Origin of the sequence: Corynebacterium propinquum DSM 44285, from assembly GCF_000375525.1 — a bacterium.
GTDB classification, from domain to species: domain Bacteria; phylum Actinomycetota; class Actinomycetes; order Mycobacteriales; family Mycobacteriaceae; genus Corynebacterium; species Corynebacterium propinquum.
Genome location: NZ_AQXC01000006.1, coordinates 1 through 57,671, shown reverse-complemented (window position 1 = coordinate 57,671; position 57,671 = coordinate 1). Strand labels below are relative to the sequence as shown.

At 57.5% G+C, this 57,671-nt stretch carries 44 protein-coding genes, 1 tRNA gene and 2 pseudogenes (1 of these 47 running past the window's edge); 20 read left to right on the top strand and 27 right to left on the bottom strand.

Annotated features, from left to right (window positions below):
• The 10 genes from B142_RS0106455 to B142_RS0106405 all read left to right on the top strand — a co-directional run.
• A protein-coding gene (locus tag B142_RS0106455; protein ID WP_018120731.1) for a proline dehydrogenase family protein crosses the window boundary here: on the top strand, nucleotides 1-1,283 show its end. Its footprint begins 2,173 nt before the window's first position; 1,283 of the gene's 3,456 nt are visible here — the last part of the coding sequence; its start codon lies off the left edge, out of view; the stop codon is at nucleotides 1,281-1,283.
• Nucleotides 1,284-1,464: 181 nt separating this feature from the next.
• Nucleotides 1,465-2,807, top strand: a protein-coding gene (locus tag B142_RS13240; protein ID WP_407927000.1) for an IS3 family transposase whose coding sequence is annotated in 2 segments (ribosomal slippage) — nucleotides 1,465-1,906 and nucleotides 1,906-2,807 — 1,344 coding nt in all. Because the reading frame shifts where the segments join, the coding sequence is not laid out codon by codon here.
• 140 nt (nucleotides 2,808-2,947) lie between these two features.
• Nucleotides 2,948-4,375: an AI-2E family transporter gene (locus B142_RS0106440; protein ID WP_018120728.1), complete on the top strand. Its 1,428-nt coding sequence runs from the start codon at nucleotides 2,948-2,950 to the stop codon at nucleotides 4,373-4,375.
• A 25-nt stretch (nucleotides 4,376-4,400) separates the two neighbouring features.
• Nucleotides 4,401-5,483, top strand: coding sequence for a nucleoside hydrolase (locus B142_RS0106435; RefSeq protein WP_018120727.1), 1,083 nt, complete (start codon nucleotides 4,401-4,403; stop codon nucleotides 5,481-5,483).
• Between the two features lie 25 nt (nucleotides 5,484-5,508).
• Complete coding sequence (locus B142_RS0106430) at nucleotides 5,509-6,000, top strand: NINE protein (RefSeq protein ID WP_018120726.1); 492 nt, start codon at nucleotides 5,509-5,511, stop codon at nucleotides 5,998-6,000.
• A gap of 307 nt (nucleotides 6,001-6,307) precedes the next feature.
• Complete coding sequence (locus B142_RS0106425; RefSeq protein WP_018120724.1) at nucleotides 6,308-7,030, top strand: hypothetical protein; 723 nt, start codon at nucleotides 6,308-6,310, stop codon at nucleotides 7,028-7,030.
• Nucleotides 7,011-7,751, top strand: coding sequence for an energy-coupling factor transporter transmembrane component T family protein (locus B142_RS0106420; protein ID WP_018120723.1), 741 nt, complete (start codon nucleotides 7,011-7,013; stop codon nucleotides 7,749-7,751). Before B142_RS0106425 ends, B142_RS0106420 begins: the two co-directional genes overlap by 20 nt.
• Complete coding sequence (locus B142_RS0106415) at nucleotides 7,742-8,962, top strand: ATP-binding cassette domain-containing protein (RefSeq protein ID WP_018120722.1); 1,221 nt, start codon at nucleotides 7,742-7,744, stop codon at nucleotides 8,960-8,962. The genes B142_RS0106420 and B142_RS0106415 overlap by 10 nt, the downstream gene beginning before the upstream one ends.
• A gap of 9 nt (nucleotides 8,963-8,971) precedes the next feature.
• Entirely contained in the window at nucleotides 8,972-9,631 is a 660-nt protein-coding gene (locus tag B142_RS0106410) for a DUF1707 SHOCT-like domain-containing protein (protein WP_018120721.1), read from the top strand.
• Between the two features lie 21 nt (nucleotides 9,632-9,652).
• Nucleotides 9,653-10,888, top strand: a complete 1,236-nt coding sequence (locus B142_RS0106405) for a pyridoxal phosphate-dependent aminotransferase (RefSeq protein ID WP_018120720.1) — start codon at nucleotides 9,653-9,655, stop codon at nucleotides 10,886-10,888.
• Here B142_RS0106405 and B142_RS0106400 read toward each other — a convergent pair.
• From B142_RS0106400 to B142_RS0106390, 3 genes are all read right to left on the bottom strand, one after another.
• Nucleotides 10,872-11,423 (bottom strand): hypothetical protein, encoded by a 552-nt coding sequence (locus tag B142_RS0106400; protein WP_039733937.1) that lies wholly within the window; start codon nucleotides 11,421-11,423, stop codon nucleotides 10,872-10,874. The two genes, B142_RS0106405 and B142_RS0106400, sit on opposite strands and share 17 nt — an antisense overlap.
• 106 nt (nucleotides 11,424-11,529) lie before the next feature.
• Nucleotides 11,530-12,150, bottom strand: coding sequence for a hypothetical protein (locus B142_RS13565; protein ID WP_147578747.1), 621 nt, complete (start codon nucleotides 12,148-12,150; stop codon nucleotides 11,530-11,532).
• Between the two features lie 99 nt (nucleotides 12,151-12,249).
• On the bottom strand, nucleotides 12,250-13,638 hold the full coding sequence (locus tag B142_RS0106390) for an MFS transporter (RefSeq protein WP_018120717.1): 1,389 nt from the start codon (nucleotides 13,636-13,638) through the stop codon (nucleotides 12,250-12,252).
• Between the two features lie 70 nt (nucleotides 13,639-13,708).
• Here B142_RS0106390 and B142_RS0106385 point away from each other — a divergent pair, with 70 nt between their 5' ends.
• Nucleotides 13,709-15,328, top strand: coding sequence for an ABC-ATPase domain-containing protein (locus B142_RS0106385; RefSeq protein WP_018120716.1), 1,620 nt, complete (start codon nucleotides 13,709-13,711; stop codon nucleotides 15,326-15,328).
• A gap of 51 nt (nucleotides 15,329-15,379) precedes the next feature.
• On the opposite strand, the gene B142_RS0106380 is transcribed toward B142_RS0106385, so the two are convergent.
• Nucleotides 15,380-16,552 (bottom strand): ATP-binding protein, encoded by a 1,173-nt coding sequence (locus B142_RS0106380; RefSeq protein ID WP_026167905.1) that lies wholly within the window; start codon nucleotides 16,550-16,552, stop codon nucleotides 15,380-15,382.
• Between the two features lie 378 nt (nucleotides 16,553-16,930).
• Here B142_RS0106380 and B142_RS12935 point away from each other — a divergent pair, with 378 nt between their 5' ends.
• Nucleotides 16,931-18,598, top strand: a complete 1,668-nt coding sequence (locus tag B142_RS12935; protein WP_018120714.1) for an HNH endonuclease signature motif containing protein — start codon at nucleotides 16,931-16,933, stop codon at nucleotides 18,596-18,598.
• Between the two features lie 46 nt (nucleotides 18,599-18,644).
• Here B142_RS12935 and fepB read toward each other — a convergent pair whose 3' ends face one another.
• From fepB to B142_RS12925, 13 genes are all read right to left on the bottom strand, one after another.
• Complete coding sequence (fepB, locus tag B142_RS0106370; protein ID WP_018120713.1) at nucleotides 18,645-19,745, bottom strand: Fe2+-enterobactin ABC transporter substrate-binding protein; 1,101 nt, start codon at nucleotides 19,743-19,745, stop codon at nucleotides 18,645-18,647.
• Between the two features lie 111 nt (nucleotides 19,746-19,856).
• Nucleotides 19,857-23,492 (bottom strand): non-ribosomal peptide synthetase, encoded by a 3,636-nt coding sequence (locus tag B142_RS0106365; RefSeq protein WP_018120712.1) that lies wholly within the window; start codon nucleotides 23,490-23,492, stop codon nucleotides 19,857-19,859.
• Nucleotides 23,493-23,497: 5 nt separating this feature from the next.
• Nucleotides 23,498-23,767, bottom strand: coding sequence for a phosphopantetheine-binding protein (locus B142_RS0106360; protein ID WP_018120711.1), 270 nt, complete (start codon nucleotides 23,765-23,767; stop codon nucleotides 23,498-23,500).
• Between the two features lie 37 nt (nucleotides 23,768-23,804).
• On the bottom strand, nucleotides 23,805-25,397 hold the full coding sequence (locus B142_RS0106355; protein WP_018120710.1) for a (2,3-dihydroxybenzoyl)adenylate synthase: 1,593 nt from the start codon (nucleotides 25,395-25,397) through the stop codon (nucleotides 23,805-23,807).
• A 15-nt stretch (nucleotides 25,398-25,412) separates the two neighbouring features.
• Nucleotides 25,413-26,519, bottom strand: coding sequence for an isochorismate synthase (locus B142_RS0106350; protein WP_018120709.1), 1,107 nt, complete (start codon nucleotides 26,517-26,519; stop codon nucleotides 25,413-25,415).
• The gene (locus B142_RS0106345) at nucleotides 26,516-27,190 is read right to left on the bottom strand and encodes an isochorismatase family protein (protein ID WP_018120708.1); all 675 of its coding nucleotides are present in this window, start codon (nucleotides 27,188-27,190) and stop codon (nucleotides 26,516-26,518) included. The genes B142_RS0106350 and B142_RS0106345 overlap by 4 nt, the downstream gene beginning before the upstream one ends.
• A 2-nt stretch (nucleotides 27,191-27,192) precedes the next feature.
• Nucleotides 27,193-28,002 (bottom strand): ABC transporter ATP-binding protein, encoded by an 810-nt coding sequence (locus B142_RS0106340; RefSeq protein WP_018120707.1) that lies wholly within the window; start codon nucleotides 28,000-28,002, stop codon nucleotides 27,193-27,195.
• On the bottom strand, nucleotides 27,992-29,041 hold the full coding sequence (locus tag B142_RS0106335) for a FecCD family ABC transporter permease (protein WP_026167902.1): 1,050 nt from the start codon (nucleotides 29,039-29,041) through the stop codon (nucleotides 27,992-27,994). The genes B142_RS0106340 and B142_RS0106335 overlap by 11 nt, the downstream gene beginning before the upstream one ends.
• Entirely contained in the window at nucleotides 29,042-30,043 is a 1,002-nt protein-coding gene (locus B142_RS0106330; RefSeq protein ID WP_026167901.1) for a FecCD family ABC transporter permease, read from the bottom strand.
• A gap of 12 nt (nucleotides 30,044-30,055) precedes the next feature.
• Entirely contained in the window at nucleotides 30,056-31,180 is a 1,125-nt protein-coding gene (locus B142_RS12930; protein WP_051067310.1) for a hypothetical protein, read from the bottom strand.
• 70 nt (nucleotides 31,181-31,250) lie between these two features.
• Nucleotides 31,251-33,557 (bottom strand): hypothetical protein, encoded by a 2,307-nt coding sequence (locus tag B142_RS13760; protein ID WP_018120703.1) that lies wholly within the window; start codon nucleotides 33,555-33,557, stop codon nucleotides 31,251-31,253.
• Between the two features lie 65 nt (nucleotides 33,558-33,622).
• Nucleotides 33,623-34,606 carry an ABC transporter substrate-binding protein gene (locus B142_RS0106315; RefSeq protein ID WP_236658152.1) on the bottom strand — a complete coding sequence of 328 codons (984 nt, stop codon included), beginning with the start codon at nucleotides 34,604-34,606 and terminating at the stop codon, nucleotides 33,623-33,625.
• Between the two features lie 245 nt (nucleotides 34,607-34,851).
• Nucleotides 34,852-37,428, bottom strand: coding sequence for a YncE family protein (locus tag B142_RS12925; RefSeq protein WP_018120701.1), 2,577 nt, complete (start codon nucleotides 37,426-37,428; stop codon nucleotides 34,852-34,854).
• A 459-nt stretch (nucleotides 37,429-37,887) separates the two neighbouring features.
• On the opposite strand from B142_RS12925, the gene B142_RS0106305 reads away from it, so the two are divergent.
• Nucleotides 37,888-38,610: an SDR family oxidoreductase gene (locus B142_RS0106305; protein ID WP_039733947.1), complete on the top strand. Its 723-nt coding sequence runs from the start codon at nucleotides 37,888-37,890 to the stop codon at nucleotides 38,608-38,610.
• Here B142_RS0106305 and B142_RS0106300 read toward each other — a convergent pair.
• The 5 genes from B142_RS0106300 to B142_RS0106275 all read right to left on the bottom strand — a co-directional run bounded on the left by B142_RS0106300 (nucleotide 38,599) and on the right by B142_RS0106275 (nucleotide 44,508).
• Entirely contained in the window at nucleotides 38,599-39,870 is a 1,272-nt protein-coding gene (locus B142_RS0106300) for an alpha/beta hydrolase-fold protein (RefSeq protein ID WP_018120699.1), read from the bottom strand. The two genes, B142_RS0106305 and B142_RS0106300, sit on opposite strands and share 12 nt — an antisense overlap.
• A gap of 121 nt (nucleotides 39,871-39,991) precedes the next feature.
• Nucleotides 39,992-40,474, bottom strand: coding sequence for a ferritin (locus tag B142_RS0106295; protein WP_018120698.1), 483 nt, complete (start codon nucleotides 40,472-40,474; stop codon nucleotides 39,992-39,994).
• Nucleotides 40,475-40,840: 366 nt separating this feature from the next.
• Nucleotides 40,841-42,166: a UDP-glucose dehydrogenase family protein gene (locus B142_RS0106285; protein WP_026167897.1), complete on the bottom strand. Its 1,326-nt coding sequence runs from the start codon at nucleotides 42,164-42,166 to the stop codon at nucleotides 40,841-40,843.
• A gap of 29 nt (nucleotides 42,167-42,195) precedes the next feature.
• A complete protein-coding gene (gene dcd, locus B142_RS0106280) occupies nucleotides 42,196-42,759 on the bottom strand; it encodes a dCTP deaminase (RefSeq protein ID WP_018120695.1) in 564 nt (187 codons plus the stop codon).
• Nucleotides 42,760-42,822: 63 nt separating this feature from the next.
• The gene (locus B142_RS0106275) at nucleotides 42,823-44,508 is read right to left on the bottom strand and encodes a VanW family protein (RefSeq protein WP_039733933.1); all 1,686 of its coding nucleotides are present in this window, start codon (nucleotides 44,506-44,508) and stop codon (nucleotides 42,823-42,825) included.
• A gap of 143 nt (nucleotides 44,509-44,651) precedes the next feature.
• On the opposite strand from B142_RS0106275, the gene B142_RS0106270 reads away from it, so the two are divergent.
• From B142_RS0106270 to B142_RS0106260, 3 genes are read left to right on the top strand one after another with little or no spacing between them, the layout of a single operon-like run.
• A complete protein-coding gene (locus tag B142_RS0106270) occupies nucleotides 44,652-45,167 on the top strand; it encodes a universal stress protein (RefSeq protein ID WP_018120693.1) in 516 nt (171 codons plus the stop codon).
• A 41-nt stretch (nucleotides 45,168-45,208) separates the two neighbouring features.
• Nucleotides 45,209-45,433 carry a DUF2613 domain-containing protein gene (locus B142_RS0106265; RefSeq protein WP_018120692.1) on the top strand — a complete coding sequence of 75 codons (225 nt, stop codon included), beginning with the start codon at nucleotides 45,209-45,211 and terminating at the stop codon, nucleotides 45,431-45,433.
• Complete coding sequence (locus B142_RS0106260; RefSeq protein WP_236658151.1) at nucleotides 45,426-48,857, top strand: alpha-(1->3)-arabinofuranosyltransferase domain-containing protein; 3,432 nt, start codon at nucleotides 45,426-45,428, stop codon at nucleotides 48,855-48,857. Before B142_RS0106265 ends, B142_RS0106260 begins: the two co-directional genes overlap by 8 nt.
• On the opposite strand, the gene B142_RS0106255 is transcribed toward B142_RS0106260, so the two are convergent.
• Genes B142_RS0106255 through B142_RS0106245 form a run of 3 tightly spaced genes read right to left on the bottom strand, consistent with a single transcriptional unit; the run spans nucleotide 48,764 to nucleotide 51,422 of the window.
• A complete protein-coding gene (locus B142_RS0106255) occupies nucleotides 48,764-49,900 on the bottom strand; it encodes an acyltransferase family protein (RefSeq protein WP_018120690.1) in 1,137 nt (378 codons plus the stop codon). The two genes, B142_RS0106260 and B142_RS0106255, sit on opposite strands and share 94 nt — an antisense overlap.
• A gap of 9 nt (nucleotides 49,901-49,909) precedes the next feature.
• Nucleotides 49,910-50,713, bottom strand: a complete 804-nt coding sequence (locus B142_RS0106250) for a hypothetical protein (RefSeq protein WP_018120689.1) — start codon at nucleotides 50,711-50,713, stop codon at nucleotides 49,910-49,912.
• A complete protein-coding gene (locus B142_RS0106245; protein ID WP_018120688.1) occupies nucleotides 50,703-51,422 on the bottom strand; it encodes a hypothetical protein in 720 nt (239 codons plus the stop codon). The genes B142_RS0106250 and B142_RS0106245 overlap by 11 nt, the downstream gene beginning before the upstream one ends.
• Before the next feature lie 228 nt (nucleotides 51,423-51,650).
• Between B142_RS0106245 and B142_RS0106240 the strand changes: the two genes are divergently transcribed.
• The 3 genes from B142_RS0106240 to B142_RS0106230 all read left to right on the top strand — a co-directional run bounded on the left by B142_RS0106240 (nucleotide 51,651) and on the right by B142_RS0106230 (nucleotide 54,690).
• Nucleotides 51,651-53,042 carry a porin PorA family protein gene (locus B142_RS0106240; protein ID WP_018120687.1) on the top strand — a complete coding sequence of 464 codons (1,392 nt, stop codon included), beginning with the start codon at nucleotides 51,651-51,653 and terminating at the stop codon, nucleotides 53,040-53,042.
• 3 nt (nucleotides 53,043-53,045) lie between these two features.
• Entirely contained in the window at nucleotides 53,046-54,530 is a 1,485-nt protein-coding gene (locus B142_RS0106235; RefSeq protein ID WP_018120686.1) for an MmpA family trehalose lipid delivery protein, read from the top strand.
• Nucleotides 54,531-54,601: 71 nt separating this feature from the next.
• Nucleotides 54,602-54,690 (top strand) — tRNA-Ser (locus tag B142_RS0106230).
• Nucleotides 54,691-54,816: 126 nt separating this feature from the next.
• Here the strand turns inward: B142_RS0106230 and B142_RS0106225 are convergent.
• Nucleotides 54,817-55,044, bottom strand: a pseudogene (locus B142_RS0106225) (IS1249 family transposase); the annotation flags it as partial.
• Between the two features lie 13 nt (nucleotides 55,045-55,057).
• On the bottom strand, nucleotides 55,058-56,284 hold the full coding sequence (locus B142_RS0106220) for an MFS transporter (protein WP_147578760.1): 1,227 nt from the start codon (nucleotides 56,282-56,284) through the stop codon (nucleotides 55,058-55,060).
• Between the two features lie 132 nt (nucleotides 56,285-56,416).
• Here B142_RS0106220 and B142_RS0106210 point away from each other — a divergent pair.
• Nucleotides 56,417-57,631 (top strand): annotated as a pseudogene (locus B142_RS0106210) (IS3 family transposase).
• Nucleotides 57,632-57,671: the final 40 nt, after the last annotated feature.

Sequence of the window (57,671 nt, the reverse complement as noted above, 5' to 3'; positions counted from 1 at the left end):
ACGCCATGATCATCACCCCAGCCTGCGACCCAGACTTGGCTGTGCAAGATCTCTACAAGTCCGCCTTCGGCCACTCCGGTCAGAAGTGTTCGGCATCCTCGCTGGCGATCCTGGTTGGTTCGTTGAAGGATTCCGACCGTGTCAAGAACCAGCTGGTCGACGCCGTCAAGACCCTGAAGCCAGGCTTCGGTACCGACATCTCCGTCACCATGAACGGCCTGGTCGAAGAGCCAACTGAGAAGCTCTACCGCGGCCTAACCTACCTGGAGCCAGGCGAGAAGTGGCTGCTGAAGCCAGAGAAGCTGAACGAAGAAGGCACCCTGTGGTCGCCTGGTATTCGTGACAACGTGCAGCCTGGTTCGTGGTACCACCAGAACGAGTGCTTCGGCCCAGTCCTGGGCATCATGTACGCCGAGACCCTGGAAGAAGCCATCGAGTGGCAGAACTCCACTGGCTATGGCCTGACCGGCGGTATCCACTCGCTGAACGACGACGAAGTCGAGTACTGGATGGAAAATGTCGAGGTTGGTAACGCTTATGTCAACCGCGGCATCACCGGCGCTATCGTGCAGCGTCAGTCCTTCGGTGGTTGGAAGAACTCCGTGCTGGGACCTGGTGCTAAGGCTGGTGGACCAAACTACGTTCGCCAGTTCGGTACCTGGTCCGAAGGCAAGCTGGAACACCACAAGGTGGAAATCTCCCCACGGATCACCCGTTTGCTCAAGGATTTGTCCGAGCGCCTCGACTCCCAGCTGTCCGACGACGACATCAACTGGCTGTGGCGCGCTGCCGAGCTGGATGCCAAGAACTGGCACAACGAGTTCGGCCGCTCCAACGACTACACCGGCCTGGTTTCGGAGGCCAACATCTTCCGTTACCGCCCATTCTGGGAGCGCCTGCGTGTGCGCGTCGGCAAGGGCTACAAGCCACGCGAGGTCGCACGCCAGATCCTGGCTTCGGAAATCACCGGCGTGAAGCTGAATATGTCGGCTACCCGCGAGATCGCCGAAGAGCTGCAGGAGATGGGCTTCGACTGCCAGGTTGCTAACACCAACGAATTCGCCGCTGAGCTCGGCGGTGTGCCGTCGACCCGCGTTCGTGCCATCGGTGAGGTGGAGCCAGAGGCTTACCGCGCGGCTGTGAAGTCCGAGTCGGTCATCATCGACTGGGAAGTTCTTGCCGACGGCCGTCGTGAGCTGCTGCCTTACCTGCTGGAGCAGGCTGTATCCGTGACGATGCACCGCTTCGGCATCGTCCGCCCAACTGGCCACATCCAGCGCTAGGCTATCCAGCGCTAGGCTATCCAGAGCCAAGCCATCCAGCGCTGAGTTCGCGCACCTGCGTTAGGCGCTAGTTACTAGCTGCTGGTTGCTAGCTGAGTAGACGCGACAACGCCCTGGTACTGAAGTGCTCCCCATTAGTTGGACTGAGAAATCAGTTTCTGACTAGTGAGGAGCACTTTTTATGAGAGCACGAAGTTCTTTGAGTGAATCTCAACGCGAGCAGCTCGTTGATTTGTTTGAACAGGGGCTGGGCTATAGGGCGGCGGCTCACCGGTTAGGAGTTGGCCTGTATCCGGTAAAGAGATTTGAGCGTCGTTTCAAGCTGCATGGCAGACTATGTCTTGTGGAAAAACCAACTAAGCAGCACTTTTCCTTCGAAATAAAGAAGGAAGTTGTCGATCGGTTCATTAACGGCGAGTCCAAGATGGAACTGGCTAGGAAGTTTGATTTGTCATCGGACCAACTTGTCTCTTATTGGGTGAGGGCTTGGCATGCCGGTGGTGATCAAGCGTTGCAGCCGAAACCGAAGGGACGAGCGAAAGGCAGCGCCAGCTCGAAACCGTTGACCGAGGAAGATCGGCTACGCCGCGAGGTGGAGAAACTACGGGCAGAAAATGCGTACTTAAAAAAATTGCGGGACTTGAGGAACCAGCGACGAGGCTGAAGGTCGAGGCTATCGTTACCCTCAAGTCAGCCCACCGCCTGGAGGACTTGCTGGTTGCGGCATGTCTTGCCCGGTCAACATTTTTCTATCACCAACAACGCCTCACCATGGCTGATAAGCATGCCCAGCTCAAGCAGGCAATCGTCGATGTCTTTGAGCGTATGAACCGTCGTTATGGTTACCGGCGAGTGCATGCTCAGCTACGCCAGGAAGGATGGGTCATTAACCATAAGCTGGTTTACAAGCTCATGGGCCAACTGGGGCTTAAGTCCAAGGTCAGGGCGAAAAAGAAGTACAACTCGTACAAAGGCACTGTCAGTTATATCGCAAGCAATGTAGTGAATCGATGTTTCACCCCTGATGAACCAAATACGGTGTGGGCAAGTGATGTCACGGAGTTTCGCGTTGCTGGCACCAAAGTCTACCTGTCGCCGATCATGGACTTATGCGATCGCTCGATCGTGTCGTACAGCGTTTCAACTTCACCAAATACGGCGTTTACCTCGCAGTCTTTGCGCGATGCCATCGCACAAAAATCACCAGATCAAGGATTGGTTGTGCATACCGATCGGGGATTCCAGTACCAGCATTCCAGCTGGCGCACACTTATCGCGGGTATCGGTGGTACACAGTCGATGTCAAGGAAAGGAAACTGTTACGACAATGCGGTGATGGAAAACTTCTTCGGGCACCTCAAGTCAGAGATGTACCACGGTGAATCATTTACCAGTGTGGAGGAGTTCTACCAAGCACTTGATGAATACATTCGTTGGTATAACCATGAACGCATCCAGAAACGACTCAAGGGCCTGACTCCGGTGCAGTACCGGAACCAGACCCTAAAGCCTCTAACCGCCTAGAATTAAACCAGTCCAACTTTCGGGGGCAAGTTCATTGTGTGTTTTCGTGCTCTGCCGTGCTTTGGCATTTAACTCGTGCTTTGTTGTGCTCTGTTGTACGTCGACAAGCCTATTTGCCCTGGTAAGTTATAGTCGACTGTGTGACTAACCACGATGACGACGCCACCCGCGATGCCCAGGCCGACCAGCCTGACCAAGCACCCCAGCTCAACCAGACCGACCAGGCCGACCAGGCACAGCAGGACGAGATGCAGTCCCAGCCCGCCAGCCCAGCAAACCAGATCACGGCAAACGACGGCAATGCACCCCAGCCGGGGCTCAGCAATATCACCCCAGACCGGAAAACCCCGGTGGTCGTAGAAGACGTCGATCGTTCTGTCATCTGGGCGCGCGATGGCAAGACAATGGCGGCATGGGCGTGGCGGCTGATCATCTCTGTGGCGGCATTGGCCCTGGCGTTAGTCCTTGTGTATTTCGCCTGGCGCGCGATTTTGCCGGCGATCCTCGCGATCCTGGTGACGTCCTTGCTGGCACCGGTGGCGAAGCTGCTGAAGGCCGCGAAGTTCCCACCTGCACTGGCCGCTTTGACCACGTTGTTGGGTTCGATTGGCGTCGTCGTCGGTATCTTTGCTGCGATGGGCCCGACGATCCGCTCGCAGGGCACGGAGCTGGTCAATGAGGCGGAAAATGGCGCGCGCGAACTGCTGTCGATGACAGACCGGTTGCCGTTTGACTTGGACGTCAGCAAGATTTCGGAATTTTCCGATAGCATCATGAAATTCTTGCGCAACCAGTCCGGCACTATTGCCTCGAGTTTGATCTCGGGTGTTTCGGTGGCCAGCACCTTGGTCATCACCATCGTGATCATGTTCGTGCTCACGTTCTTCTTCCTCAAAGACGGCTCGAAATTCCTGCCGTGGCTGCGGCAATACACTGGCCACGACATGGGCTGGCACGCCACGGAGCTGCTGACCCGCATTTGGAATACCCTGGCCGGATTCCTGCGCACCCAGGCCGTGGTCTCGCTTGTCGACGCCATCTTCATCGGTTTGGGTCTGTGGATTTTGAATGTGCCTCTGGCGTTTGTCTTGGCGACGATCACGTTCTTCGCTGGTTTCATCCCAATCGTCGGCGCGATCACCGCGGGCACCCTGGCGGTGGTCATTGCGCTAGTGTCCAACGGTTTGACCAATGCCCTGTTGGTTTTCGTTCTGATTATTTTGGTCCAACAGCTGGAAAGCAACGTGCTACAGCCGGTGCTGCAATCGCGGTCGATGGGGCTACACGCTGCGATCGTCTTGTTGTCCATCACGCTGGGTTCGGCACTGGCCGGCATCATTGGCACGTTTTTGGCAGTCCCGGTTGCTGCCACCGTCGCCGTCGTCATGCGCTACCACTCGGAGATGGTGGGCCTGCGCGCCGGTGATCTCACCATCGATGACATTGAAATTGCCTCGAGCGAGGACGACGAGGATACTAAAACGTCGCAATCTGCTTTCGTCAAGGTAAAACAAGCGCTCACGGACATGGTTGCTCGTGCGCGCAAGACTCGCCAAGCAACCAACTAGCCGCGCAGTAGTTAAGCTCGGCACTATGACCACTCATGCATCGACCACCCGTGCATCTCGTTCTGGCCTGCCGACGATTCTCCTCGACTGCGATCCTGGTATCGATGATGCCTATGCGCTGTTTTATTTGTCTGCGCTGCACTATGCACGCGAAATCAACCTGGTTGGGGTGACCACCACCGCCGGAAACACGACGGTGGAAAACACTGCCCGTAATGCCGCGTGGGTGCTCGCACACTGCACTCCCACTGCTCCTCGGGGTGCGCCAGCGGGTGCAACGTCGATGCATGCGGCCGCGATCTCGCCGATCCCTGTCGCTATGGGCCATCCCACCCCGCTGGAACTCGAGCTGGAGACCACCCCGGAAACTCACGGGCTGACTGGTTTGGGTTATGCCACCAGCATCTGGCCCGGGACCGTCGGCAGTGACGCTCCTGGTCACGGGGTGCGCTTGGGCTCGCAATGGCAGGATATTTGGGAACATGCACTACGCACGCATGACGACGTCCACCTGATCATTACCGGGCCCGCCACCAACGCCGCGGTGTTCGCGCAGGAACACCCGGAGCTATTCGCACGGTTTTCTGCCATCACGGTGATGGGTGGTGCCATAAATTATCCCGGTAATACGACCCCCACTGCCGAGTGGAATTTCTGGGTAGATCCCCACGCCGCGCGACAGTTATTCGAGGTTGCTCCTGTCCCGATCACCCTGTGTTCCCTGGGCGTGACCGAGCAGATGCTGCTCACCCCGGCACGGCTGCGGGAGCTGCAGAACCAGATTCCAGGCACCACATGGTCTGGGCTGCTAGAAGAGATCACGCGGTTTTATTTTGAATTTCATGATGGCGTCGGCGAGGGCTACCAGGCACAAATTCATGATTTGCTGACGGTCATGATCGCATTGGGTGCCGTCGATACTATCGGCACGACGACGTGTGTGGCCGTCGAGGCTGATTCGGAGTTGTTCCGAGGCACCAGCGTCGCGGATGTGAAAAACCACTGGGGCCGGGAACCCAACGCGCGAGTGGTCCGCGAGGCAGATATTTCGGCTGCTTTCGCCGAACTCAACCGCGCCGCACGACTGGCCGCAGGTTACCTGCGCTGAAATAGAATCCACTAAGCTTGGTTGCATGAACTCGCAGGATCACGGCTATAACAAATACAGCCAGTACGACCGGTATGACAACGACGGGCTGCCGAACGAAAATTATTCGCGCTATTCGAACAATTCCGGCTATTCCTTCGATGCTGGTAATGGTGCCGGTCAATACAGCCCTGCACAGCACAACAACTATGGCTACCAAGGCCAGGGTGTGCAGCAGAATATCCAGTACGGTGATCCGCAGCTGCCGTACCCGGGTTATAAGCAGAAGTCGATGCTGGCGGCTGCGCTGCTAGCGTTTTTCTTGGGCTCGCTCGGCGTACACAATTTTTACCTGGGTAATACGAAAAAGGCGGTTACCCAGGTGGTGATGTGCCTGCTGGGCTATATCACGGCAATCATTTTGATCGGCTTCCTCATCCTGGGTGCACTGTATATCTGGGTAATCGTGGAATTCGTGCTCATTGTGGCCCGTAGCGGCGACTACGCTACCGACAGCAACGGCGTGCCGTTAGACTAAAACCTGTACTTGCTTGTCGACGCCCACAGCTACAGCCACAGCCACAGCCGTCGACACGAGCTTCCGCCAACCACCCCGAGGTGACATAGGGGCAGGTGGCGGAGGGTTTTCTGTTTTCTGCGACCCAGCAACTTCGCCCAAACAACGCCCTAGCAACGCCCAAGCAACACTGAAGAAACGAGTATTCATGTCACCTGCGAAATCTTCGTCCTCATCTTCCCAGTCTCCTGCGCAGTCTTCCGCCCAGGCCTCTGCCCGAGTCTCTGCCAGTCCCACCCGTAACGCGCTGATCCTGCGCTGGTTGGGGGTGGCTGCCATTGCCGCGACGTGGCTGATCCTGGTCTTTGCGCGCCCGACGGAATGGGAATCCGTCGGCTCCACCGCCGCGTTGTTTACCATGGGCGGCTATTTAATCGGTACGGTCTTGCTGCTGATTTCCACCGTGCCGTATATCCCGGCGCGCACGTTGGCGATTATTCCGGTGGCGTTGGTGCTCAATATTCTCGTCGGCCAGATCATCGGCGCTTCGGGTATCCCGCTGTACCTCGATGCCGTCGGCACGGTGCTTATCGCAGCTCTTGCCGGGCCGTATGCTGGTTTGGCGACGGGCGCTCTCAGCAACCTCATCTGGGCTTTGATTGCACCTGCTGCCCTGCCATTCGCGGCGGGTTCGGCTGCCGTCGGCTGGATGTCTGGTGTGGCTATCCACAAATTTGGGGCATTCCGCCAGCTGTGGCGCCTGATTGTCTCTGGCGCGATCATCGGCATCATCGCTGGTGCTCTTGCCGCGCCCGTCGCCGCGTTCGTCTACGGCGGTACCGCCGGTGTGGGTACCGGTGCTGTGGTTTCCTTGTTCCGCGAGATGGGCCAGTCGCTGCTGGCGTCAGTGACGTTGCAGTCGTTCATCTCGGACCCGCTGGATAAGATCTTGGTGCTGCTCATCGTCTGGGCCGCCTGGAAGGCATTGCCGAAGCGCACCCTGCGCCAACTGCTTCCTCCGCAGCACCGCGATGAAGCAGAGCACAGCTAGTACGGCTCAGGCGCCCGTCGGCAAGCCGGTGCATGTTCTGCACCCGCTTACGGTCATCATCATTGGGACCTCCGCGTGGGTGGCTGCTTTATCCATTTCCTGGCCGCTGCTGCACGCCGCGCTCATTGTGGTGGGTTGGGTCGCGGGTATTGCGGGCTCGCGCAGCCTCGCGGTTCCGGCAACGTCCATCGCCTTATCCATCCCCGCGGGCTTGTCGATGCTGCTGGTGCACGCCCCGCACGGCGAGCACCAAATCGCGCCGCTGCTGACCTCTGATGGGCTGGCCACCGCAGGTGAGCTCGCTCTGCGTTTCTGCGCGCTGATGACGTCGCTGCTGGCGGCCATGGCGAATGTGCACATCCCGGATCTGCTCAAAGCTCTCCAGCACCTCGGCCTGCACCATTCCGTCGTCTATGTTTTGGGTGCCTCGTTGCAACTACTCCCGCAGGCCAGCGCCCTGATCGGTGAGGTCGCCACCGCAAACCGCCTGGCTGGGCGCAAAGTCACCGTCACCAGCGTCATCCCGCGCATGGTCATCCCCGTGATCACCCGGCTTCTGGCCCAGGGCACCGACCGTGGAGTCGTTCTCCAAGGCATGGGCTATGACGTGCCCGGCCGACGCAGCGTCCTCTATCCGGTCCACGCACACCGCTGGGAGATTCTGTTGCAACTTCTATTTCCTGCCGCAGCCATCGGATTGGTGGTGTGTGCATGGATATAAACTCCGACCTCGACGCTTTCCACCAGCAAGTTCGCACCGAGCAGTTCAGCCACATCATGCTTGCCGACGACCACCGTGGCACAAACCAGGATGCCTGGCAGATCGCCCACAACTATTACGAGTTTCTACGCGGCGAAACTGCACCCGCTCCCCGGGTTGTGGTGCTGGGTTATGAAATTGGCTCGGTGATCTCACACCAGCGCGATACGGTCATCGAAGAAATCGCCCAGCCCATGGAACAACACGGCATGCCCCGTGCGGAGATGGAACCGCGTTGCCGGGAGATCCTGGCCAACCTCGGATTGCAGGGCTTCGCGCACACCCACCCTGCGCAGCTTTCGGGTGGGCAGACCCGACGGATGCTGGTGGCCAGCTTTTTAGCGGCCCGCCCGGATATCATCATCGCCTGCGAGCCCACCGCCGGGCTGGATCCGGATTCGGCCCAAGCGGTTATGGCTGCGTTGCGCGAGTTCGCAGTAAGCGGCGCTAGGATGGTGTTGTGCTTGGATTATCGGCACTCCGCAGATCACAGCGGCCTGGGCCTGCCGAGGATTGCATCCGGTGCGATCGTCGCGGAGTGGCCCGGAATTCGCGCCCGTCGTGGCACACCGAAGCGTCGCTGGTGGCAGTTCACGAAAGCCACCAACCCGACCCAGGAGTTTTCCAGCAAACCGGTGGATCTGCAGGCTCGCGCCGGCGCCGTGTGCTGGCTGCGCGGGGATAATGGGGCTGGCAAAACCACCTTGCTGCGGCAACTCGCTGGCCTCAGCGAGGATACTGGCTCAGGCGCCAACCCACACAATTCCGCACCGACGGTCTCGCTGTCTTTGCAGGATCCAGCAGCACAAGTACTGGATGCGTCGGCAAGCGCCATGCTGGACGACGACAAACTCTGGGACATCATCACCGACGCCACCGCGCACGCTTCACCGGAGCTCACCGGCGATACGCACCCGTTGGATCTCAGCCCTTCCCAACTGCGCTTGCTGCAGGTGGCGTCGGTGATCGCGCAACGTCGGCAGGTTGTGTTACTCGATGAACCGGATGTGGGGCTCACCCCGGCTGATCGCAGGCGGCTGCATGCGCTGTTGCACGAGTGTTTGTCCGGTGGAGCGGCGGTGATCATGACCTGCCACGATCCCACGTTATTACAGGATGTGGCAACGTATGCGGAGGTTACCGAAGCAAAAATCGCGCGAGCATCCGGCTAAGATGGCGGTATGAGCACCCCGTTCAATCAGAGTGATGCGTCGATGCGCCTGTCGGATGCAGACCGCGACCAGGCGATGAACGCCCTGGGCCACGCCTTAGCGGAAGGCCGTTTGCAGATCGACGAATTTGACGATCGGTGCGCGGCCGTCACCCAGGCGCAATACCAGCGCGACCTGGATCAGGTATTCGTGGATATCCCGTTTACGCAGCAAGCCACCGGCGGCGCCGTCGAGAAGTACTATTCCGAATCCCAGGTGCAGCGCGCACGAGAGGCCGCGAAGAAGCCGCGGCTGGGCACGTCGATTCTGACGTCCCTGGCGGGCATGATCGCGTTTCCGGGCTTCGTCGCGTTGGCCTTCGAGGCGGGAAGCACCGGCACCGCGATGTTGTTCGGCGGCTTAGCAATGCTGAGTGCATTCGTGGTTCCGGCGATTTGGATCGCACTGTATGTCATGCAGATCGGCCCGGATTCCTGGCACCGCCCGTCACCGGCGCAGTTGGAGCGGCAGCGTCGCAAAGAAATCCGCGCTGCAGAGGCTGGGCGTCGTGCAGAGCAAAAGGAGTTGACGCGCCAGCAGTGGGCGGAGCGTCGGGCGCAGGCTGCGGAGTTGAGCGGGGATGCGATGAACATGGCGCGGGAACAGTTGCACAAATGGAAAAACCGTTAGCGTTTTTGGCAAAATAGAGGAATGAGTCATCCACGTCACCCTGCGCGCATTTTTGATCAATCCGACAAGATCAAGAATATGGCCTACGCGATCCGCGGCCCGGTCGCGGATTTAGCCGAGCGCATGGAGGCGGACGGCCACCGCATCCTGAAGCTGAACACGGGCAACCCAGCGACGTTCGGTTTTGATGCCCCGGATGTGATCATGCGGGATATGATTTCCGCGCTGCCCACCGCGCAGGGTTATTCCACCTCAAAGGGCATTGTTCCGGCGCGCCGGGCGATCGTCACCCGCTACGAGTTGGAGGATTTCCCAACGTTCGATATTGACGATGTCTTTTTGGGCAATGGGGTTTCCGAGCTGATCACCATGACCACCCAGGCGCTGCTGAACGACGGCGACGAGGTACTGATCCCAGCCCCGGATTATCCTTTGTGGTCTGCGGCCACCTCCCTGGCTGGCGGCGTTCCCGTGCACTACCTGGGCAATGAGGACGACGGCTGGAACCCGGATATTGAGGATCTGAAGTCCAAGATCACCCCGAAGACCAAAGCGCTGGTGATCATCAACCCGAATAACCCCACGGGCGCGGTGTATTCGCGTGAGGTGTTGCAGCAGCTAGTAGATATTGCCCGAGAGAACCAGCTGTTGTTGCTGTCCGACGAGATTTATGACCGGATTCTTTACGACGACGCGAAGCACATTTCCACCGCCTCCTTGGCACCGGATCTGGTGTGCATTACTTTTAATGGTTTGTCGAAGGCCTACCGTGTGGCCGGCTACCGTGCAGGCTGGATGGTGATCACGGGGCCGAAGCGGAATGCTTCTGGTTTGATCGAAGGCCTGGAGATGCTGGCGGGCACGCGTTTGTGCCCGAATGTGCCAGCACAGCACGCGATTCAGGTGGCACTCGGCGGGCAGCAATCGATTTACCAGTTGACCGGTGAAAACGGGCGTTTGTTGAAGCAGCGCGATATCGCTTATGAAAAGCTGAGTGAGATCCCGGGCGTGTCCGTCGTCAAGCCGAAGGGCGCGCTGTATTGCTTCCCGAGGTTGGACCCTAATGTGCATGAGATTCATGACGACGCGAAGCTGATGCTGGATATTTTGAAACAAGAAAAGATTCTGATGGTGCAGGGCACAGGGTTTAACTGGCCGCACCCAGACCACTTCCGTGTGGTCACGCTGCCATGGGCGTCACAGCTCGAGAATGCGATTGAGCGTTTGGGCAATTTCTTGGCTAGTTATCGGCAGTAGCATGGTTCTTTCGCTTGTCCCGCCAGATCGCTACCGGGAAATTGAGGACCAGCAAACCGATAAATGAGCCAGCAAAAGCCATCACGGTGCCGATACCTTGTTGGCTTGCCACTCCGAATGATTCCAAATACGCTTCGCCGAAAGCAATTCCCGATGACATCGCAAGCGGTGCGAGAAAGCCACCCAATAGGGGGATCGCGCACCACATATTAATCATGATGGAAACTCCCCCTACGCTCAGAATGCACAGCGCAATCTGCCAGTACGGATAGGTTCCCGGAAAAAATCCCGCTCCTTCTAAACCTGGGCTAGCCGACCAGCTTAGCCAGGCTGCAGCAAGCACAGGCCCCAAAATAAAACCAGCGAACCAACGGCTCAATAAAAATACGGAAAACGGCCATTTCAGTTGGTCTAGGGCATTTCGGCTCTCCACAGAGAAACTGAAAGCAAGATATAACGCCAACAAAGCAGCTGTAGTAGGCGCAACAACCAAAAATCCTGCGATATTAATAAATCGTTCTATGTGAAAGTCCATTTTGTCCTCAATTTTTGTTAAAGGTGATCACGCTGAGCAAGATTAACCACCGCGAAATATGACTCACGTGCGTAAATTGGCGTTGCCCGCAAATAGCATAGTAGTTTCACTGAGCGTTACCCTCTATTCTTGGCTTGTTTTTGCGAAACTTCCATATCGAAAGAGGGAGATTGACCACTATTAAAATTAGAGTGCCAACAACAGAAGTGTAAGCCGTTGCTAAACCGCTAATATTGTCGGGCACAGTAGATTCAATAACAACGAACACTGTAGCCATTCCCATCGTAATTCCCAATGGCACAGTTATCCCAGGTACGAGCAAAAGACGGTTCTTAAGATTAAGTATTACCGAGATAATTATTGCAGTCCCAACTAGCCCGAATGCTTGCCAATACGAATATTCACCCGGGGGGCCGATACGGGGCATATTATTTTCTACATACCCAGACCAACTTAACCAAGCAAAAGGTAAAATAAGTCCCACACAATAACCTGGCACCCCAGATTTTAAGACTTTTGCAAAGCCTTCCCAATATGAATAGTTTTTCAATTCATCTGAAGGCAACTCTTGAAAGAGTGCATATCCTACAGCGACTCCTACGGACATAGGTAGCAAAAGAAATATACCCGACCAAATCAAGAAAAACCGTAAATTAAAGTTCTCAATATGATCTAGTATTAATCGATACCCATCCCAACTTACATGAACATAGGCATTGAGAGTCATTAATTGATATTCCTTTCCCGGCCTGACTACCCCCATTATTCACAAGTAGTCTCGCAATTAGGGATGGTTAACAGTGAAAATCCATCTCCCGCGTACCTCTTATACAACCCGTGCGTGTTCACGCGGGTTATCCACCTTATACAGCAGCGCCAGGCCGACGGCCAGGATCGTCGCGATCGCCAGAATGATCGCGATATTGTTGCCGAGCAGTGCCAAGAAAATGCTGATCATCACCGGTGCGAGAAACGACACGCTGCGCCCGGCTGTGGCATACAGGCCAAATAATTCCCCTGCTTTTTCTGGTGGGGCAATTCGCCCAATAAAACCACGCGACGACGCCTGGGCAGGCCCAACGAACAAACAGAGTCCAAGACCAAAAATCCAGAATGCGAGCGTCGGAGTGATCGGTCCACGCTCTTCACTAAAAACGAGCAGCACCACGGCCGTCGCCAAGAGCGCCCAAAGACTCGCACTGATCACGAATTTAGGCCCCAGCCGGTCGTCCAACCAGCCACCCAAAAACGCCCCAAGCGCAGAGATCACGTTTCCCGCGATGCCGAAAATGATGACATTGGCCGGGGAGATGCCGTACAGCGTGGTGCCCAGGATCGCGCCATAGGCAAAAACTGCAGAAAGCCCATCGCGGTAGATCGCCGAGGACACCAGGAACCAGAAGGTATTGCGGTCGTCGCGCCACAGCCGAACGATGACGGCGAGCAGGCGTCGGTACGATTGCGCAATACTGACGTGCTCGATGGTGTTTTTATCTGCAGTTTTTTCTTTGTGGAGCAGCAGCGGCAGCGCAAAAATTAAAAACCAGGCGGCAGCGACCACGGCGACGGCGCGAATATTCAGTGCATCATGTTCCCCAATACCGAAAATGTGCGGCGGTTCGCCCGCAATCAGGCTCAGGTACACCAACATCAACAGCCCTATACCGCCGAGATAACCGAAGCCCCAGCCGATACCAGAGATCCGCCCCATATTCCCCTCACGGGCGATGTCGACGATCATGGCGTTGTAGTTCAGGTTGGCGAATTCGTCGAAAAGTGTCAGGGCAGCCAACAGGCTCACCCCGAGCAGGAGAAATCCTGGTTCTGGCTGCACAAAGAAGCACGCCGCCATCAGCCCCACCACCAGCAAGGTGTGCACGATCAGCCACAGCTTGCGCCTGCCGGTTTTATCCGCGCGCTGCCCAATCACCGGTGCGGTCACCGCAATAATGATACCGGCGATGGCGTTCGCGCTGGTCAGCCACTGGGTTCCGCGTTCGTCGGGGCCGAAGACGTCTGAGGCGAGGTAGGTGCCGAAAACGAAGGTGACCATCACTGCCGAGACCGAGGCGTTGCCCCAACTCCAGAGGAACCAGCTGGCAATCATGGATTTGCTGGAGCTGGTAGTCTTCGTCGCGCAGCCGGCAGAGCTGGCTGGGCTGGCTGAGCTGGCAGTGCCCGAGCAACCGGCAGAGTCCGCGGTAGTGGCAGTCATATTCTTATGTATACCGAAAGTTTTTCGGTGCCTTTCCACGACACCCCGCCCAATACGTAGGCTGGGGCGCATGAGCCTTGCACGTTTATTAACTTCCCTCGACGGCGCTGGTTACGGTGCCTACAAGAAATTGCACGGCAGCTATGAGCTGGGCGAATACCGGCTGCGCGTGGATAAAGTGCAGTCTGATCCTTTTGCTCCGCCGTCATTGATGCAGGTCGACGTGCCCAACCCGGTTCCTGCAGAGTTGGCTGGGGTGGCCGCGCGTGATTTCCTGACGCGCCGCATTGCCCAGGCCTTTTCCGGCGACCGCGACTTGCACATTGACCAGCCGGGCCAGCAGGTATTGGACCGGGCCAGCGTCGTGCTTGCCGACGACGCCGGGGCGGGCTCCGGCACCCGTTCTAACACCGCTACCTTGCGCATTGAGGTGCAACTGCCAGCCCGCGGCCGCAAGATCCTGGGGCGTAAGGCGCGGGCTTTGCTGTGCGACGTGCTTCCGGCAGCCCTGGACCAAGCACTTGATTTTCCTGCCGACGACCTGCACGAAGCAGTGCTGCTTGAGCGCGACCAGAACTACCTGCGTGAACAGCTACCGGGGCGGGGCATGATCGCGTTTATCGGTGATGGCTCCTGCCTGCCGCGTTCTGCTGGCCACCGCGACACACCGGCAGAAAAGGCGGTGCCGTTTCGTTCACCGGATTCGCTGCGCACCACTTTCCAGTTGCCGTCGGGACGCGAAGTAACCGGTATGGGCGTTCCTGCTGGTGTCACGGTGATTGTTGGCGGTGGTTATCACGGAAAGTCCACGTTGTTGAAGGCGCTGGAGCGCGGCGTGTACAACCACGTTGCTGGCGATGGCCGCGAGTTTGCGATCACCGTCGATTCCGCTGCGTCCCTGCGCGCCGAGGATGGCCGCGCGATCACGGACGTGGATATTTCGCAGTTCATCTCTAACTTGCCAGCGCAGACGGATACCACGAGCTTTTCCACGGATAACGCCTCCGGTTCTACTTCCCAGGCCGCGGGGCTGATGGAGGCGCTGGAGGCCGGTGCGTCTGCGTTGTTGATCGACGAGGACACGTCCGCGACGAATTTCATGATTCGCGATGAGCGCATGCGTGAGCTGATTCCGACGGAGAAGGAACCGATCACTCCCCTGGTTGATCGCGTGCGCGGGCTGGCTGCGGTTGGCGTGTCGACGGTGCTGGTCGCGGGTGGATCCGCGGCATTTATCGACGTCGCGGACACGGTGATCCACATGGATTCCTACCACCCGTATGACATCACGGAGCGTGCTGCTGGTTTGGCGCGCGCCGTCGACAAGCAGGAACCGTTTCCGAAGCCTGCACACCGGCCGCTGCCGGCGAAGCGCTTTCGTGCGAAAAAGCCGCCGCAGGCCAAGGGCGCGGGCATTCGCGTCGGCAAGGGTTTTATTGATTTATCCGCGTTATCGCAGCTGGTGGATGGTTCGCAGACCCGCGCGATTGCTTCGATTTTAGATAGTTTGAGCACGCAGCACGGTGAGTCTGCTGCGCTTGTCGACGAGGTGTTGGATCAGGTCAAGCAGGGTGGCATCGATGCGGTTTCCCGTTTTTCGGGTGGTGGCACACCTGGCAAGCACCCGGGACGTTTAGCGTTGCCACGCAAACTGGAGATCATGGCGGCGATTAACCGCACGCGGGGTTAGTGAATTAAGGTTGGTGATGTGGGTATCGCGAGCGATACAAACGCGACCACCTTATTCATTAAACAAATCCGTTACTGCCAATGAATCAACGACTACATGTTTACGCAGATAATCACGCATGTAGGGTAATTGGAAATCAACATATCCGTGGGCGGTACGGACAATCACCCCGGCTTCGAGCAGTCGGCCACGATATTTTCCTACGTATTGTGCATCGGCTTTTAATCGTTGTGCAATATCTGCCATGCGCGATGGACCATTGTCAACTGCCATCGCAGCGAGAAATGTTCGGTCCACTGGTGAAAGATCGCTCAAGGCAGTGTCGTGCACCAATTGCCCTAATTTCCGGCGCGCAGTTTCACCACCTGTCCGAACAGCAGCGATAGAAATCGTCCTCCCCTCCTTCTTGCGAAAAGCTTGCTGCCCGATTAACTGAATCATGAATGGATACCCGCCGCAGATCGAAACCGCTTCGGCTAATGCATCGTCGTCCCATGAAATTTCTGTATTCTTCAACGGTTCTGCGAGTGCGATTGCAACGTCATCGTCAGATATAAGCCCTAAGTCAATACGATTTGCGCGGCGCAAAAATGTCACCGGATTTCTCCCCCGGTCATTTGCCAACAGTGGCTTAATGGATTGTGGAATCCCTGCCATTGCAAGCGCTATTTCTCGGTTTTCGCGCACCAAATGCTGTATCGTAGCACCGAATTCAATGATTTCACTCTGATGGTAGTAGTGCAGTTCATCGAGCGTTATCAGCACCCCGACAGGTGGTTGGTTTAGCTTTTCATCTCGCTCTGCCTGTAATTCCAAAAAATCTGTAAGAACATCCCGAAGCGTAACCGTTGGCGTGAATTTTTCTGCCTCACTCAACTGAATCCCTCCGAGCGAAGCAATATTAAGGCCCGTCAGTTTTCGCGAAACTAGGTCAAATTGGTCTTTCGCGAGAGAATAAATTTTGTCACGGATTCTTTCCATAAAACCTGGAGTCGCGGTTTCCGAGATGACCCACCAGGACTCTGCATGGGCGATATCTTCAAATTCATTGAGCAATACAGTTTTGCCAACTCCCCGCATTCCAGATACCAGACTTAGGCGCTCATGCGAACCGGGCCCGTCCAGAAGCGCGTAACGAAAATCAGTAAGTTCATCTACCCGACCAGCAAGATACGGTGGAGTCGTGCCAGTTCCTGGACTAAATGGGTTTTTCGTACGTGCCATACCATCATTATAGACAACCGCTTTACTACTGTTTACAACTCTTACAACTTTTACAATCTTTACAATTCTTACTACTTGGTTGACCATGAGAAACTGCTCGCTCACCGACCCGACTATCATGCAATACGAAAATTAAATCGAAGGTTTCTACTTGCACACTACACTGTGCAATGTTCGATTGCTGCACGCTGGAAAACATGCTAGAAACCTACTTTAACTGGCGAGATACCAAGCAATCTCCACATGTTCGACAGACTCCCCGAGTTGCTGCCCCAAATTTTTAGGGCACATTCTTATTCGAACACTGTTGTGCTTTTACGTTATTTGCGTTAGACTAAAGTCATTCCAGTTAGCAAGCATATTCGGGGGAGGGAATCCGTGAACACCGACGCCACCGCTTATTTCACGCACTGCAGCCCCCACGACGAAGACGCGCAAGCCATGACAGCCCTGCGTCGGCAAGAGTTTCACGCTTGGGATTCCATCATTGATTTTGAACATTCTGATTATGACCTGCTACTGAAAGAGCTCACGGAAAAGAGTGGGCTGGGCAGCCACAAGGTTGGCGACATCATCGGAGCGTTTTATCGCATGATTGATCTGCCACAACTACGCGATTTAGCGACCACAATGTGGCATATTGACATGGATCGGTGGATCGCGATTGACCGCGCAATGGCTAAAGCCGGTGACGTCAATGCACACCTGTTCGCTGTTATCGATAACATGCTGGTTGACTACCTCACGCCGACCAAACCTGCGCAACAGATGCCGTCGAAACGCAGCATCACTAACCGCATTAACCGCGAAATCGAAGCGCATGATTCTTCTGTTCGGGAGAAGAAGCACAAGGATCCGACTCGGAAAAATTACGAAGTCCACGATATTCCGCTGGACAGCCGCAATGGCGACGATACCCACGAGTTTCACTTCGATACCGACGCCGCTACTGCCGTGAAAATCGATGCGCACGTGCACGAGCACGCGAAACAAGCCGGAATTTCGCTTCGCGACGCCGTCGTGGAGCTCTTGCTGGGTAAAACGCACACCTCCGTGACGCTGAATTGCTACCGCGCCAGCGATGTTGCCGACGCCCCGCTGTTCGTGTCGACGACTACCGGCGCTGGCGTGGCCACCCTGTTTGGCGCCGCTGCCGACGCCCTCGCCGGTGAAGCAGCCAAGCACCACGACATGGACGCCGTAGCCAACCACAAAGTCACAGGCTACGCCACCACACCGACGATGCGCAGCGCCGTGACCGGCCGCGATGGATGCTGCCGCTACCCAGGTTGTAGCATGCCAGCCACCACCTGCCAGATGGACCACGTGGTGGAATACGACGAGGGTGGTCTGACCAGCCCGGTAAACCTCATCGCGCTGTGCCAGCACCACCACAACATCAAAACCGATCGCCGGGCCCGGCCCATCTTAGAGCCCGCCAGCGGAACCGTTGTGTGGTTGTTCCCCGACGGCACCTGGCAGTCCACTGAAGCTGACGGGCCACTGGCCAAACCAAACCGCAGATGGGTACAAACACTGCGGCAAAAGATCGCTTGTGCTCGTAAAGCTCACCGCGAGGAAGCGCAAAAGGAAAAACTCAGGGAAGAAAAGCACAGAGCTCAACAAGCGCAGCAGCACACTCAACAAAATACAATGAATACAACGCTTACCGACGACGCTGAAAACACCGGAAATGCCCGCCGCGCCAGTGCGCCTGTCGACGATCCTTGGGTGCGCTGTCAACAATCGAAGGAAAATAGGAAGGAAAAGGAGAAAGAACACGAGCCGCTGACAAACACGCAAGAACAACAGCTATGGCACAATGATCTCACCTGGCTACAGCGTGCTCTAGACACGTGGAGTTTTCATTCGGACGAAATGAAGCAATTCCAGTCCCAGTTGCGCGCAATCCACACCGGGGTTTCTGCACTGCAAGAATCTGGATTTAACCTTTTTAATCACGTCAGTATGATCTTCGACCTGGACGAATTCGGCACCACCTCTACCACCACGTTTACCCCCAGCGAGGCAGCACCGCCATTCTAATTTCCCCGCGCTTCGTCGGGTAATTTCATCGCGTTATTTCTTCACGTTACTTCGCAAAATGCTTCTCTAGCTCATCCAGCATCATCATGGCGCTGAAGTAATCCAGGCGGAATAACTCTGGACTCAGCAAATACACCTCACCCGCAGTGATGGCCGCATTGTCTGCCAACAATGGGTTGTTCTTAAGCGCCTCGACTGGATCGTCGCCGGTGGTGCTCATCGTCAACACGGTGTTACCGGTAATTGCCTTCGGGGCATTTTCCGGAACCACGGTCTTCACATCCTTGCGCGCGCCCCGTGGCCCAGCGGTATCGACGATCTCCTCATCCGGCACCACAACCTCGAATCCGACATCCTCCAACAGCTGACCCTGGGCGGACTCCGCACTCCAGAAGTTCAAACCGCGATCACCAGGCAGTGGCATCACGAAGTTCGTCGGCTGCTCCGGCAACTCGATTGCGCCGGTAACCTCTTCCAGGCGATCCTCATACTGTTGAATCGCCTCGGCGGCATCTTTTTCGTGCCCGGTGGCCTCCGCAAGCAGACTCATGATCTCATCCCAGCCCTGGTCGGAATAATCAACCACCACGACTGGCACACCAATCGCGCTGAGCTTGTCATACTCAGCCACCGCCGAATCCTGACCACTGGCACTCACGACGATCATGTCCGGATCCTGCGCCGCGATAGCCTCTACATCAACCTCGAGGTTGTACAAACTTTCGACGCCGTGCTCCTTGGCTTCCTCAGCCCACTGCAAGAAAAATCCCTGTTCGTCGGCAAGCCCACCGGCCTTCGCACCACCAGTCGCTTTAATGGGGGCATCCATAGCCAGCAAAGAGCCGGTTAAGGTCACGGAGGTCGACACGATATTCTTCGGCTGCTCAGTGATTTCAACTTCTTCGGTATCACCAGTGACTTCGCCATTGTTCACAACGAGCGAATCCACAGTCCGCGGCCACGAGGTGGCATCGTCTTCACTGCCAGCACTGTCGCTCGCGGAATCGGAACTCGTGGCTTCGGCGCTCGTGGTTGCGGTGCCGGAGGCGTTGGCGTCTTCGTCAGCTTGGCTGCAGCTGACCAGCAACAAGCTGAATGCGGTCAGGGCTGCGCCAGTAATCTGGACACGGTGGCGACGAATTTTCATTTCTCTTCCTTCTGCGTTTCTATGAGCTAAAGCATAACTCAATTGGGTAGTCTAACCTCACAGGTAGGTTTCAGGCAATGGTTAACAATATTTTATTCTTCCCACACCTGTTTACTCACCCACCACCAAAAGATCCTTGACGACGAACTCGAGTACCTCCGGCGCCACCATTCCCGGGTGCGTGGCGTCGACACGATGCTCAGTCACCTCAGCACAATGCGGCTGCCATGCATCCGCGATTAATAACGGCGAACGCTGGTCTGCTTCCGCCGCCGCCACCACACAATGCACTGTGCCCGGATAAAACCGGGTGCTATGGCTGCGCATCTGCGCGGAATTATGCCGCACCATGGCTACGATCATCTCGACCTCCTCGTTACTCAACTGGCCGAATACTCCATCGGATTCGCGCAGGCACCGCACTACGTCGCTCGCGGATTCCACAGCGCCACGCACACCAGCCATGTCGCACACTCCAGCCAATAATTCCTGTTCGGTGGGGGCCGGTAACTGCTTCCACACCTCCGCCGGGTAGGAATCAAGCAGCACCACCGCAGACACCGCAATATCAGTTTCTGCAAGCGCCGCCGCACAATCTTGCGCCACAACTCCACCGACGCTCCAGCCCAGCAACTGGACACGTGCCACCCCACGCACACGCAGCATCTCGCACACACGAGCCACCTTTTCTGACAAGCTCACCGCCGGCTCTGTGGCTTGCACGCACACAATTCCGCGGCCGTCGTGTGGCACCAAGGATGCTAGTGAGAAATATGACCAGCTCAACCCGCCTGCCGGGTAGAAACACACGATGAGATCTTCACCAGCGCTGCTGCAGGCATTGCTATCAGCACCGATGGGCTCACGCAGCCACAAAAATTCACTGAAGCCATCTTGCCGTCGCACCCGCGACAACCCAGCAGGTGTCGGATTGGCAAAAACATCGGCAACCCGCAGATGCAGCATTTTCGCCACCTGGATCGCAGTCAAGGAATTTCCGCCAGCTTCAAAAAAATGCGTGCTCGGGTCGGTGATATCAGCGCATAAGACCCGGCTAAAAGCGGCCAGTACCACTTCTGTTCCTAAATCCGACCCCGAATCCGACCCAGAATCCGACCCAGAATCCAGCCCCGGATTGTCATTAGGGTCCGGCAATTGCGCGCGGTCGAGTTTGCCGTTGATGGTCACGGGAATGTCAGCAATTCGGAGAACCAAGCTCGGCACCATATACGCAGGTAACTGGGCACGGCACTGTTCAAGAATGTCCGAACGGAGCGTATCACTGAGCTCATCACTGGGCTCACCACTGTGCTCACCACTGAGCTCATCGAGCACCACATAAGCCACCAGCGCGGGCTGGCCTCGATAGTCTCGCAGTAGCGCCACCGCACCTGCCACAGCGGGATGTTTTTGGATGACAGTTTCCACCTCACCAAGCTCAAGCCGCTGACCACGCAGTTTTACTTGCGCATCTTTCCGGCCCAAATAGTGTAACTGGCCGTCGGCAAGCCACAACGCATAATCGCCGGTGTCATAGGTTCCGTTCTGGAAAGCCTCGCTTACCAGCCCCTTGTACCCACGCGCGACTTGCATGCCGCCGATGATCAGTCGCCCACCAAACCCAATGGGCAGCTGCCGAGACTGAAAATCAACAATCGCAATCTCGGTATTCCACACCGGCGTTCCAATGGGAACAGACTGCTGATCCGCATCAGTAACGGTGTGTGCGGTGACATCAATCGCGGCTTCTGCCGGGCCATAAAGGTTGTGTACCTCGGCGCCCAATTGCACACGCGCCGCTTGCGCAAGACTGGCAGGCAACGCTTCGCCAGAGACCATCACGTTGCGCAGATAAACCGGCAACTGCGGATCATGCGCACTCAAATAACCCTGCAATGCCGAAGGAACAAAATGGCACAGGCTTGCTCGCGACGAATGCAACGCCGCTTGCACGGCCTGTGGATCTTTGTGTTCTTCTGGGGCCAACACCCACGCGCCCATGCCATAGGTCAACGGGTACAAGTATTCCCAAATGGAGACATCAAAGGACGACGGTGTTTTATGCAGCAGAATATCGTCACTGGTCAGATCATATTTTTCCGCCATCCATGCCAGGCGGTTGGTGATTCCCGCATGCGTGTTCACCACCGCTTTCGGCGTGCCCGTCGACCCGGAAGTGAAAATGATGTAGGCGGCATCGCCAGGCTCTCGTTTCACCGGCGCGATCGGCGAGTGCGGTGGTTGTGCAGGATCAATAACCGCCCCGCCGATACTCGGCCCACCAATCTGAATGTGCGCTTGCACGGTCTGTGCCATCGCTTGCCGACGCTCGGCTGGAAGCTGCGGATCGATAGGGACAAAAACACCGCCCACTGTGATCACCGCGCCGACGGCCACCAGAAAATCCACGCCTCGTTCCAGGTGAATAGCCACCGCTTGTCCTGGCTGCACACCGGCCGACAGCAGTGCGTTGGCCAGGCCAAAGACTCTTCCCGCTAGTTCTGCGGTGGTGAGGTGTTCCCGCTTGGTGCGCAGCAGAATTTTCTGTCCGCCATCTGTGGCGTCATAGTGGGCGCATCCTAAAACCGTCGCGAGATGCGCGCCCAATGTGGGTGCGGCAATCGTATGCGTCGGGCCCTGGAAAGCCGCGATTTCTTGGCGTTCTTCCGGGAGCAAGAAATCCGGCTCATCTGGGTGCTCAATAGCAAAAGCAATGCGTGCTGCATGCTTATCCACCACATCCTGCAGGTTGCTGCCACGAGCCATGACAAAAATATCGCGCTCGCCACGCAGGCAGGATTGCACAATGATTTCTATATCCGGGATGGGGCCCACGCTGATGGTACGCAACGAGCCAATCACGCCACCGCAACGAAACTGGGTGCTGAAGGGGCGAATATTGATGTGTGGGCAGGTTCCGGAATACGCTGCATCGCGAAATTCATTCGCATAAGCATCGTAGCTGCGGGTGTTGATACTTACTTGCGGGCGCATATCCACCGCCACTTGCCCCATGGGGCGATTCATCTGGGGAAATCCCAGGAAGATTTCCGGAGTATTACCCAGGCTGGCGCAATACTGTGCCACAATATTGTGCACCGGCCCGGGGGTACTAATACGGGCATAGCCAGTAACGACGACCTCATCCACCCCGCGTGCTGCCCCAAGCAGAAGGGCAGATTGTTGTTCCGGATCAGCGGGGCGAAAATCTGCTGGTGGCTGGTCGCTTGCAAGCGCACTCACCGGCGCAAATGGAATCGCTGGGTCTGGATCCCCAACTACGCGCGCACTGTAGGTAGCACAGATAAACTCCAGCATCCGGTGGATGGAATAGCCGTCACCAACCAAATGATGAAACCGCGCCAACCAGGCAGTCGTGCCGTCGGCAAGCTGCAGCAGATAATGCTCAGTCAGTGCGCTTTTCCCGGATACCGTGGCGGTACGCGATGCCCAGGTGAACAATTCCGGCCCGTATTTTAGCTCGCTGTGTGCGAGATGCACCGGGATGTACTGTTGGGGCCCATCGGGTGCTTGTGCATAACGTGCCTTCTCGGCGCTGTAGTAATCGGCGCAGACTACCGGGAGTTTTTGCAGGCAGTCCTGGATGCACGCGCGCAACAGTGGACGATCCAATTCACCGGAAAAATGCAGCAACTCCGCGCATTGAAACTGCGCGCTTTCAGGGCGTGCACTCTGCGCCAACCAAATATCGCGTTGGGTGGCGGAAAGATAAAAATTCTGCACCACAATCCTTAGTTTTCTGCAAAAGTTGCTAACCACTGGCGCAGATACGGCTGCTCAAAAAGTACGTGGAATTGCACGTTGTAGCCCGCCAATCGCCAGTTTTCCGCCAGGGTGACTAAACGAATGGAATCCATCCCCTGGTCGGTCAGCGGGACGTCGTCGGAAAGCGCATCGGGGTCGCAATCTAAAATCGCGGCGATATCGGCGCGCAATTGGGAAAGCGTCATCGTGGGTTGCTCAGTCGGTTGGCCGGTCGGTTCAGAAAAAGGTTCAGACATGGTTTGGCTTACTTCCTTAAGGTTAGAAAAATAGTGTTTAGACGAATTGGTGCTGGAGTTGGCGCCGCAGATCTTTCCGGCTGATCTTGCCGACGCCGGTAAATGGGAAGTTCGCTGCAATGCGGAAGACATCCGGAATTTTGTATTCCGCCACGCCGCGTTTCCGCAGATGCTCGCGGATTTCGGGTTCTGTCAGCTGTTCGGTCAGAATGAATGCACCGCAGCGTTCGCCCAGGTAGTCATCTGGCACAGAGACCACGGCTGCATCGTTGATTCCCGGATGGGCAAGTAGGTGATTTTCAATTTCTTCCGCAGAAATTTTCTCCCCACCGCGGTTGATTTGATCTTTCTCCCGACCTTCAATCACCAAATGCCCGGTGGGCAACTGACGGACGATATCGCCCGTGCAATAAAATCCGTCTTCAGTAAAAGCCCCCGGATCCGCGTGATTAAAATATCGCCGGATGGTGTACGGACCACGGGTCAACAACCGCCCGCTTTCCCCCAGCGGTACTTCTTTGCCGTTGTCATCCACGATGATGATTTCATCGGCAGGCGACATCGGCCGCCCCTGGGTATTGATGACCAGGTCGTGGCTATCGTGCAAACGCGTGTAATTCACCAACCCTTCCGCCATTCCAAACACCTGCTGCAATTGACAGCCGATGGCCTGACTTACCCGCTGCGCCGCCTCCGGAGTCAATTTCGCCCCGCCGACCTGCAGTAACTGCAGGCTTGCTAGATCGCAGCGCAGCATCGGCTGCAGCCGCGCCCACATCAAAGCCAGCGGCGGGACCAACGCGGTCATGGTTACCTGATGCTGAGCTATCATCGCCATCATTGCCGACGGCGCTGGTTCATCGCACATGACGACGGTTCCGCCTGCATACAGCACTCCTAAAATGCCTGGCGAGGACATCGTGAAATTGTGTGAGGCGGGCAAAGCCACCAGGAAGCGGGTCTGCGGCGATAATTGGCAGATCTTCGCGGATTCGCGCACGGAATACAGGTAATCCGCATGGGTGCGTGGAATCAGCTTCGGGGTTCCAGTGGTACCGCCTGATACCTGCAAAAATGCTAGATCAAGTGCGCTGGGCGCAGCGGGGTGAAATACCTGTGCAGTCGAAGCCTGAGCATCCGAGGCTTGCGCATGCCGCGGTGCGGGCTCAGTGATCATGAGCAGACCCGGGAAGGTCTCCTGCAGCACCGCAGCATCTGCCCCGGCGCGGGTGGATCCGATATACCCAGCAGCGGAAGTCGTGCGAATGAAGTGAGTGATCTCCGCTAAACCGTGTGAGTTCAGGCTAAATACTGGCACTGCTCCCACGCGGAATACCGCTGCCACATAAACGACGTAGTCGACGATATTCGGCAGCTGGATCACGACGTAGTCAGTACCGCGAATTCCCCGCTCGGTTAATGCTGCCGCGGTGGCGTCGATGGCTGTGGCGAGTTCTTGGTAGCTTAGCGACGCCCAATTGCCGTGCAGATCAGGCCCGCAGATTGCCTCGCGTTGCGGGTAGCGCCGCGCAGCATCGTGGAAAAAGTGCGCGAACGTATCGTCTGTCCATAATCCTGCCTGTCGATAAGCGTCGACGACGTCGGCAGGATACAGCGGATCGTGCTCCATGTGGTGTCTTTCTCCTTAAATCCCCAGTGCTGCGCGCACTGGACCCAATTTGAATGTGGTTTCTTCCAGCTCGGTGTCTGGATCAGAGTCAGCGACGATTCCGCCGCCGGCATACGCGGTTGCTGTGTCGCCGTCGAGCAGTGCGCTGCGGATAGCCACCCGCCATTCCCCGTCACCGTTTTCATCCGCCCAGCCCACGGTTCCGGCGTATAACCCGCGGTCGGGTTCGTCTGCAGCCAGTATGGATTGCGCTACCGACGCTGGTGCCCCGTTAACGGCGGCCGTGGGGTGCAGCATGCGCGCGAGATCCACCACGCTAAGGTGCGGGTCGCGGAGTTCACCGAGAATACGGGTTCCCAGATGCCAGGTATGAGACGTTTGCATCAGCGATGGCTCATCGGGCACGGTCAACGACGTGCACAGGGGCGCTAGTACCTCGCGGATTCCTTCTGTGACAAACGCGTGTTCGTGCTGGTCCTTACTGGATTGCGCCAATTGCTGGGCTACCTGTTGATCTTTGTCTGGGTCTGCTTGCCGACGCACGCTGCCTGCCAGCGGGAACGAAGAAATAACAGAGCCGGTTTTCCGGATCAGCACCTCTGGACTGTTGCCCAGGAAATACCGGCCGGCGCCCAGGTCTACGAAGTGGCTATAGCAGTCCGTGGAATTACGCGTGAGCTCGGCAAAGACCTGCCACGGATCAATCGCACCCGCGAACTGGTAAACCTCCCGGCGCGACAGCACGATCTTGTCCAGCTCACCGGCGCGAATGCGCTGACGCATCTGCGCTACCCGGGCGGTGTGTTCTGCCAGGCTGGGCAGGTAACTGGTCTTGTGCAACTGACGCACCTCGCGCAGCTGCTTAGTGCTCTGCGCTTGTGCGCCCAGAAACGGTGCATCGGAATGTTCCAGGCGAGAGGGAATAAACAGCGCGGCTGGCTCCCCTGGGTGATACGGCATCGCCCCCACCAAGGCGTGTTCGCCGCGGTGAGCGAATTCCAGCGCAGCATCAACCGAAGCAAAACGACGCGCGATGCCGGTAGCCGTCACCGAAGCAGTAGCGTGGTTGAACACGAACTGCGGCAACGACGACGCAGATTCTGAGGTGGTTGCGTTACTCATAGCTGTGTCACCACGAATCGCTGCGCTACATCCGCAGTGCGGACAACAACGCCGCAGTTCGCGGCTACCCACTCCAGCATTCCGGCGTGCTTGGCCGCAGAAAAGTCCGCGATCGCATCGGCCACCACGAACGGCTGAATATCACGCATGAAGGCATCGGCTGCAGACACCTGACACCCAATATGTCCATAGACCCCGGTGATCAGCAGCTGATCGCGGCCTGCATAACGGAGTGCTTCAGCGAGATCTGTGCGCGCAAAAGCGGAGTACCGCCACTTCGTCAACACATGGTGCTGTGGTTGTGGGGCGATGGCATCAATGATGGCAGCCTGGCTTTCCGTCTGCAGGCCATGGCCCCACCGGTCAGTCAACAATCCGCGACGAATCGCAGCCTGTGCCGGAGGTTGCTGGGAATAAAACACCGGAACACCAGCAGCATCAGCCTGCTCGATCAGCTGCTGCAGATTACGCACCACCGTGCTGATCGGTTCAGCGTCCTGCTGGTAAGCAGCAAGAAAATACTGCTGCATATCGTGCACCAACAACGCAGCGCGGTCACGTTCTAACTGCCAATCCAGAACCGCCGGGGTGCCTGTGGGCTCTGTTGGCTTTGTTGGCTCTGTGGGCAACGCGTCGGCAAGCGAATAGGGAGAAATCGAGGGAATAGACACAACTAACTTTCTTCTTGATCTTTCGGAGCAGGGTTATCTTTCGGAACCACGATGGGCCGGCCAGTTTCTGGGTCCTCGAGCAATATGCACTCCAGCTCGTAGACGGCAGAGATCAACTCGGGGGTCACCACCTCGCCCACCGGCCCATGAGCTTGGATGGCACCGTTTTTCATCACCACCAAGTTGGTGGCATAGCGAAACGCCATGGATAACTCATGCAGCACCATCACCACGGTTTTGCCAGCGTGCTGCAATTTTCGGCTGAGGTTGAGTACCTCCACCTGGTGGGTGATGTCGAGATACGTCGTGGGCTCATCCAGCAGCACCAGCGGAGTATCCTGTGCCAGCACCATGGCCAGCCATACGCGTTGGCGCTGGCCCCCAGACAATTCATCGACGCGCCGGGCAGCATGCTCACTGATCCCGGCTTGTTCCATAGCGGTGGCAACAGCATCTTCGTCCGCGGCGGACCAGGAACCGAAGACGTTTTGGTAGGGGTAGCGCCCGCGGGCAACGAGCTCGTCGACACGAATGCCATCCGGGGTGACCGGCGATTGCGGAAGCATGCTCATGGTGCGCGCAATTTCTTTCGCCCCCATCTCCGCTAAGGGCTTCCCGCCCAGAGTAATCACTCCGGAACTGGGAAGAACTCGGGAAAGCGCACGCAGCAGCGTCGATTTACCGCAGGCATTAGGGCCAACGATCACCGTGATCTCTCCGCGCGGGATGGCGATGTCAACGCCGTCGATAATCGGGGTGCCGCCGTAGCCGACCCGCAGGTTTTCTCCCGCCAGAATCACATCAGTTGTCATTCGTGTGCCACTTTCTCAGTAATAACCAAATCAAATACACCCCGCCGAGGCTGCCCGTCACCACGCCAACAGGAAGCTGCACCGGAGCGAGCAAACGTTGTGCGATGATGTCGCTGGCCAACACCAACACCGCACCCATCAACCCGGAATTCACCATGGCAATGCCGGGATCGAAACGCCGAGCCAACTGCGGCGCTGCCAACGCAACGAAGGCGATAGGCCCGGCGATAGCGACAGATAATGCCGTCAGCACGACCCCTACCGCGATCATCTCCCGACGTCGCCGGTGCACCCGCACGCCTAACCCGGCAGCCAGGTCATCGCCGCTGAGCATGATCTGCAACGGACGCGCCAGCAGCAATGCGAGCGGGACTACCACCACCAAGATCGCCACCAGCACACCGATTTCTGGCCAGGTGGTGGCATTCAGCGATCCCGCCAGCCACTGCGCGGCGGTTTGTGCCGGTCCTAGCTCCGCGCGCACAATCAGAATCGAATTGAGCGCTTGCAAGATGGCTGCGGCACCAATTCCGACCAGCACTAGTTGGGTGCCGCTGACCTTCCGGTTTTTGATGCTCAACAGGTAAACCAGCGTCGCACTGGCCACGCCACCCAACATTGCTCCTACCCCGATCGCCGCCGGACCAGCCTGCAAGATAATGATCGCGAACAGCGCCCCGGATGCTGAGCCGGTGCTAAAACCGATGATGTCCGGGCTGCCCAGCGGATTATTGGACAGGCGCTGGAAAATATTTCCGGCCAGCCCCAGTGCCGCGCCCACCATGAGCGCGCCAAATACGCGGGGCAAACGCTGGTCTTGCACGAAATATCTGATCAAAGGATCATCCCCGATGCCGAACAAGCCTGCGACGGTTTGTTGCAGCGTCATCGGATAATCACCCAACAACAAGCCCACGATCGATGCCGCGATAATGACCAGGATGAGTACCGCAGTAGTGCACAAGCTGGAACGATAAAAACGGATTCCGGCAAGGTGGACATAACGGCTCGGCGCGCTGGTATGCATTCTGTGCCGCATCTACACCGCTCCAATCTTCTTCATGCGCACCACGGCAATGAAAATCGGCCCACCCAGCACCGCTGATAACAGCCCAGTTTGTACTTCCTGCGGCATTATCACCACCCGCGCCAACACGTCGGCAGCCAACAAAAACACCGGCCCAATGACCACAGATCCAGCGAGGATCGCACGGTTATCGTGGCCGAATAGCCCACGCGCAGCATACGGAACGGCCAAACCGACAAACATCAACGGACCCACAGCAGCAGTGGCAGTACCAGCCAGAATGGTGATAGCGCTAAACGTCAGCACGCGGGTGCGCCAGACTTTCACGCCCAATGCCGTGCCCATTTCTTCCCCTAAAGACAAAGCATTCAACGACGGTGCCGAAGCAAAAGCACACACCAAGCCCAGGACAATAAACACCCAGATATGCTCCAGCACCGGCCACCCGCGTCCTTCCACGGAGCCAGCAGCCCAATAGCGAAACTCATTGAACGCATTCGCGTTAGACAAAATAATGGCCTGCACCAAAGAACTAATTGCCATGGAAATCGCCACACCCGCCAAGGTCAAACGCGCCGGGCTGGGTACCGAATGCCTACCCGCGCCACCGAGCAAATAGACCATGATGCTGGCCAGCAAAGCGCCGACGATGGCCAAGAAGATGTAATTGTTTATCCCTTGCACGCCAGCAAACGCCACCCCGGCAACCACCGCGATAGAAGCCCCAGCATTAATGCCCAGGATTCCCGGGTCGGCTAGTGGGTTGCGCGTTAACGCCTGCATCAACGCACCGGCCACACCGAGTGCGGCCCCCACCAACACCACCACGATCGTGCGCGGAAGCCGCTGCTGCAAAACCAAGGTATCCGTGGCGGTATCGCCGTTATTGCTTAACGACGCCCACACCTGACCAGGACTAATACTGTTGGAGCCGAATAATAGCGAGGCTGCGATCGCCACACCCAACACAGCCACCGCGAGCACAGTGGCTGGAAGAAAACTGATTCTCGTCATTATGGATGCGCACTACCCGCCGTGGAAATACTGCGTTGGGCGCTGGTATTGCTCTTCCCGACGATCACGGCGCAGTTGTAGCAGCACCCAGACATTGATCGCAGTGAGCCCCACCAGCAAAATCGCGCCACCGACGAACAAACCGATCACTGGTGCGCGCGCACCAGAAGCCTGCTGGGCAGCGGCCTGGGAAATAGCACTGGGCTGCGAGGGATCATCCGCATTTTTATCGAAGACGCCAGCGGTGCCGGTACCCGCGTCTTGGGCCAAGAATGCACCGTCGATGCCGATCGCTCCTGCACCGGCGGCACCGGCTGCAGCCCCGTCGCCAGTGTGTGTTCCAGCTGGCGCGACAGCACCAGCCGCACGGCCAGCACCACCGCCACCACCGGAATTACCAGCAGCACCAGTGCTTCCTGCAGCCGTAGATCCAGCTCCGCCACCTCCGGCGGCAGCACCACCTGCACCAGCGTTACCTCCGGAGCGTGCTGGTGCCGCAGCACCTGCCCCTTGGTTCCGCGCAGCCGGTTGACCTTGCCCACGAGCCGGAGCCTGTCCCTGGTTGCGTGCTGGCTGGTTACGGTTGGACTGGGCCGCACCGGCTTGGTTGTTGCGTGCCGGTTGATTCTGGCCTGCACCACCAGCTTGGCCTTGCGGACGTTGGCCACCTGCACCAGCACCAGCGTTGCCGCCAGCACGGGCTACCACCGTGAAATCAGAACCGGCGCGGGCGGTATATCCCAAGTTGTTTTCGCCACCAGTCGCTAGGTAACGCAACCAGTGTCCGCCGGGTGCCATGGTGCACGGAATCTGCAACGAGCCAGAGGCTGTGCCGCCGCTACCAATGCGCTGGGTCTGTACGACTCCCGCGCCGTGGGTGGCTTGATCGGTTCCGTCGCCGTCGTCAATTTTGATGTGTACGGTTTCGCCAGCAGGAAAGCCCGCGACGTTCCAGTTAAGCGTGCCGCATTGTTCTACTGTTCGCGGGCTCACGCTTGTCGACGTACCCGGCGTATCCGCGGATGCTCCTCCCGGTGGCAATGCCGCCGCGGGAAAAGCCGTGGCGACTACTGCCCCGGACAACACCGCGACGAGACTAATTCGGCGTACTGCCTGCAGGAACTTCTGCCCACTCATGATCATCTTTTCTTCACATCCGGTCTTGTGACTCTGGTGTTAACTGACTTTGCTGTTATCCCGCGCCAATTCAGCGTTTCTTTCGGGCCACGAGCCCCACTGCGACCGCCGCGACTGCCGAAATCAGCAGGCCAGCCGCAATCAAGCCCCAGTCCGCTGCGCTCATGGCGGAAGCACTAGCCGTCGCCAAGCGTGGGGTGGCTGCAGTGCGTCCCATGCTGTTTTCCGCCAGCTGATTACCCAGGTCCAGGTCCACCCAGCCGAGCAAGCCGGAATCGTCGCTGATGGCTAGCGTGTATGAGCCGTCGGGAAGCCCAGAGGTATCGAAGGCAATCTCGCCGAATTCGTCGACCTGCGCCCAACCAACCGGGGTGGTTTTTGTTTTGTCGTCGGTGTAGATGTGCAGGAATACCCAATCACCAGGTTGTTTTGTCGGCAGTTGGATGTAGACCAGATCACCATCAAAGACGGCAGCCAGGCCACCCGAGTTGCTCTCATCCAGATCTTCGCGCTTGTCGACGGGCTGGTTCGGTTCGTGCTCAGGCTTAGCAGGCCAATGACTGGCAGGGTTGTCCGGTTGCTGGATCGCCGAGGCATCAACCGCAAAGTTTGTTCCCGCTGAATTTTGGGCGCCACCGTTATTCGCAGCGCTAGCCAGTCCGGCTGTCGGAGCCTGCGCGATACCCGCGCTGACGTTATCGACCGTCGAAGCTTGCACTACCCGGTAGTTCTCATCGGCATAATCGCCATCAGCAGCTAGCACGCCATCGTCATAGTGCGCGGCTTCTGCATAGCCCGCATCAGCCTCGGCGGGGTTGGCGACGAGTGTCGAGTTTTCCACCTGTGCCAGCAGTTTTTTCAGCTCGCCATCCAGCGTGCCTACCGCGGCGGTGAATTCGTCGATCTGCTTCGTCCCAGATTTATTCGTCCCAGAATTAGATGTCGCCGCCTGACCAGCAGCACCGGTGTCTCCAGTGGCCGCACCAGTTGTTCCAGCTGCTCCGGAAGCACCGGCATTGCCTGTAGTGCCGACAGTGCCTGCTGTACCCGAGGTACCTGGGCGTGGTGCAGAAACCGTTGGGTTCTTCGGTTCCCACCAGTTCCACCCCAGCACCGCGTTTTTATTGTCTTGGTTTCCACTCTGGATCACCAATTTCAATGCACCTTCCGGCACACGAACCGGTTTGCCATTGACGGTGTCCAGCGGCAGGGTGAGCTCGCCTTTATCGTCTAGACGCGCCCAGTAATTTCCCCACGGCAAGCGGGGTGAGCCATCAGCGATATAGGTGCTGGCGAAAACCCAGTCGCCCTTTTTGCCACCGTTGACGGCTACGCGTAGGGAGTTTTTATTCTCGGTGATGCTCAGATCGTGTTCGCTGCCCTTCGGAATATCCTCGTCATAGTGGACAGGCTCCGGCGGCACCGACGGGCGGTACTCACCGACGACAAAAGGCAACCGGGTGGTAAAAACCGGGTCGTTTTCTTGCAGGGAACCAGACAGCACCTGGATGGTGTGCTCGCCTTCCTGCAAAATGTTTTTCGAGTTCGCAGGCGTCGGCAAGTCCAATTCCAGGTCCAGGGTGCCGTTTTTTGGATCGGCTTGTTCTACGTGCCAGATCGTGGCGTTGGCGTATTTGCCATCGGTTCGGGTGACCTGTCCGGCATTGAATTTGAAAGCCACGCGCGCGCCGCCGGATTCGGTATTACAAAAACCAGCTCCGGTGATTTTTACTTTTCCATCCACGGCTAGCTTTGCGGCTTTGATTTCTGGTTTCGGTGTGGTGTTGGTGCACGCAATGATTTCTTTTTTCGGTGGCACATATTCCACCCCGCCGACTACCAACCACGGGCTGGTCAAAGAATGCTGCTCTTGCCCCGCAATCAGGCCGCTGGCTGCGTTGACGCGCAGAGCTTGCCCCGCCTGCAGGTTACTCGGCAACGTGATTTTTTCTTCGAAATTGCCGTTGCTATCGGCATGAAACTGCGCCCAGATGGTGTGATCCGGTTGCCCATTCCCCGGGTGGTTAATGATATCTTGGGTGCGTGTGAGCTGCGCGTTGTTTTCCACGTTCAGTTTTACGGTGATGGTGGAACCGGCACCCCATTTTTGCCCGCGCACCACCGCTTGACCACCAGGAGCGACGTCTTTTTGTACCTGCAATACGGTGCCGTCTTTTTCTGCCTGCACCACGGTGATGGTGCCAGTATCTGCCTGGTTTTGGGCTTGCGTCTGCGCCTGGGCCTGCGGGATCAGCGGCGAATTGGGGGCCAACCCGACCGCTGGCATTCCGGCAAGTAGTACACAGGAGAATCCAGCCAGTACAGCAGGGCGGGTAAAGAAACGATTGCGGGAAGCAAAAGGCTGAGAAGAAAGCATGGGAGGCGATCCTTAAATGAGAGCCAGTAAATGAGAGCCAGTGTGGGCACGAGCTTTACTGGGGGCTAAACCAAAGCGGCGTTGATGTCATCCAAAATTTTGTGCATGAGCAGCGGACCACCGGTGGACGTCCAGGCCGAACCATCGACCGGGATGATGCGGTTGGCTTGGAAGGCTTTCAAATCCGTGAACCCAGGGACTTTTTGCGCTTCCTGGATGCTCTTGATGGCATCGTCGACGTCTGCGGCTCCACCGGCTTCTGGGTTATCCACCGAAGAACCGCCCAGGGTGCCGAAGAAAATATAATCCGCGTCGATGTCACTCAGGTTTTCCAGCGAAACCGGCTCGGAGTGGCCGCGGCCTTCGCGATCCTGATTGCTCGGACGTGCTAGGTCAAGATCGTCCAGCGCACGCCCGGCAGGCAGGTCTTTCAAAATCAACGCCGGGGAATTTCCTTGCCACCGGACCACGGAGAACGTGGAGTCTCGGTACTCGTGCAGGGCATCTTTGAGTTGCGCAGCCTTCTCGTCGTAAGCATCGAGTACGTGTTGGCCTTGTTCTTCCATGTTCATCGCTTCGGCGGTCAATGCGAAGTTTTCTCGCCAGTCCCCGCCTGCGTAGCCGGTAAAGACCACTGGTGCGATCTCACGCAAAGCTGCGATGATCGGTGGGTTGTTGTTGATGGAGGTGGCATCAACCAAAATTAAATCTGGGTTAGCGGCGCCAATAGCTTCAAAATTTGGTTGGGCAACCGCGCCCAGTAGTTCGAGATCACCGGCTTGTTCCTGCAGGTAGTTCGCTACCGTGCCCTGGCCACGTCCAGTCACGGTGCCCGCGGGTCGCACGCCCAAAGCCAACAGGCCATCCAACGTCGGTTCGGATAATGCGACGACGCGTTCCGGATGCTCCGGGACGACAACTTCGGTGCCTTCTACATCTACTACCACTCGACTTTCCCCGTCGACAGCCGCAGCCGAAGAATTCCCCGATGCAGACGAACAGGCGCTAAGCCCCAATGAGGAGAGTACGAGCACAACCAGCGCACTCATTGCATGTGAGCGTATTTTCATGGCAACGCAATAGCCTTTCGCATGTGAAAAATAATCGGGGTGGGAATTGGGATGAGGCGTTATCGACGACGATGCCGACAAGCCCGAGCGGTAGTAGATGGAGAACGCACCGCGGAATGAGCGCCTGCCCTGTAACAATTGCTGTGCTCATGACAGTGTTTGTCGCAGTGACCGGCGTTCATTCCGTCAGTCGGGTAGTCCGCGGTGAGCAGACCGCCTAGTTTTTAGCGCAGGTGTGGCGGAACCAGGTGGCTTGGGATGATTCCGATGTGTACCAGGTGCTTGACCAGCTGGCCGACGCCGAATGCCAGCGCACCGAAGCTGAATACGCCGAGTGCGAATTTGATGACGTCGCCGAAAGAGTTGGACTTCGGCAGCTTGAACTGAGAAGACCCAGATGGCTTCGGCTTAGGGGTTGGCTTTGCGGTATTCTCTGGACCCTTCGGATCTGCTGGAGCTCCAGCTGCCCCTGGGTTGTCTGCAGGAGCATTTTCTCCCGCAGGAGCATCGTTTGCCGGAGGGGTCACGTTGCCTGGCTGTTCTGCGTTGCCTGCACCTGCAGCTGGAGCGCTCGGGGTGCCCGTGAACTTGTAACGGTGGATCTGATCGTTGTCGACGCCTTCAGCACGAGAGCGCTTATTCACGGCATAGACGGATCCATCCGGGCCAACGGTGACGTGGTTTGCGTTGGCACCCGCTGACAAGTTAGCCACTACCTCGTGCGTATTCGCATCGATGACAGTGACGGTCGCAGCCGCCCGGTTGGTGACGTATACGCGGTTGTCTTTCGCGTTGTAGGCAGCGTTCAACGCGCCAGCACCGGTTGGTACTTCCTTGATGAAGGCACCATCTTTGGCATTGATGACCACGACATTGCCGGATCCCTGCGAAGCCACGTAGAGGTGGTCTTTACCTGGAACATAGGCCACACCGGATGCACGATCGACCTTGTCACCCAGGTCAAAAACCTGGATTTCGTCGTTATTGCGCACGTTGATGCGGGCTGCCTTCGGGTTCTGCAGCGAAACGGTGTACAGGTTGCCGGTGGTTTGATCCAGGTCCATCGACATCACCGATGGCATACCAGGAACGTCAATCGAGCGAACCAACTTCTTGTCTTTGGCGCTGAAGACATCAATGCGGCCGGCATCTGCCTTACGGTCAACAACCGAGACATAAGCGAGCCCAGTGCTTTCGTCAACGACAACATCGCGAGGGTGGGTCGTGCTCTTCTTCTCAAATTGGTGTACTAGTTCCAGGTTGTCCTGGCGGTAGACAGCTACTTGGTCGCTGCGAGTATTGGTAATCCAGACCAGACCGTTCGCATTGTCCAGGCCGATGCCGTAGGCAGCAGGAGTGCCGTTATCCAGCTTCTTTTCTGCTTTGACTTCCAGGGTGGTGGCATCCAGCTTGTAGATGGAGCCGCTTTCTTGCGGTGGGCGGCCATCGCTGCGGGCGACAAAGACTTCGCCCTTGTTGTTGACCGCGCTCTGGTACAGGCCAGGAGCGGTCTTCGAGGTTGTGATCTCGTAGCTTTGCTCGTTATACGTGGCTTGCGAGGCCGAAATCCGTTGAGTCAGTTCACGGGTTTTGGTTTCGCCGTCAACTTCGTAGCTGAACTGCACCGGTGCGCGGAACGGTGCATCGGTAGGGATCTGCACGTCCTTGATTTCGGCAACGCCCTTGTCGTCGGCAACAGCGCTTTGGCCTTCTGCCAACCAGTTCTTGTCTGCGGTGCCGACGGCGGTGATCTTTGAGCCTGGCTTCAGGTTCACACCGGTGAACGTGACTTTCGCTCCCTGCGCAGCATCGTTGGTCACGTTGCCAGCAGACTGAACCTGCACGGTGGCTACGGCTCGGACTGGGTTCTCGGTACCGGAGCGGAAACCAATCGTGTGCTCACCTTCCAGTGCCTGACCAGGCTGCAGAATCGCGGTACCTTCGACGGTGCCGTGCTCGCTGATCTGCAGAGAATCCTTGGTCTCGCGACCTGCAGCGAACTTCACTGGGGCGTCGCCAAGCTTGGCGACGACGTCCTGGCCTGCTGGGAAGCCTTCCAGCTTAAATTTCACATTTACCTGACCGGCCTTAGTGCCGCGTCCATCAGCACCGAAAGTGGTGGCCTGTACGTCAACAACCTTGGCAGCGTTGTCAGTTTGTGCTGGTGGTACAGCAGGGGCAGGGTCCTGGTTAGCTGGAGGGGTTACAGCACCTGGCTCTGGTTGTGGATCCTGAGCAGCAGCTGCTGGTTCTGCGAGGGTGCCACAGGTGCCTGGCTGGTCACCTTCGGCCAGCACATGGATTTCCGTGGCAATGCTCGCTTGTAATGGAGCAGCACCTAAAACCCGAATTTCGTATTTGCCAGACTTCAGCGGCTTTCCTTGGATATCCGTGGTCGGCAAAACCAATTGAGTTTCAAAGGAACCATCCACCAATGGTGCTGGAAGTCGCAAATCAGTTGGTCCTGGATTTCGTTCAAGACCAGCACCTGCCGATTGATTCTCAGCCCACCAGAGGCTATTCGCATTGAGTTTGAAAGTAAGGTAGCCATCTTCCCCACGTGGAGCGAAGCCAGTGCCTTTCACGGTAACAACATCACCAGGCTTGTAGTTTTTCTGTTCTACCGTGAGGGCGCCTTGACCGCTGGTTGGTCGCGCGGTGAAGCTCGAGCACGTTTGTGCATCCTGTGCGAATGCCGGGGTGGTCTGTACAACGGCCAGGCCGCCGAAAGTGACGCTGGCTGCCATCAAACCAGCGAGAGCACGCTGCGTGGCCCATTTTTTCGGGGTGTGATTATTCACGCAAAACCTTTCTGTCAACAGGCCCCCTCGCACAGCAAGGTTTCCTGTAGGAGAATCTGTAAGAACTGGCAATAGCCTGAAGTTTGTGAAAATCTTCTGGCAGTCTCCAAGTCGAGATCAGGTTAAACCATGAGCGGGATTCAACAAAGGCTTGCCGCACCTTAAATTCATAAAACCAGCCTCACCTCAACCATAGTTACAAAGATTAAGTTGCATATCCAACTAATGATTGAGATATTGCCGCAGCTCAACCCACATCAGAACACAAAATGCAAACTATTCAGGGTGCCTGAACATTTTTTGACAAGGGGCTAATTTCCGGGGGTAGCACACGGCACAAACCACGCTGCGAGTCAAAAAGCACACAGTCGATTGCGGACATAAAGTTCAGGTCAGGCTAGCCAAAACTATGACCAAAATTACGTTGCTGTGCCGTCGACTTTAATCAAAACTAAAAACATGCATGCAGTCATTACCGGCGCCAAAGGCGGAATCGGGCGCGCCTGCGCCAAACTTTTCCACTCCCACAATTACGCGGTGAGTAGCTGGGATTTGCCAGAGGTAGACATCACCGACGCCAATTCTCTCGACGACGCGTTAGCAACCGCAATCAGCACACACGGGCCAATCCACACACTCATCCATTGCGCCGGGATACTACAACCCGATACGCCGTTATCGGAACCCGAAATTTTCAGAAGGCACCTAGAAACCAACGTGCTCGGAGTGGCCAATACTGCCAGCCGAATCGCTACGCACATGCTGCAACAACCGGAAAGTTTTCGTCGGCAAGCGAGTCTGGTGATCATCAGTTCCAATGCGGCCACGACCCCACGGTTGGCCATGGCCAGTTACGCGGCTTCCAAAGCCGCTGCAACCTCATATGCGAAATCGCTCGCGCTGCAACTAGCTCCGCACCATATTCGCTGCAATATCGTCTCGCCCGGCTCCACCGATACTGGGATGTTGCGCAGCATGTGGCACGACGGCACAAGCGCAGACCAGAATATTTCTGCGATTCTCGCAGGCAACCCGGAGCAATTCCGTCTCGGCGTACCACTGCAAAAAATCGCCACCGACGACGAGATCGCCCAAGCCTGCTATTTCTTAGCCTCACCTGCCGCCAGCCACATCACCATGCATGACCTGCGCGTCGACGGCGGGGCCACGCTAGACAGTTAACGTGCGCACATGCTTAAGAAGCTGCGCACGCCAGGACACAAAATCATGGCCGCCCTCGTACACCGTAAGAGCATGCGGCCAGCTGCAGCTTTCCAGTTTGCGCGCTAACAAAAACGCTTTGGCGACACCGACGTCTTCGCGCACACCTACATCAATCTGGATTCGCGGCATGACCGGCTGCGATAAAAACTCCTCAGTAATCCAGCTGTAATTCTGCAGATTATTATCCGTCGGTACCGCCTTGCGATCGGGCCGCCACCATAGCGACGGCGATTGGACCACCACCGCGTCATAGGCATCGGGATACAACTGTGCGATACGCAATGCTGCCAAGCCACCCAGCGATTGCCCAGCTAGGATGCGGTGTTCTGGGCGCAATTCCACGCCATTTTCTGCAGCCAGCGTCGCGACGTATGCAGTCAGCTGTGTGCACACGAATGCCAAAAATTCTTCATCCAGCCCCAGGCGATGCACGCGTTGCGCATTGGAATCATTCACAATCGCCAGCACCGCTAACTGCCGTTTCGAGTTTTCATTCACCGCGGCAATATGGGCGGCCAAGTTGGCTTTCTGCCAATTTTCGCCGTCGAAAAGCGTGAGTAGACCAACTTTTTGCGCCCGCTCATCGCCCGTGTCAGCAGCGCCGTGCATGTCTGCAGCTGGCAAATACAGCAGAAACCGCACGTCATCCAGTTGACCAGGGATTACACGCATCTCCTGCTTGCCGACGGGCAGTGGCTGCGAAATCTCCGAAAGCCCAAAGCCATCCTCACACCACAAGGTGCGGATCGCGTGCGGGTCGCACATCGTGGCGGTGCGGTGGCCTTCAGTAAGTTGAAAACCATAACTGCCCTGGTACTCGGATGATACTGCCACCGAATGAGTCCAGATATCCGTACCTGGAATGTGCGTCATAGCTCCCAGGTCGTATTTTAATTTATCCGTGAGCCGGTTAATGTGCAGGTGCAGGCCGGTCTCCCGGAGCTGGGCCGCGGGAGGAAGCCGTTGGCTGGTCGCAGCCTGTAACTCGCTATGGCGGACCGCAAATATATAAGACGAACCATCTTGGCTGCAGCGGGGAAAACCGCCGGCTGCCACATCGTTCCAGACTGTGTCGAGTTGGGTCGCCCCCGTCGCCGCGCTCGTCGGACCGGCCGAACTTATCCCACGTACAGAATCGGCAGAACCAGCAGAATCTGCTGCAACGGCCTGCTCCAGTTGTCGACGCAGTTCTGCTTCCTCACCCGGTAGCACGTTCATGATTGCATAGGCTACCGTAAATTGAAATAAAAGAAAGACCTCAGGAAAATCCTGAGGTCTTCAAGCAGAGCTCTCAGAGCCAGTCTTTACTAGCTCTTGTAAGCTTTAGAGCTCACCCGACTTAGCGCTCACTCAGCTGGGAGTCGATGCGCAGGATGCCGGATCCGTTGTCGCCTACCAGCTCGAGCTGGTCGATGATCTCGGAAACAGATGCTTCTTCCTCGATCTGCTCGTCCAAGAACCAGTTCAGCAGGGTGCGGGAGTCAACGTCGTCGATCTCGTCAGCCAAGCGAACGATGTCGCGGATCTGGCCGGAAACCTTCTTCTCGTGCTCCAGGGCGGCCTTGAAGGCATCCACTGGCTTCTCGATCTTCAGATCATCAACGCTGATCTCGCCGATCTGTGGCTTCTCGTCGCGATCCAGCAGGTGATCAGCGAACTTCTGTGCGTGCTCGCGCTCTTCGTCAGCCTGCTTAAACATCCAGTCACGCATACCAGGCAGGGACAGCTCGTCGAGCTCGTATGCCAGCTGGGTGTAAATCAAAGCAGCACCGTGCTCATTGGTGACCTGCTTGTTCATCAAGTTAAACAGCTTCTCGTTCATGGAACGATCACACCTTTCTAAGAAAATCAATTCCGAAACCGTCTATCCGATTCCGTGTGCTTTGTTGTGGTTCCCAGAATACCAACAACGCCGCGAAATGCTAACCCTATGAATGTTGGGTAAACCGATAGGTTCTACTAATCCACCTTAGGGCACACAACCCTGTTACCTGCAGGAATACCTAACAAAGGAAACCCAAAATCCGCTAGTCAACCCCAGAATAGGGGGCCCTAAATTAGCATCCTCGCATGGTTTAGTAGCTCACTCGGCGCCATTTTTAGCCTCTTGCCGACGCCGAGCGCCACCGAAAATCGCGCCGGAAACCACCCCATTTCGGGGGTAAAAACGCGGCCAAGCGCAACCACGTCAGCCTCCCCGACCAAGTGCATGCACCTTCCACCCGGCACCGCGCCAGCGCACGAGGTCCAGCGCATTGCGAGCATCAATCAGCACCGGTGTGGCCACCATCCCCGCCGCCCACACCGGGTCCAGCTCCCGATACTCCCGCCACTCGGTCGCCAGAATCACCAGATCAGCCCCAGCCACGCCGTCGGCAAGCGAGTCCGGATACTCCAACCCGGGATACACCGCGCGCGCATTAACTAGCGCCTGCGGGTCACACACCCGCACCCGCGCACCACGCAGCGCCAGCTCCCCAGCAACCGCCAGGGCTGGGGAATCGCGCACGTCATCAGAATTCGGTTTAAACGCCGCCCCCAGCACAGTGATCACAGCACCAGACACCGACAGGCCCTTCTGCGCCAATAACGTGCAGGCAAGTTCCACCACACGGTGGCGCCGACGGGTATTGATCAGCTCCACCTGCCCCAGAAACGCCAACGCATCGCCGGCACCGAGCTCGTCGGCACGCGCCCGGAACGCCCGCACGTCCTTTGGCAAACAACCACCGCCAAATCCCAAGCCAGCGCGCAAAAATTGGGGCCCGATACGCTCGTCATAACCAAGCGCTTCCGCGACGGCGGTGACATCTGCCCCGGCAGCCTCACAGACTTCCGCAATGGCGTTAATAAAGCTAATCTTGGTGGCCAAAAACGCATTCGCCGCGGATTTCACCAACTCAGCGCTCGCCCACGGCATCACCAAAAACGGCGTTCCACGCTCCAGCGGCAGCCGGTAGACCTCACGCAGCGTCTCCACGGCAACGCTGGCAGCTGTCCCCGTGCCCACCACGATCCGGTCCGGCTGCAACGTATCGGCCACCGCATGGCCTTCGCGCAAAAACTCGGGATTCCACACGACATCGACGGTGGCTGGGCTATTACTGCAGGCCCGTTCCTGCAGCCGCGCGGCCGTGCCCACCGGCACCGTAGATTTGCCCACCACCACGTGTTCACCCCGCAACAGCGGCGCCAGCTTGTCGACGACGGCCTCCACCGCGCTAGTATCGGCCGCCGGGCTCGCAGCAGATTCCGGCGTGCCCACAGCAATAAAATGCAGCTGCGCAAAATCCGCGGCCTGCTGGTAATCGCAGCTAAAGCGCAGCCGCCCCGAATCCAGGCCACGGGCAACCAGCTCCGCGAGCTCGGGCTCAAAAAACGGCACCTGCCCGGCCTGCAGCTGCGCCACACGCGCGGGCGTAATATCAATGCCCAGCACCTCATGACCAGCCTCCGCCATGCACGCGGCATGCGTAAGCCCCAAATAGCCCAGGCCAAAAACAGTTAAGCGCACGCAACAACCCTCAGGCGGTCTGAACGCACTTAGCGGAAATTCAAATATGACTTCGACGGCGTCGGCCCGCGCTGCCCCTGGTATTTCGAGCCCAAAGCCCCCGCGCCATATGGCGATTCCGCAGGTGAGGTCATCGCGAACAACGCCAACTGGCCCACCTTCATGCCAGGCCACAGCGTGATCGGCAAATTTGCCACATTGGACAATTCCAGGGTGATATGCCCGCAGAAACCAGGATCAATAAACCCGGCGGTGGAGTGCGTCAACAAACCCAAACGGCCCAGCGAAGATTTCCCTTCCAACCGGCCAGCCAGGTCGGCGGGCAGGCGGAACTGCTCCAGCGTCGCACCCAGCACGAATTCGCCAGGGTGCAGCACGAAACCTTCGTCCTCGCCGACTTCCCGCAGCGTGGTCAGATCTTCCATCTCCAGCTTCGGGTCAATGTGGGTATAGCGCGAGTTATTAAACACCCGGAAAAACTTATCCAAGCGCACGTCAACAGACGACGGCTGGATCAGCCCAGGATCACAGGGGGTGATCCCCAGCCGCTCGGAATCAATGGCAGCACGGATGTCTCGGTCAGACAGCAACATAGCAAGTATCCTATCTTTCCAGCGCTTGCCGACGCCCGGCAGGTGCTGGCTCACGCATGGGGTCTAGCCGCAGGTCACGATTGGCTGTGGATCATAAACGGTGGTCTGGGTATTCCGCGACACCTCAGCGCCGCCCAGGGTGCGGATCACGCGGGTATCAGACGTCGTAAAGCCGGGGATGCCGGACGTTGGGATGCAGTTGGAACCACTCACGGTCTGCTTCGGTGGATTGGTGTGCGCCCAGCGGCCGCCACTGATGGATTCCACCTCGTATTCCTTCACACCCATCAGGCGCACGGTCACGGAACCACCGCCGACGCTCGATTCAATGCGCACCGGGTGGTTGGAATTGTTGCGGAACTTCAGGTCGATCACGCCGTCGTACAGCGTGGCCTCACGCCCCGCCGGGTACCGAGAAATGTAATAACTGTGCGGGGTGTGGGCAACATCTTCCATGGCCGCAAAATAGGCCGCGTTATACAGCGTGGTGGCGTACTGCGAAATACCGCCGCCGACGGCAGTGTCCGCGCGACCTTCATAGATCACGCCGGATTCCACATAGCCCTGCGCGGCGGTGCGCGAACCGGTGGCCTGGTTCACGGAAAAGGTCTCACCCGGCGAGACGATGGTGCCATTCAGCGCGTTGGAAATCACCGAAATATTCGTACCCGAGGCTGGGGAATAACCACTGGTGGTGAACTCACCGACCACCTGATCGAAGGTAGAAGATTGCGCATCTGCAGTAGTAAATGTCGCCGGTTGATCCTGGTAGATGGCATCCCATTCGCGGTCATCGCCAAGCACGCGATCGGCAAAACCAGCCATGGTTGGCTCCCAGTTGATCACCTCACCGTCAACATGCGGGGTGACCTGCAACTGCCCACCGGACATTGCCAGGCGAGCGTTTTTCATCGGACGCTCGGACTCGGCTAAGCCGTCGCCCAGAATCTCTTGCGCCTTGGCTGCATCGACGCGTGGTTCCAGCTGGCCTTCATGCGCCTCAAAGTGCACGAACTCGCCGACGCGGGCAGGTTCAATCGTCGCCGTAATATTCTCCCGGCCGTGCACCTTCAGCGGGCCGGATACCGCCTTCGCGGCTGGGCCTTCGGCAATCGCATCGACCTGATCCTGGTTGATCACCGGCTCGATTTCGTTGGTGTCCACCGTGATGCCCTCAGGGTCCAGCCACGCGGTGGTCACCTCTTCTTGCAGGTGTGCGCGGTCAACTTCCTGGCCCGGCACGGCATCATGCGGTTCGACGTTGCCGGCTTCCAAGAACACCGCACCATCTTCCGGCTCGCGGTAGAGTTCACCGAGCATGCGGTCCAATTCTGGGTTTAGCGCCGCCTGATCTTCGGCGGTTTGCACGTCGACTTCCTTCGTCGCACGGAAGAAGCTGGCAAGACGCACAAACGGGTTCATCGACTCATCAGGAATCGCGGCAATGGTGCCTTCCAGATCCAAGCGCAGACCCGCGTGTGCAGGCACAAATTCCGTGGTTTTCTCGCCAGCAGCAACGCGCACGGGTTCGTTTTCGGCCTCACGGAGTTCGTCGTCAAGCTTGGCCAGAGCATCCTCGCGCTCCATGGAGGAAATATCGACGCCACCCACGGACGTCGCGCGCGGGATTTTGCCCTGATTCGTGGAGACATCAATGGCGTAGGCAACGCCAGCAATGACGAAAAGCCCGACGAAGACGCCGAGCACAATCGCCACACCTTTGAAACTTCTCGATTTCGCCGAATTCACGCTTTACAGATTAACCGCTCACCCACCTGCTTACTAGTTAGGATGTGCGCAGTACCCTTGCCGACGCCTTCCACATACTCTTGCCCCATACTCTTGCCGACGCCTCCCCACATCCGCGCGCAACGCTATTAGGATAGAAAGCTATGAGTTCCGATTCCCGCGAACAGACCATGCTCATTGCCTACGACGGCTCCGAAAACGCCGACCGTGCGCTCGAATACGCTGCCAAGTTGCTCAAGCCCGGCACCGTGCAAATCTTGACTGCTTGGGAGCCGATCGCCCGCCAGCAAGCCCGCGCTGCCTCGCGCACCGGCATGCACCAGGCGACGATGACCTCCGATAATCTGGAAGACGATCCCGCCTACGCCGAAGCCGTGCAAGTCTGCCGCCAGGGCATCGCTGCAGCTGAAAAGCTCGGCATGTATGGCAAGGCGCATCTGGTGGAATCGGCCACGACCATCGCCTCGGCGATCGTGGATGCGGCCCAAGAACTCGACGTCGACGTGATTATCACCGGCACCCGCGCGCTGACCGGCTTTCGTGCGCTGTGGTCGCAGTCGACGGCGGAGACGATCGTGAAAAACGCCGGGGTTCCGGTGCTGGTCGTGCCACCGGAAAATGAAGAAGACGATCCAGAATACTTCACCAGGGACGACTAAATTAAGGGATGATTCATCCCCAGGATTAAGGACGATTATTTATGGCCGCTGATTCTTCTCGCTCGCTCAACCGGCAGTCGCTGAACCGGCAGTCGCTGAACCGCCGCAGCCTGGGCCCGGCTCTGGGCAGCGCTGTCGTCGGCGTCGCGCTGGGCGTCGTCGCGATTTTGGGCATCGCGCAGTTTTCCGGCCAAGACACCATCTCTGGTACCACCCCGCCGGATGATGCCCTGTTAGGTGGTGCCGAATACGGCTCACGTGAGTAGGCCTGCCGTGCGCGCCCGCCTGCGCATTCGCGCCCACGCCACTCACCCACTTAGCATCCACGCCATAGTGTGGCTGGTGCTGGCCGCCGCGATGTTTGCCCAACCTGTCGGGCTTATCGCCGCGGATACTAAACACGATCTCACGGCCGATCCCGCCGGTTTCCTCGCCGCGGCCACCCACGCCTGGACGGATGTCTTCCCGCTGGGGCAGCTGCAAAACCAGGCCTATGGCTACCTGTTCCCGCAGGGTCTGTTTTTCTTGCTTGCCGACGCCATCCCGGACTGGTTACTTCCCGCCTGGGTGGCACAGCGGCTGTGGTGGACCATTGTCGCAGGCGTGGGTTTTTCTGGTTTTTATCGGCTCTGCCAGTGCGTTGTTCCTGGTTCTGACCGCGCCACCACGGCGTCGGCAAGCATCCGCGCTTTTCACATCATCGCTGCGCTGCTTTTCGCCCTGCCCCCGCGCACACTCACCACGCTGACCGCGATTTCTTCCGAGGCCTGGCCGGTGATGCTCGCCCCCTGGGTGTTGGTGCCGTTGCTGCGCACGGACAAAATCACGGGCCAGGATATCGCTGCGGCCACCATCCCCATCGCGCTGATGGGGGCGGTCAACGCCACCGCAACGCTGGCTGCCTGCATCCCGGCTGGCTTGGTAATTCTGTGGCGCAGGCAAGGCTGGCTGCTGCTCCCGGCCGCGGTCGCTGTGAGTGCCTGGTGGATCGGCCCGCTGCTGGTGTTGGGCAAGTATTCCCCACCGTTTACGGATTTCATCGAATCTTCCTATGTGACCACACGCTGGCTGAACCTGCTGGAAATTCTGCGCGGCACCACCCACTGGACGCCATTTGCCGATACTGAGCGCGAGGCCGGGTACTTGCTGGTCTCGCAGCCAGTGTTTGTGCTGGCCACCGTGGCGGTTGCGGCATGTGGGCTGGCGGGCTTGGCGCTGAGTGCTCAAGGCGCACAGGGCAGCTCGTGTGCCCAAGGCGCACAGGGCACCCGCCTGCGCTACCACGGGCTGTGGCTTTTGATGCTGCTGGTCGGTATCACGATCCTGGCCGCACCCTATGGGCAGTTGCTGGACGACGTCCTGGCTCCGCTGCGTAACCTGCACAAATTCGACCCGCTGGTGCGCATCCCGCTGCTGCTCGGCGTAGCGCACCTGGGCACTGTGCTGAAGGTGCCGCGCCTTAAACATCCGTTGACCCGGCGCGCGGCCGCAGGACTGGGCGTGGCGGTGATCGCACTGCTGTCGGTGGCTCCGGTGTGGTCGGGCCGGTTACTGCCGACGGGCGCATACCGCGAGGTGCCGGATTACTGGCAGCAGGCCGCGGATTTTCTCAACGACAACGTCGACACGCGTACCCTGCTGGTTCCAGAAACCTCGTTCGCCAGGCAGGAATGGGGGTGGACCCGCGATGAGCCCGCCCAGCCGTGGTTGGATGTGCCGTGGGCGGTGCGTGATGCGGTGCCGCTGCTGCCACCGGAGGCGATTCGTGGGCTGGATGGGGTGCTGGCCACGCTGGATCGCTCGGTGGATCCGTTGTTGCGTTTGGGCATCGGTGCGGTGCTGGTGCGCCATGACCTGGATTCTTCTGCCCAGCAGGAGCGTGCCGACGAGCTTGCCGACGCCTTGGACCGCTGGGCGCAGCGCCATGACTTCGGGGAGGTCTCGGTGTTTGTTATAGATGCGCAGCGGGATATGCACATCGCGCATGATCCGGTCACGGTGGCCGGTGGCGGCGAGGCACTGGCGGTATTGGATGCTATCGATGGCCCGGCTCCGCGCCGATTGGTGGACCATGCGGGTGCGGGGTCGGCGACGGAAGGGTCTGGTGCCGAAGACCCCAGTGTTGAACCCGGTGCTGAACCCAGTGCCGAAATCGTCACCGATACCCCGCTGCTGGTCGATCGTAATTTCGGCACCCTGCAGGGGGCAGTCTCTGGCCCGCTGGCCAGCCCGGATGAGGCCACCACGAAGCACCCGAGTGTGGATTACCCGAGCGTCGCCACGCCGCTGCCGGTGCGTACCCGCGGTGATGTGCAACTGCAGGCCTCGTCTTCAGCCGCAGATGCCACCGCTTTTGGGGGTGCGGATCCGGCGCGCTCGATCAACGCGGCGGTCGATGGCACAGACCAAGCCTGGTGGCCAGCCCCGGGTGATCCGGGAACGTTGCAGCTCCGCAGCACCGACGACACAGTCCACGCGCCGGAATTACATCTGACCACCACGGAGGATGCACGCCTGCGAGTACTGGCTTTTGCTGATGCGGACGCTGATGTGGGTGCTGATGACGCTGTAAATGCTAACGCAGCTCCCAGCGACGAGCCGATCCACACCATCACCGTGGAAACTGCAGCCGGCGAAGATACCCGCGTTGCTTTCCCGGATGATCTCCGTGCCAGCCGCATAGAAGTCCAGCTCAATCCGGAAACCCGCACCGGGGTCTCCGATATCCACCTGGACGGCCATGAGTTGTCGCGCCTGGTGCACGTCCCAGCTACCGCGAATGCTCGGCAGTTCGTCTTCCAGCGCCTGACGGTGGATACGGGTGTTGTGCAGCGCAGTTTCGAGGTTCCGCGCACAATGCAGCTGGAGATCCGTACCGACGATGAGCAGCCGGTCACCATCGACGGCACCGAATATTCTGCAGGTGAGACGGTGGAACTATCCGGCACGCACACCATATCTACTACGGCCGCGTGGGTCAGCCTGCGCGAGCCTGGCTTTGCCCCGACCGCGCGTTATGAGCCTGTCGATGGCCGCACGGTGCCGGGTGCTGTAGACGCTGAAGATGCTGTAGGCGAGGGCCGCCTGCTCGTCACCGGACGCGCGTTCAATGAAGGTTTACGCGGCGAGCTTGTCGACGCCTCCGGCACCGTCACCGAGTTGCAACCTACCAGCATTGATGCCGCTACCCAGGCGTTTGTGCTGCCCGCAGGCGCATCCGGCGAGTTTCGCATGAGTTTTGCCGGTGAGGCTGCGTACCGCACGTCCTTATTTGTGGGTGCGGGGGTATCGTTGGTGACCTTAGCCGCGCTGCTGTTGTTCCCACTCGCGCGTCCGACGGCCAACACCCAATTCACAGCAGCACGACGTCGGCACGCACGACGCTTGCTAGCCACAGAACTCACACTGCCTGCCTGGGTATTCCCAGTGGCCGCCGTTGCGGTCTCGGGTGCGGTGGTGGGCCCAGCAGGAGCGGTCTCAGCAGCTGCGGCGTGGGCGATCACGCGCTGGACGACGATCCGACCGGTGGTTTTAGCGCCAGCGTTGCTAGGGATTTGCGGGTTGTGGTTGGCGCGCGCACCGTGGCCGGATGCGCATTATGCCGGTGATAGTTTGCTCGCGGCGTGTTTGGCTGCCGGTGCGGTGGCCTGCCTGAGCCAAAGCCGGGCTGGCTCTTCTACCAAGGTGTAGCTGATAGCCGCGACCGCTACAGAAAGCCCCAGGGTAAGTGCCAGAATGATGACAAAACCGCCGCTGAACATCTCGATTCCTGCCAGCGGGAAGGCGATGGACAGCACCGCCACATGCCACAGGAACAGCGAATAAGACCAGCGCCCCACAGCTTGCACCGGCTGGCTCAGCAGCAGGCCAGACTGGGTAGGCCGCAGCGCATAAGGCACCACGATGCACGCCGCGAAGACAGTACCCAGACTGATGCGGATGGCGAATTCCAGGGGGCTCGGATGGGTAAGGCCACGCGGGCTGATAGCTTCCCAACTGGCCAGGAATAAACAAGCAGTGGCTAGTACCCAAAACAGCGGTTTCATGCCCAGGATGCGTCGTACCACACCTGGGCGCTTGGCGACGCCCGCTGATTCCGCCTCGGCAGCCAGCATGCCGACGACGAACCACAGCGTATAGGCCGGTGGCCAAATCTGCCGGTTCACACTCGCCGACCAACTAGCGCCATCGCTACCGTCGAAACCGGCCACAAACGGCAAAAAAGCCCAGCCCAAACTCGCGATCCCCACCGCGCACAGCAGGAGTACTCGCGTGCGGGCTTGCCAGCGCAGAAGCACCCAAGCGGTCAGTGGCAGGGTGAAATAAAAAGCGAATTCCACGCATAACGACCACAAATGTGTCAGGCCTGGTGCCAGCCCATCGGGAATATAGATCTGAGTGGCGGTCAGGTTAGCGAGTAGTTGTTGCCAGCTCATGGTGCTAGCCGCTGGCAACGCCAACGCCACCACCGCGACGCAGACGAGGTAAGCGGGTAATACGCGCGCGGCACGCTTGCGTAAAAAACCAGGGCCGATCGGCCTACGCCACAGCAAAAATGCGGAGAGCGCAAAAAACACAGCCACGAAATAATCAAAACGTTCCAGCACCACTGGCCCAGAAGCAGTCTGAAAATGCACGTGAGTGATCAACACCCCGACGGCTGCAAGCGCACGAATACCTTCTAGGCAGTCAATGCGCTGCGGAACTGATGCGGAGACACTGGTGGCGACCATGCGCTCAGGCTAGCAGTATTGATCGAACACGAGTGGAGCTCCGCATTGGGTGACGCCGTGCTCGGTATAACTCGTGAATTCTTTACTTCCCTGGTACTCAGTTTCCACAAAATTAATGTAGTTACAGTTTGTTACCCCAGTGGACATCTTTTTTAATTCATAAATGATGCATCCAAGTTTGATGTCCAGCACAATCTGCTCATCCACGATAACCTGTTCATTGTAAATAGAATTTCTTGTTTCGGTAAGTTTGATCCTTACAAAACGATCTACCAAAATCTCAAGCTGTCTTCCATCACTGTCCGGATCCATCGACCAAATCTGACATTTTTCGGGTGCCACACAAGTACCTAAATAGCCTGTCCCCGATAGTGGCTTCCAAATAGGATCCTCGTATTTTTCTTCTTCAGGTGTTTTCACCAATAGGCGCCATAGTCTATGTTCCATGATGTAACGGAGGCTAAAACTGTTGATGGTTAATATGTGGCGTTTTTCTTCCACGGCTAAGGGTTTGTCGTCGTCTGCACGTTGTGTATGGGGTTGCTTTGTGCTTACTATGCCATGCACCGAGTATGCAGGAAAAACAGCCCCAGCTAAAATCATTCCGAATAAGCCCGACTCCATAAAACTTACTCGTTTGGCAGTGGCACCCACATAATTCTGCAGGCGATCCCAGTAGTCACCGTTAATCACCTCATAGGAAGGATCACAAGATATTTCGGACTCAATGGGTCTAGTTTTATGCATAGTGAGAACATCTGTTGAACTAATTAATTCTGAATTAATCGGAATGCTCAATTTTTTATTTGGCATAAAATTCTCCAAATGGCCCGTATGGACGGTCATGTTCTGGAATCGCAAAGCGTTGCACTTTCCACACCCTCGCTAAATTATGCTGATTAGCGCCGAACTCCGTAAATGCAATTTCGCTCGCAGTAAACTCCCACGAAGAATCGATTGCCGCAGCATAATGCAGATAACTACACAAATAGCCCTCGCTAGGAAAATTGAACTCCATAGCAGCAAGCAAGAAACACCTAGGAACCACACTGATAAATAAAGCTTGTCCAACGAGATTATTATTATCGTCCACAAAGCTCACCAAAAGGTCTTCGGAGTTCGATATAAATTTGCTCGGCTTGCAAAAATCCCTGGGTTTACCCCAAATGGGAAGCCTCTTGAAAATCAAGTGACTCTCTGGCCGCAGCCAATAATTCGGCAAAACCTCTGGGTTAGCATCAAATTCTTGGTCTAATTCCCAAAAATTTACTTCTCCAGGGGGTTGTCTCGTGATCTTTCTAAAGAAGGCGTACGTCGGATTAGCATGTATTCTCCATTCTTCTTTTTGGCTCTCCCCAATCAGTGTCACACCGTGAATATCCATACGAGGTGAATAAATTCCGGAAAGTAGCTTTTTTAACAGTCGCCCTTCAACTTCCTCTATGCCAGAAGCTACAACTACTGCATCCCTGCCACGATTTTGTAACGATTGCTGCCAAAACTCTGAAGTAACAGCGAACATGCTTGCCCCTTACCTTCGCCCCAGTAAATAAACCCTATCCGCAACAGCATCTTGACGGTAATTAAATCACATCATAGATTAACGTCGATTCTTATTTAAGGAAATAAACATAAGTTACCGGCGCTATTTTGTTGTTCTCAACAAATTTTAGATAAAGACCTCTGGACTTCCGCTTAGTTTGGGCCTCAGCGCTTAAGAAGTTAACGTCGCAGGTATACTGCTAGCACTATGTTCCGTCGTGTCACGTTAACGGTGGCCGCTGCTGCTTTCTCGCTGGTGGTTGGCGCCGCCGCTCCGCCGCTGGTGATGACCTTCCACGATTCTTGGCCAGAAGGCACCACGGTGCACACGCGCACAGAAGACGCGAAAACCCAGCTGCTAGACACGGCGGAATTCGCTGCGGCAACCAGCAGCGCCGGGGCTGGCAAGCCACTTCCCCGCCCCGATGATTGCCCGGAAACGACGCCAACTTTTTCGTGTTATATCAACACCACTACCACGCACGTCGACAGTGAAATCACGCTGCTGCGCACCGCGCAGGATGCGGACGATCCAGCACGCCGTTCCGAAATTACAGCACGCCACACGCTACTTGCCGACGATGGCGCAGGCTCATCCACAAGCGACGATGCCACCAACGCGCGCCCCCTGGGTCACGCTGATAACGACGTGACCATCAACCGCGAATCCGCCATCGGCATCCCAGACCCTACCTCTCGCGTGCGGTTTTATGATGACGGTAGACCCGACAACACAGACACCCCCGTCGTCGACACGGGCCTGTTTGCCCGCCCAGGCATCTACTATGCCTTCGAACCGGATACGCAGAAGCGTTCCTATAATTTCTTTGATCTTTTCACCCAAGAACCACTGCCCATTGACTTCGCCGACACCATCGAGCAGGGCCAGGGTGAAGAAGGTGCTGAAGATGGTGCTGCCACCGCGGAGTTTTACGAATACCGCCACACCATTACGGCCCACCCGCTGCACAATTCCTTGCTGCGCGCGTATTCGCAGCCGCAGGATTTGCTCAGCCCGCCCACCCCGGTCTCTGCACTGTCACCGAAAATCCTCGACGAGCCAGCCGCGCAGCTTTTCGACGCCATGGAGATCACCGGCCCCGCCACAGATTTTTATACCGCCGACGAGCTTACCGACGACCGCGTCACCGGCGATCTATCCGCCGCGGATACCGTGACCATGCGCCCCTATTATTCTGTGGACCGCTTGGTGTGGGTGGAACCGATCACTGGGCAGATCGTCAACCGCGATGAACACTACGAGGTTTTTCTCGCTGCCGATGGCGCCCCGGCGCAGCCAGCCCCGGAGCGTACCGTGTTGTCCACGCACGCGAAATATGATTCCGCCTCCCGCGAGGAAGCACAAGACCTGGCCAGCAAGACAGTGCGCGTGGTGGAACGTTGGGAGGCCATTGGTTTTCTGGCCACTGCCCTCGGCATCGTCCTACTGGCAGCTGCGGTGTGGATGATCTGGCGACACCGGCACAGCCAGAAGCGCGCCCACGCTAACCACTCCGGCACTGACCACGCCAACACCGACCAATCTGACACCAGCCGCCCCGGCACCAATCCCAACGCCAGCAACCCCAGCGCCAGCTAGCACATGAACGCACGCCTGCTGATCCTCGGTTTGTGGGCCAGCCTGCTGGTTGGCGCTCTCACCTGGCCATTTTTCGCAGCTGGCGAACTAGCCTGGCGGGATATGCTCGTGCTGGATTCACCAGCCCTGTCGCCGTCGGCCTTTGGTTTTGGGGATCTGCCCGCGCGCAATGCCCCACAAGATGGCGTGCTGGCAATCCTCGGGGTGTTGTTTCCGGCGTCGTGGATAGTTCGGGTCTTGCTGATCGGTGGCGCGGCAGCCGCTGCGTATGCCGGGGCGCTCCTGGCGCACGAGCGCTCTGCCTCACTGCCCGCGCAGCTGACGGCAATGACCATCGCGGTGGCCAACCCGTTCGTCGTCGAGCGCTTATTGCAAGGCCAGTGGTCGTTGGTGCTGGCAGCCTGGCTGCTGCCGGTCATCGTGGCTCTGCGCACCCGTCTGGTCTGGGTGTTGGTGGCGGTGCTGCTGTCCTCGCTCACACCCACCGGCGCACTGTTTGCCACGCTCACTGCGTTGTTCGTCGTGCGTGACTGGCGTTCGCGCGTGCTCACCCTGGTAGTTGCGGGTTTGGCGAGCCTGCCGTGGCTGGTGCCGTCGTTGCAGGATATCCCGCATGCGGCCACGAGTAGTTATTTTGCCTTTGGCCCGCGGGCAGAAACCTACGTCAGCACGCTAGGTTCGCTGCTGGGCTTGGGGGGAATATGGAATGGGCAGGCGGTTCCAGCGTCGAGGTCGGCAGGGTTTGCGATTTTCGGAGTGGTGTTGTTTGCCGTGCTGTGGCTGGGCCGTCGCACGGTGCCGCGTGCGGTGCTGGCAATGGCGGTGCTGGGTCTCGGGGGCGCGTTGGTGGGCTGGCTGGCCCCGGAGCTGTTGTCTGCGGTTGATCCGGGCGTGTTGCGGGATTCGCAGAAGCTGGTGATGTTGGCGATTCCCGCGTATTGCTGCGCCGCCGCTGGTGTGCCGCGGTTGTGGGCATATCTGGCTCTCTTGTGTGCTGTGCTGCAGGTCGTCGATGCTCCTGCTGAGGTCTCGGTGCTGGCCCCGCGGGAGGTCACCGGCGGGTTGGATCAGGATTTATTGCAGCGTGCCGACGGCCGCACGGTATTTTTGCCGGATGCCCCGACGGTGGTTTCTGCGCCAGGTTGGGTAAGCATCAACCCGTACACGAAGGCCTTGCCGGTGGTCTATTCCGGTCAGCTGGAGGTCGACGGCGCGCTCGTCGACAAGCCATCACGACGCTATATTCTGGCGCAACAGGCGTGGGAGGCTGGCGATCACGAGCGCCTGCGCAGCTTGGGCATTGGGGTGGTCTATGCCGACGGTGTGATCACGGAAACGGGTGCTGGACCGGAACCGGTGCCGTGGGGGTGGCATGCCGGTTGGTTTGCCGCCTGGTTGCTGGTGTTGTGGTGGCAGCTGCGAAACCGCAAGGCAGGGAGAGCTCGCAAGGCGAGGAAAACTTACAAGTCAGAGAAAAATCGCAGGTGAAGGCGCTGAAGTTGCCTGAATTCTTCCCGGTTTTGCGTTCTAGCGATCTACTGTTAGACTTAGTTCTCGCTGGAGGATTCGACTAGCGGCCTATGTCACACGCCTGGAACGCGTGCGGGTTTCACGACCCTCGTGGGTTCAAATCCCACATCCTCCGCCAATATTAAATCTCGAGACATCGTTCCCAGAGCGGTGCCTCGAGATTTCTCTTTTCCACACCACAGCCCGGGCCTCAACGACGGGGTTAAACGACAAAAGTGTGTTTTTACGGCGTGTCGCCAATTCCCTAGATCTGGCCTTTCCGGATACCGATTGAATGTGTGTATTCAACATCGATACCCTGGTCGTAGAGGGCTGGCTGACCAGGTAGCTGGTTGGTGTGGTTTTCTTTGAGGATCAAGGCATTGACTTTGGCGAGTTGGTCTTGACCCCAGTTGCACTGCCTGGCGATCTCTAGTGGGTCGTCAGGTAGTTCTGTTTTGAGATATAGCCACCAATCGATCATGCGGCGTTTTTTGAATAGTGCTTTACTTTCTCGTGGGAACTCTAAATTTTCCGCCCCCTCCGATAAGTGAAATGGCTACAAACGCCAGGCAGAGAACCAGCTGCGGGGCAGCCACAAAAGCCAACACGGAGCGGAAGGAAGTAGCCTCGAAAGAATTGGCTACCGCCGCATACACAGCACCTGACATCATCTGAATGAAGAAAAACAGCCCCGTGGAGACTCCCGGCAAAGGAAGCGGTAAAGCGAGTTGCCCATTTTGGCTATACGGGATAGTCGCCCCCACCCCAATGAATTGGGTACACAAGATTGCAATCACGACCCACGCAGGAAGTAGCGGAGCGACCAAGCCCACCAAGAGAACCGCCAAGGCGACCAGACCGGAAACCATGATCGACGTATGTGCAAATTTGGTCGGGTTGGCGGTGTGCTTTATCAAATAACTTCCAAACCAATACCCTACTGCAGGCCATAGCATCAACACTCCATAGGAGATTCCCGTAATCCCATAGTTGGTTTCGAAGAAACCTGGAGATAGAGCCAAAAAGCCAAAATAGCTCATCCACACCAGGGCGAGCGCTGCCGAATACCATAAATACGAAAGGTTTGAGAGCGAAGCTCCGATGGACGATAGGGTCGAAGCCAAGGAAGGTAAAGAGGGCTCGTCGGCTTTCGCCGAACCCAAAAACCCGAGGCACAACAAGGACAGGGTAATCCCCAGGACGGCTAGCACCACAAAAATGGCTCGCCAAGGAAAAAAGAGGGAGGCCACTCCCCCTAGAAGGGGAGCTAGAGCAGGAGTGAGCGAAATGACCATAGTCAGGTTAGCTAAAGGTGCAATTCTGAACGCTGGATCAATACGTCTACGAATAATTAGACGGCAAAGAACAGTCGCCGATGTCCCTCCCAGGGCTTGAAGGAATCGCCCTGCAGACAGCGGGAAGATGGACTGGGAGAACGCACAGAGTATCGAACCAATACTGAACACAATTAATCCGAAAGCTTGAAGCTTGACCGCGTCGTATTTTTCGGCCAAAAACCCGCCCACAAACATACTGAGCGCATATCCGGCCATGTATATCGTCGTTGTCCATTGGAGCTGTGCCACATTGACGTTCAAGTCCGAGGCCATACGAGCGAACGACGGGGTGATTACGCTTAACCCCAATTGCGGAGCCATAACCACTAGCAAGAGAGTAATCATAGCCCCGGAGGAAAATTTCTTAGAGAAACTGCTATTTCCGTTAGACACGGGAAGCCCCCTTGCCTGCAGCAAGGGCGCACGCGATGCTTTGCGCGCGATTCCGAATCTTTGTCATAGCGCTAAGGTTACCCTCGTTTAGTGGACACCCTATTAGTACGGACCTTGTGTCCGTAGGAGAGGATGTTCATTGTGAGTTCGTCAAGGAAAAAATACACCCCGGAATACCGGCAGGAAGCTGCCAGGCTGGTCATCGAATCGGGACGCCCAATCGCTCATGCAGCTCAAAGAGGTCGGTGTAGCCGAAGGCCTTGTGGGCAGATGGGTCAAACTCGAGCGGGAACGCCAAGGCTCGGTAGATGGCCGCAGTGATGCCGATATACGAGCCGAAAATGCACGTTTACGTCGTGAGCTAGCTGAGGCCAAGATGGATAATGAGTTCTTGTCACAAGCCACCGCCTTCTTCGTGGCGTCGCAACGCGATCGGAAAAATTTGAGCTAATGCAGCAGGAGAAGGCGAACTACAGCATAAAACGAATGAGCAGGTTATTAGAGGTTTCTCGCTCTGGGTACTATAAATGGGTGCAGGTTCAAGCCAGCCGACTGCGCGGCGATGATAGCCGTCAGAGATTCCTCGACCAGTTGGACAAGCGTATTCATGACATCTGGGAGGATTCTGACGAAGTCTACGGTGCCCCACGGATTACTGCAGAACTCGCTGAGGATGGGGTCTATGTGAATCGCAAAACCGTGGCCAAACGCATGCGGATGATGGGTATTGAGGGCATCTCGCCCAGGGTGTTTGTTCCCGTAACGACGATTCAATCCAGGCGGAAGTCCACGCTTGTAGACCTGGTGAAAAGATTATTTGATCAAGGGCAGCTCAACCGGGTGTGGATGTCAGATATTACCTATCTACGCACCGGAGAAGGATGGCTGTACCTATGCGTTATCCGCGATGGACACTCCCGCCGAGTCCTAGGCTGGTCTATGGATAGCGTGCAGGATACTCACCTGGTTGAACGCGCATTACGCATGGCTTACACCCTGCGTGGTGATGTGCCTGAGGGGCTGGTTTTCCATGCGGATCGCGGCACTCAGTTTACGAGCGAAAAGTTGTGGCAGGTCTGTCAAGAACTAGGTATTGCTCAATCGGTCGGCCGTACTGGTGTCTGCTTTGACAATGCGATGGCCGAGTCGTTCTGGTCGACATTGAAGACCGAATTCTATGACCGGAGGAAATGGCGAACCCGTGACGAAGCCGGGAAGGCGGTGGCCCGCTGGATTGAGATTGTCTACAACCGGCGCCGTCGCCACTCAGCCATCGGGATGGTAAGCCCCGTCGATTTCGAAGCCCAGCTCGCTGATCAAAATGGTAATAAGAAAGCCGCTGCTTAACCCCTAAGCAGCTTAACAACGTGTCCACGACTTGCGGGCA

Coding starts and splice junctions, on each gene's coding strand:
- B142_RS0106435 (WP_018120727.1), top strand. CDS start 4,401: ATGACCACTCATGCATCGACCACCCGTGCATCTCGTTCTGGCCTGCCG.
- B142_RS0106430 (WP_018120726.1), top strand. CDS start 5,509: ATGAACTCGCAGGATCACGGCTATAACAAATACAGCCAGTACGACCGG.
- B142_RS0106420 (WP_018120723.1), top strand. CDS start 7,011: ATGAAGCAGAGCACAGCTAGTACGGCTCAGGCGCCCGTCGGCAAGCCG.
- B142_RS0106415 (WP_018120722.1), top strand. CDS start 7,742: ATGGATATAAACTCCGACCTCGACGCTTTCCACCAGCAAGTTCGCACC.
- B142_RS0106410 (WP_018120721.1), top strand. CDS start 8,972: ATGAGCACCCCGTTCAATCAGAGTGATGCGTCGATGCGCCTGTCGGAT.
- B142_RS0106405 (WP_018120720.1), top strand. CDS start 9,653: ATGAGTCATCCACGTCACCCTGCGCGCATTTTTGATCAATCCGACAAG.
- B142_RS0106400 (WP_039733937.1), bottom strand. CDS start 11,423: ATGGACTTTCACATAGAACGATTTATTAATATCGCAGGATTTTTGGTT.
- B142_RS13565 (WP_147578747.1), bottom strand. CDS start 12,150: ATGACTCTCAATGCCTATGTTCATGTAAGTTGGGATGGGTATCGATTA.
- B142_RS0106390 (WP_018120717.1), bottom strand. CDS start 13,638: ATGACTGCCACTACCGCGGACTCTGCCGGTTGCTCGGGCACTGCCAGC.
- B142_RS0106385 (WP_018120716.1), top strand. CDS start 13,709: ATGAGCCTTGCACGTTTATTAACTTCCCTCGACGGCGCTGGTTACGGT.
- B142_RS0106380 (WP_026167905.1), bottom strand. CDS start 16,552: ATGGCACGTACGAAAAACCCATTTAGTCCAGGAACTGGCACGACTCCA.
- fepB (WP_018120713.1), bottom strand. CDS start 19,745: ATGAAAATTCGTCGCCACCGTGTCCAGATTACTGGCGCAGCCCTGACC.
- B142_RS0106360 (WP_018120711.1), bottom strand. CDS start 23,767: ATGTCTGAACCTTTTTCTGAACCGACCGGCCAACCGACTGAGCAACCC.
- B142_RS0106355 (WP_018120710.1), bottom strand. CDS start 25,397: ATGGAGCACGATCCGCTGTATCCTGCCGACGTCGTCGACGCTTATCGA.
- B142_RS0106350 (WP_018120709.1), bottom strand. CDS start 26,519: ATGAGTAACGCAACCACCTCAGAATCTGCGTCGTCGTTGCCGCAGTTC.
- B142_RS0106340 (WP_018120707.1), bottom strand. CDS start 28,002: ATGACAACTGATGTGATTCTGGCGGGAGAAAACCTGCGGGTCGGCTAC.
- B142_RS0106335 (WP_026167902.1), bottom strand. CDS start 29,041: ATGCGGCACAGAATGCATACCAGCGCGCCGAGCCGTTATGTCCACCTT.
- B142_RS0106330 (WP_026167901.1), bottom strand. CDS start 30,043: ATGACGAGAATCAGTTTTCTTCCAGCCACTGTGCTCGCGGTGGCTGTG.
- B142_RS12930 (WP_051067310.1), bottom strand. CDS start 31,180: ATGAGTGGGCAGAAGTTCCTGCAGGCAGTACGCCGAATTAGTCTCGTC.
- B142_RS13760 (WP_018120703.1), bottom strand. CDS start 33,557: ATGCTTTCTTCTCAGCCTTTTGCTTCCCGCAATCGTTTCTTTACCCGC.
- B142_RS0106315 (WP_236658152.1), bottom strand. CDS start 34,606: ATGAGTGCGCTGGTTGTGCTCGTACTCTCCTCATTGGGGCTTAGCGCC.
- B142_RS0106305 (WP_039733947.1), top strand. CDS start 37,888: ATGCATGCAGTCATTACCGGCGCCAAAGGCGGAATCGGGCGCGCCTGC.
- B142_RS0106300 (WP_018120699.1), bottom strand. CDS start 39,870: ATGAACGTGCTACCGGGTGAGGAAGCAGAACTGCGTCGACAACTGGAG.
- B142_RS0106295 (WP_018120698.1), bottom strand. CDS start 40,474: ATGAACGAGAAGCTGTTTAACTTGATGAACAAGCAGGTCACCAATGAG.
- dcd (WP_018120695.1), bottom strand. CDS start 42,759: ATGTTGCTGTCTGACCGAGACATCCGTGCTGCCATTGATTCCGAGCGG.
- B142_RS0106270 (WP_018120693.1), top strand. CDS start 44,652: ATGAGTTCCGATTCCCGCGAACAGACCATGCTCATTGCCTACGACGGC.
- B142_RS0106265 (WP_018120692.1), top strand. CDS start 45,209: ATGGCCGCTGATTCTTCTCGCTCGCTCAACCGGCAGTCGCTGAACCGG.
- B142_RS0106255 (WP_018120690.1), bottom strand. CDS start 49,900: ATGGTCGCCACCAGTGTCTCCGCATCAGTTCCGCAGCGCATTGACTGC.
- B142_RS0106250 (WP_018120689.1), bottom strand. CDS start 50,713: ATGCCAAATAAAAAATTGAGCATTCCGATTAATTCAGAATTAATTAGT.
- B142_RS0106245 (WP_018120688.1), bottom strand. CDS start 51,422: ATGTTCGCTGTTACTTCAGAGTTTTGGCAGCAATCGTTACAAAATCGT.
- B142_RS0106240 (WP_018120687.1), top strand. CDS start 51,651: ATGTTCCGTCGTGTCACGTTAACGGTGGCCGCTGCTGCTTTCTCGCTG.
- B142_RS0106235 (WP_018120686.1), top strand. CDS start 53,046: ATGAACGCACGCCTGCTGATCCTCGGTTTGTGGGCCAGCCTGCTGGTT.